Here is a 56,794-nt window from a genome sequence, read left to right on the forward strand (position 1 = left end):
TCTGGCTTATCTGCGCGACCCATCGGGCAACAAGGTGTGCCTGATGCACCGCCCACCTAAACCTCAATAAATCAAAGCGCCCAAGCACCTGCTGCACCACGCAGCTTGTGCCCCAGGCCACTGCCCAGCAGTGGCCTTTTTTGACTGAGCAACCAATGCCTCCTGACCATCGGCACTGGACCTCAGGCAGCGGCATGTCACATGCACGGCACCCTTTAAGACGTATCGCGCACAGCAAGCACTGCGCATGCACGCCAGATGCCCTATGGGCCAGTGGTTGCGCCGCAGGGGGTGGCTTCTCCTTAGCGCATTCAGAACAAACGACAGGAATTTTTATAAATCAAACTGTCAGTTTCTAAAAATTATCGAAATATCATTTCTATCTGCCATCACAGATATTTATCTGAAGCTATGGCTTTGCTGAGTTTTTGCAATTTATAAATGAACATTTTGTTTTTTTGATTGCAAAATGTGCCAGTTCGCCAGTGCAATACCCGCACAACCGGGCACTGTCACAGCGATGAGAGGCTTGCGTGGATTGGCGCCATCCACGGCATTTCATTAATCGCAACCCCTTTGGTGGGCATTTATGAATGAAATCGTAGTCACCGCTTACAACCCCTTCTATGTGGCGCTCTCTTTCTTTTGTGCATTCATGGGGGCCTATACCGCCTTGGCCTGTGTGTACAAATTGCTGGCCTACCAGAAGGCGCACATCAATCACCGCCTGGATCAGCTGACCGGCAAGCGCACGCAGCTAGCGGCGGTGCCCACCCCCAAGATGTACTTTGCCACCTTGCTGGTGGCGGGCATTGCATTTGGTGGGCTGGGGGTGTGGTCGATGCACTTCATTGGCACGCTGGCTTTGCGCATGCCGATTGCAATCGATTACTCGATCGGTATCACCTTGCTGTCATTGCTGGCCGCCGTAGCTGCGGCCACATGGGGGCTGGGCATTGTGGCCGAGAACCCGCACAGCAAAACCCGGCTGGTACTGGCCGGTGCTATTTTGGGGCTAGGGGTGAGCGCCATGCACTATCTGGGCATGTACAGCATGAACTTTGATGGGTTCTTTTTATGGAATCTGGGCATGGTGGCGCTGTCGTGCCTGATTGCGTTTGTAGCGGCAACGACTGCCTTGTGGATGGCTTTTGCCGCTTCATCCAACTACGCACGCTTGTTTGCGGCGGCGTTGATGGGTGTGGCCGTGTGCGCCATGCACTACACAGGCATGGCTGCGGCCGATGTGGTGTGCACCACCAGCACACCGCTGCTGCCACTGAACAGCGCCCGCGCCATTAGCGTGCCGCAACTGCCTGTGCTGCTGGTGATGCTGATTGTGGTGATCACCTTTATCGTTGCGCTGAACCGCATGTATACACGCCAGTTCAAGACTTAGCGCCGCGCATGCAGGCTGGCAGCCACGCACAGACAATAAAAAAGCCCGCTACGTAAGCAGCGGGCTTTTTTATTTGGAATTGGACGGCGATTCTTACGCGATCACCGTGTTACGGCAGAACGTCTCTGCAGCTGTCACTTTAATTTTTTTCGTCGAAGTGCACGACGTACTGGCGTGAGATACAGCATTGTTTGCGCAAACAACCTCGAAATTATAACTTAATTCTCAAAATTAAGCAATCGTACTAACTTTCAGTGCTAAAGAGCGCTGTCTGTTGTGCAGCGGCCAGGCGGCCAGGCATGCAAGCTGGCTCAGCCTTCGGCCTTAAAGCCAGTACTTTTCACGACCGGGCCCCACTTTTCAATATCAGCTTTAAGCATTTGGGCAAATGCATCACGCGAAGATGGAGTGACGCCGAATGCCATTTCGGCCAAAGCTTTTTGTACTTTGGCACCCGAAAAGCTGTGGGTGGCCGCCGTATGCAAGCGAGCCAGCACTTCCGGTTTGGTGCCCCTGGGGGCCAGCAAGCCAAACCACTCCTGTGATGTCATGTCACCCATGCCCAGCTCTGCAAAGGTGGGCACATTCGGAAGCTGGGCGATGCGCTTGGCGCTGCTGACTGCCAGTGTGCGAACCTTGGGGCTGTCTGCGTAGGGGATGGCTTCACTCACGACATTAAAGCTGGATGAAAGCTGCCCACCCATGACATCTTGCAGGGCCAAGGCTCCGCCTTTATAAGGCGCATGCACATAGTTAGCACCCACTCTTGAAGCAAACATGGCACCCAGAAAGTGCGGCGTAGTACCTGCACCGGGTGAACCATAGGAGGCTTGCTGCGGATTGGCCACCAGCCACGCGCCAAACTCTTTGAGTGAGCGAACACTGTCTGGCACCAGAGAGCCAACATTCACGCTATAGGGCAAAGCGCACAAGGAGGCAATGGGGGCCAAATCGGTCAGCGGGTTGTAGCTGAGCTTGTCGTACACATGGGGGTAGATGGTGAGGATGGAGCCGGGGGTGAGCAGCAGGGTCAGCCCATCGGGTTTGGCGTTCTTGACGGTATCCACGGCAATGCGCCCGCCTGCGCCGGGGCGGTTGTCTACCAGCACAGGCTGGTCAATTTCATCGGCAAGGTATTGCGCCAGCTGGCGCGCCACGTAATCGGCAGAACCCCCAGCTGCAAAGCCCACGACAAGACGAACCGCTTGTTTGGCATGGCTGGTGTTGAGCATCCAGGGAGAAACGCTGAGCGCTGAGGCAGAGGCAGCAAGAAAATGGCGGCGCGAAGTCATGGTGAATGCTTTGTCTGGAATTATTCAAAATGCAATGAGAATTAAATGCAGAGAAATGGCATCGGACTGATGGCATTGCATCGGTGGCAGAAAAACATGCCCGGTGAAGCCCCCCATCACCGCCCTGCCCCATTTTTAGCTTCTCATTGTGATTGGGCGCGATTTTAGAAAGCGTTCTCGCACGTTCTTGCTCAATGAGGTCCAAGAGCAGCTAGGGATTACCAGCTTGCGGCATTGACATGAATAGATTAGGGTTAACCATTAATGCGCCATTAATACTGCATTCAGTTAAAACCTGCACCAGCCTCTGTCCGCGCAACGATTTCATGCTTCATCAGGGCCAACCCACACGCAGGAAAAATGCACCAAATTCATCAAAAGCCCCTGAATTAGTCAAATATTGCGCAGCTGCTCACGCCACATTCAAATAAAAATCAAAGAAATTGGCTCGCACAGCCCATGAATAAAACGATATTCGCTATCTTTTAAATAGCACCTGCGCTACCCATATCCCCGCTGTGTTCAGCCGCGCCCGGTGGGCAGTGCTATGCCGCACTGCTGCATGCCGAAAAAGACTGTGCCCCATACTTGGGCCGTCTTTCAACCCTCGCCTGCCTGTTGAGCAGGTGGCGCACACAGGAGAATGCGTGCAATCAGCAAGCGACCAATGGTTCGACGAGGCGTACTACCAGCGCTTTTACTTTGACAAAAAGACCAGCGTGGTGGACCCCGAGCACATTGAGCGTCTGGGCACTTTTGTGTGCAGCTATTTGAAGTATTTGCGGGTTCCCGTTGCACGCGTACTGGATGTGGGCTGTGGCATTGGCCTGTGGAAGGATGTGGTGCAAAAGCAGTTCCCCGGCTGCAGCTACCAGGGAGTGGAGTTCAGCGAGTACCTGTGTGGCCGCTTTGGCTGGGAGCGCGGCTCTGTGGTGAATTACAAGTCCAGCGAACCCTTCGATCTGGTCATTTGCCAAGGCGTACTGCCCTACCTGAGCCCTGCCGATCTCAAGCTGGCACTGCACAACCTGGGCCAGCTCTCGCGGGGGGCGCTGTATCTGGAGGCAGTGGCACGCGAGGACTATGAGCGCGACATCATCGATGAAGACCTGACGGACCCCCGCCTCTTTCGCCACCGTGCAGCGCTGTACCGCCAGGGGCTGGCGCAGAACTTCAATGAACTGGGCGGCGGGCTGTGGCTCAGCCGCAAGGCGGCAGTGCCTGTGTTCGAGCTGGAGTGCGCAGGCGGCGGGCACTAAGACCTGCAAACGCCACCCTGAATACGTCGCTGCTTGGCCTTGTCGCACGCCTGTACTGCCTGCGGTTTCGCGCATCGTCTTCAAGGAAAATCAAAGATTTGTTCGATGGTGTGAACGGCTCTAAACGCTGCAGCCCCCACCCAGCAAGCCGCTGACTGGCGTTTGAGGCAAAGCAGCAATGCATCAGCTCCAAGCAGAGCAAGCACTTTGCCCTGCACCCCTGTGGGTAAGCAGCGACAATCCATCGCTTGCCCATGTCTGCTTTACCCCCACTCTTTCCTCATGCTGTTGCGCGTTTGCGTGCCGCACGCCTTGCGCTCAGTACACGGCCATTCTTGGCCCGTGGCGGCCCCAAAGGTGAGCGCTGTGACGGCTGCCGCCTGCGCCCCAGCCATTGCCTCTGTGCTCTGCGCCCTGACTTGAACACCCACGCAGGCATGTGCCTGCTGATGCACGATGCCGAGCCCATGAAGCCCAGCAACACGGGCTGGCTGATTGCCGACGTTGTGCGCAGCACCTTTGCCTTTGGCTGGAGCCGCACCGAAGTCAGCGAAGAGTTGATGGCTTTGCTGCAAGACCCGCAATGGCAGCCGTATGTGGTCTTTCCCGGAGAATTTGTAGACCCCCCAGAGCGCGTGATGCACGCACTGCCTGCAGCCTCTGTGGCGTCTGTGGCGTCTGTGGCGTCTGTGGCATCTGCGGGCTACGCTCGACGCCCTTTGTTTATCTTGCTGGACGGCACATGGTCTGAGGCCCGCAAGATGTTCCGCAAAAGCCCATATCTGGACGGTCTTCCGGTGCTGAGCCTCAAGCCTGAACAGATTTCGCGCTACCGCCTGCGACGCTCCAAACGCGAAGACCACTTTTGCACCAGCGAAGTGGCTGCACTGTGCCTGGAGCTGACGCAGCATCCGCAGGATATGCACGCAGGCCATGTGCTGGAGCACTACCTTGAGGTGTACACCCACCACTATCTGCAGGCTAAAAATCAGCTGCTGCCAGATACCAACAGCGTGGCACACACCGCTTTTCGCGCAGCACAGCAGCCATCGTGAATACAGCGGGCAGGCATGCCCGTGACCATAATTTGCATAACACCGGGATGTCTTAAGCCAGTGGGACAATTTGCAGCAACGGCTGCTGGATGTGCATGGCGGCCCATGTGAATGCGAACCCCCATGAAGTCTGTTGCGAAGTTCTCCCTGACATCGGTGGCTGTTTCTGCCGCCTTTTTTGCGTCTGCTTTAACGGCTGTGGCTGCCACGCCTGACTCCCCCACGCTGCAGCGCTGGCAAGCCGGTGGCACCGTAGTGCTGGGTGTTCGTGAAAGCGCAGCGCCCATGTCGTATGCGCTGGGGGCCAATGAAAAGTTTGTGGGCTATCACACGGAGTTGTGCGAAAAAGTGGTGCATGCCATTGCGCCCAAGGCCAAGCTGAAATACATGGTGCTGACGGCGCAGAACACCATGCCCTTGATCCACAACGGCACGGCAGACTTCAATTGCGCCAGCATGACCAACAGCCTCAAGCGCCAGGATCAGGTAGCGTTTGGACTCACCACTTATGTCAGCGAAGTGCGCATGGCTGTGGCCAAGAGCAACCCCATCAGCAGTTTCAAGCAACTGGATGGCAAAAAGGTGGCAGCGATTACCGGCACCACGGCCGTACAGATTTTGCGCCGTTATGCGGCGGACAACGGCATTCAGTTTCAGACTTTGATGGCCAAGGACCACTTTGAAGCCTTCTTGCTGCTTGAGTCTGGCCGCGTGGACGCTTTTGTGCTGGACGACAACATGCTGGCCGGTGTGATTGCGCAAAGCAAAAACCCGCAAGACTACAAAATTGCGGGTGAAGTCATTGGCGCAGAGCCGATTGCCATTCAATTTAGCAAGAGCGACCCGGCAATCAAGCAGGCCGTGGACGATGTGATCCGCCAGTTGATTGCCAATGGTGAGATAGAGCGCCTGTACGCCAAGTGGTTTACGCAGCCAATTGCCCCCAAGAACATGAACTTGAATTTGCCGATGGGCATTACGCTCAAGAAGATGCTGGCTCAGCCCAATGATGTGCCGGTGGAGCAATTTGACAGCGTGCGATAAGCCAGTCTCTTGCAACGCAGTGGCCCGCAGTGCCCGCATTGCAGGCTCACAGTGCCACAACAAAAAACCGCCTGCAAGGCGGTTTTTTGTTGCTTATTGCGCAGCCTTACAGAGACTTGCCACTGCCTCTTCGACGCGCCAGCCAGGCAATGATTTCGCCCATCACACCACGGCGGAATGCCAGCACACAGACGACGAAGATAAAGCCGGTGACGATGGTCACAGACTCGCCCAGCGTGCTGAACCACTCCACGCCAGTGAGCTTGGACAGGAAGCTGCCAAAGTCGCCAATCTTGTTTTCCAGCGCCACCACAATGGCTGAGCCCACGATAGGACCCGACAAGGTACCCATGCCGCCCATCAAGGTCATCAACACCACGTGACCTGACGATGTCCAGTGCACATCCGAGAGCGTGGCAAAGCCCAGAACCACGGTTTTGAGCGAACCGGCCAAGCCTGTGATGGCGGCAGACAGCACAAACACCAGCAGCTTGAAACGGTTCACGTCATAGCCCAAAGAGATGGCACGTGGCTCGTTCTCTTTGATGGCCTTGAGCACCTGACCAAATGGCGAGTGCACGGTGCGCACGATGACCAAAAAGCCCAGCACGCAGATGACGAGCGCCACGTAATACATGGTCAGGTCGCTGCTCAAATCAATCACGCCAAACAGCTTGCCACGCGGCACTCCCTGCAAACCATCTTCACCACCGGTAAACGGAGCCTGCAGCGCCACAAAGAACAGCATTTGCGCCAGTGCCAGCGTGATCATGGAAAAGTAAATGCCCTGGCGGCGAATGGCCAGCCAGCCTGCGAGCAAGCCCAGGGCTGCACCACCCAAGGTGCCCAGCAGCATGCCCAGCTCTGGCGTAAAGCTCCACACCTTGATGGCATGGCCCGCCATGTAGGCCGCACCACCCAGAAAGGCAGCATGGCCAAAAGAGAGCAGCCCGGTGTAGCCCAGCAGCAAATTGAAGGCTGAAGCAAACAGTGCAAAGCACATGAGCTTCATGACGAACACAGGATAAGCGCCAAAGAAGGGGGCGAAAATCAGAGCCAGCAGCAACAAGCCGTAGCCAAAGAATGCAAGTTTCTTGGAAGTCATGGTGTGTGCCCCTTCTTATTTCTCTTTGCCGAACAAGCCGGCGGGGCGAATCAGGAGAACGATGACCATGATGACAAACACCACGGTGGACGAAGCTTCGGGGTAGAACACCTTGGTCAGGCCTTCAATCACACCCAGACCAAGGCCCGTGAGGATGGAGCCCATGATGGAGCCCATGCCGCCAATGACCACCACAGCAAACACCACGATGATCAGGTTCTGCCCCATGAGCGGTGTCACCTGGTACACCGGCGCTGCCAGCACGCCAGCAAAAGCGGCCAGCGCCACGCCAAACGCGTACGTCAGGGTGACCATCAGAGGCACGTTGATACCAAAGGCTTCAACCAGACGCGGGTTCTCGGTGCCTGCGCGCAGGTAGGCTCCCAGACGGGTTTTCTCAATCACGTACCAGGTGGCAAAACACACCACCAGCGATGCCACTACAACCCATGCACGGTAGTTGGGCAGGATCATGAAACCAAGGTTGGTCGCCCCCTCCAGCAGCTCGGGGGTGTCATACCCAAGGCCCGAAACACCGTAGATCGAGCGAAACACACCTTCAATCAGCAGCGACAGCCCAAGCGTGAGCAACAGGCCGTAGAGGTGGTCGAGTTTGTAGATCCAGCGCAGCAAGAACCGCTCAATCAAAACCCCAAATGCCCCCACAACGAGCGGAGCCAATATCAGCATGGCCCAGTAGTTGATACCCAAATAGCTCAAGCCCATCCAGGTGACCATGGCCCCCAGCATGAACAGTGCGCCATGCGCAAAGTTGATGACGTTGAGCAAGCCAAAGATGACGGCCAGCCCAAGGCTCAATATTGCATAAAACGAGCCATTGACCAGCCCCAGCAATAGCTGGCTGAGCAGGCCCGGCAATGAGACACCGAAGATTTCCATGAGAGAGACGCTAGTGATTGGACAGGTGTGCCCTGGTAGATGTGGAGCGCACGCCTGCGCAATGCAGGCGTGCTGCGGTCACATCACTTCCAGAGCGCGCATTTGGTGTCGGCCTTGGTCGTCCAGACAGTGTCTGCAGGCAATGTCTGCAGCACTTTCAGGTAGTCCCAGGGTTTTTTGGATTCGGCAGGTGACTTGGCTTCCACCAGGTACATGTCGTGGGCGTAGGTGCCATCAGGGCGAATGACACCCTTGCCGTAAAAGTCTGACAGCGGCGTGCTCTTGAGGTAGGCCATGACCTTCTCAGAGTCGGTGCTCTTGACTGCATCAACGGCCTTGAGGTATTGCATGACTGCGGAGTAATCCGCAGCCTGTACATCTGTAGGCATGCGCTTGGTCTTGGCAAAGAACTTGTCAGCGAACTTGCGTGACTCGTCATTCATGTCCCAGTACCAGCTGGTGGTGTGCAGCAGGCCTGCCGTGTTCTTGAGGCCCAGCGAGTGAATATCTGTCAGGAAGACGAGCAAACCAGCGGTCTTCATGCTCTTGTCGATACCGAATTCTTTGGCCGCCTTGATGGCATTGATGGTGTCGCCACCTGCATTGGCCAGCCCCAGAATGTGCGCTTTGGAGCTTTGTGCCTGCAGCAGGAAGCTGGAGAAGTCCGAAGCATTGAGCGGATGGCGCACGCTGCCCTTGACGGTGCCGCCCTTGGCCTTGATCACGGCAGTGGTGTCGGTTTCCAGTGCCTGACCAAATGCATAGTCCGCCGTCAGAAAGAACCAGTCTTTGCCACCACGGTCCACCACAGCACCACCCGTACCTTTGGCCAGCGCCACGGTGTCATATGCATAGTGAATGGTGTAGGGGTTGCACTGCTCATTGGTCAGTGCAGAGCTACCCGCACCATTGTTGATGTGCAGGCGTTTTTTCTCATTGGCCACTTGCGAGACCGCCAGTGCGGTGCCGGAGTTGGTGCCACTGAAGATCAGGCTGATGCCTTGCGTATCAATCCACTCACGCGCCTTGCTGGCGGCAATGTCAGCCTTGTTCTGGTGATCGGCAGACAGCAGCTCAATGGGCTTGCCCAGCACCTTGCCACCAAAATCATCAATCGCCATCTGCATGGCCACTGCGCCGTTCTTGCCCTCTACGTCTGCGTACAGACTGGACATGTCCGTCACAAACCCGATGCGCACCTTGTCTTGGGGCTGCGCATGCGCCGTTGCAGCCATCAGGCCTGCGGCCCCCAGCATTAAAGCCAGTTGGGTGAAATTGCGTTGCTTGCTCATTGCCTTGTCTCCTTGGTGGATGTGGTGGCTTACGCCTTATGAAAACCATGCCCTGACACACTGCGTATACGGGCGGCAAACACTTGAGAACGCGAAACATTTGCGGCAAGGCGCAGATCCAGCCAGATCAGCACCCTGCCAGCATTCAGAGGGTTACTTCCACAGAGCGCACTTGCTCTCTTCCTTGGTGGTCCAGACCTGATCGGCCGACAGCTTGCTCACTACCTTGTAGTAGTCCCATGCTTCCTTGGATTCGGCCGGTGCCTTCACCTGCATCAGGTACATGTCGTGCGCGAAACGGCCGTCCGGGCGAATCACGCCCTGGGCGTAGAAGTCCTTGATCGGGGTGCTCTTGAGTACAGCCATCACCTTGTCTGCATCGGTGGTGCCGGCCTTTTCAATGGCTTTCAGATACTGCGTTGTGGCCGAGTAGTTGGCGGCCTGAATATCGGTAGGCATGCGCTTGGTCTTGGCCTGGAACTTGCGGCCAAAGGCGCGCGTTTCGTCATTGAGGTTCCAGTCCCAGCTGGTGGTCAGCAGCAAGCCTTCGGTGTTCTTGAGGCCCAGGCTGTGCACGTCGGTAATGAACACCAGCAAACCAGCCATCTTCATGGTCTTGTTGATGCCGAATTCACGCGCAGCCTTGATGGCGTTGATGGTGTCGCCACCGGCATTGGCCAGACCCAGAATCTGAGCTTTGGAGCTTTGCGCCTGCAGCAGGAAGCTGGAGAAATCCGATGCGTTGAGCGGATGGCGCACGCTGCCCTTGACGGTGCCGCCCTTGGCTTTGACGACCTTGGCGGTATCTGCCTCCAGGGCGTGACCAAAGGCGTAGTCTGCTGTCAGAAAGAACCAGTCTTTGCCACCGTTTGCCACCACCGCTGTGCCTGTGCCCTTGGCCAGAGCCACGGTGTCATAGGCGTAGTGCACGGTATAGGGGCTGCATTGTTCATTGGTCAGCTGCGATGCACCGGCACCATTGACAAAGTACACACGCTTTTTCTCTTGCGCGACCTTGGCGAGCGCCAGGCCCACGCCAGAGTTGGTGCCACCAAACAGCATGGTGAGGTTTTGCGTATCGATCCATTCACGCGCTTTGGTCGCAGCAATGTCTGGCTTGTGCTGGTGATCTTGTGTCAGCAGTTCGACGGGCTTGCCCAGCACCTTGCCACCAAAGTCATCAATGGCCATCTGAATGGCCAGTGCACCGTTCTTGCCATCCACATCCGCGTAGTTGCTGGACATGTCAGTGATGAAGCCAATCTTGACCTTGTCAGGCTCTTGCGCATGGGCCATGCCGGCCATGGTCAAAGACAGGGCCAAGGCGGTCAAGGGGGAAGTCATTGCGTGCATGTTGTCTCTTTGTCTTTATGAATGGGAGCAGGAAAAGCGAGCGTCTTGGTGCGGTTACACACCCAAGAGTTCATTGAGCACCGGCATCTTTGCGTCGAGCTGGGATGCAGAGAAAGTTTCCACAATGCGGCCGTGTTCCATGACGTAGAAACGGTCGGCCAGGGGCGCTGCAAAACGGAAGTTCTGCTCCACCATGACAATGGTGTAACCCTTGGCACGCAGTGTGTGAATCATGCGAGCCAGCGCTTGCACGATCACCGGGGCCAAGCCCTCGGAGATTTCATCAAGCAGCAGCAAACGCGCGCCTGTGCGCAAAATGCGCGCTACGGCCAGCATTTGCTGCTCACCGCCGGACAAGCGTGTGCCCTGACTGTGGCGCCGTTCGGCCAGATTGGGGAACATGGCGTAAATTTCTTCAACGCTCATGCCTTCATGGCCAGTCTTCAGCTGTGGGGGCAGCAGCAGATTTTCTTCGCACGAAAGGCTGGAGAAAATGCCGCGTTCTTCAGGACAGTAGCCCACGCCAAAATGCGCGATCTTGTGAGTGGGCAAGCCGATGGTCTCTTGGCCATGGAGCTTGACGGAACCTTTGCGCGCACCCGTCAGCCCCATGACGGCACGCATGGTGGAAGTGCGCCCTGCACCGTTGCGCCCCAGCAGCGTCACAACTTCACCCGGCTGCACCACCATGTCGACGCCATGCAGGACGTGCGATTCACCGTACCAAGCTTGCAGATTGCTAATTTCCAGCGCTGGGGCCGTGTTGTTCTGTTCGGCCATGGTTAGTGCGCTCCCTGCAGTTGACCGTCGGTGGTGCCCATATAGGCTTCCATCACCTGTGCATTGCTGGAGACTTCGGCGTAATTGCCCTCTGCCAGCACTGCACCGCGTTGCAGCACGGTGATGCGGTCAGCAATGGTGGAGATGACTTTCATGTTGTGCTCCACCATCAAAATGGTGCGGCCTGCCGAGACTTTTTTGATGAGCTGGGTGACGCGGTCCACATCCTCGTGGCCCATGCCTTGCGTGGGTTCGTCCAGCAGCATCAGCTCAGGCTCCATCGCCAGCGTGGTGGCAATTTCCAGCGCACGTTTGCGGCCATAAGGCAGGTTGACGGTGACTTCGTCTGCCATGTCAGCCAGCCCTACCTCATGCAGCAACTCCATCGCACGGCCATTGAGCTGGTTCAGCGAGCTCTCGCTCTTCCAGAAATGGAACGCTGTGCCCAGCTTGCGCTGCAGCCCCACGCGTACGTTCTCCATCAATGTCAGGTGGGGAAATACGGCAGAAATCTGAAACGAACGAATCACACCACGGCGGGCGATCTGGGCCGGTGCCTCACGGGTGATGTCATGGCCGTTAAAGCGGATTTCACCCGACGTTGGCTCCAGAAACTTGGTCAGCAAGTTGAAACAGGTGGTTTTACCCGCGCCGTTTGGGCCGATGAGCGCATGGATGCTGCCGCGCTGCACCGAGAGATTCACATGGCTGACTGCCGTGAACCCTTTGAACTCTTTGGTGAGATTGGTGGTTTGAAGAATAACGTCGCTCATTGCGCCCAAGCTGCTCCGTGGTGGAGGTGCGGCGCTGGCAGGCTTTTGGCCTGTTCCAAGCATGCACCGAGTTCTATGTTGCGGTGCATCGTATGTGGGAGATTTCCGGCAACACACTAGGAGTTGTGCCTAAGCCTTACAACCTAAGCACTTACCCTATTGGGTGCGTATTGAGCATTAAATTCTTTTAAATCAAGGACATAAGCATTGACCATCGCGGCGGTCGAGGTCTCGCATGCTGTCGTCCTAGAACCTTCTCGGCAGCTTTTTGTCAGCTTCAGCGGTGCTGAAATGACCTGCATCAACCGGCATTCAATAAAAATAGCTATCAACGCTTACCAGTAAACGATTTCAGATATAAAACTATCTGAAATACTTACTATATAAGCGCTAAGTGCTCATTTTTTAAATTAACTTATTGCAATGTTTCTTTACTGCCCTGGGGCAAGGCCAAAGGCATGACAGGCACGCCCTCTTCCAGCAGTTCCATCGCTTGCCTGGGTGTGGCTTGACCACGGATGGGCCGCTGCGGCTCTTCACCCTTGTGCATGCGCAGGGCTTCGTCGGCAAAACGATCGCCCACATCTTCGGTTTTTTGCGCAATCTCGCGCGAGGCTTGCAGCCATGCAGCTTGCAAGGCTTGCTGCTTGCGGCGATCGTCAGCGTTGACCACAGGCGTTGGCGCTGGAGCAGTTGCCCCCACCACCGCGTTCGCTGTCGCTGCCGGTGCGCTGGCAGGTGCTTTGGCACCAAAATTCAAGCGCGGAGCACTCAGCCCTTTGCGCAGCTGCTGGCTGCCGCACATGGGGCATTGCACCAGACCCTTGTCCATCTGGTTGCGAAAATCAGCTTCAGAGCCAAACCAGCCTTCAAATACGTGGTCCAGCGGGCAGTGCAGGTCAAACACCTTCATGGCATCAAATCAAAAGGAGACGTTCAGGAGGAGACGTAAAAAAAGCAGAGACTAAGCTCTGCTTGATAGAAATGCACGCCAAGTTTAGCGGCTGCGGCGCTTGGTCAGGTAGCGCCAGACAAAGCCCGGAAAGGCCAACGTCACAAACAGCGTTGCTGTAATGGCGTAGAACTCCCAGCCTTGCGGATAGATCTGACCCAGGCGGCGCTCCAGCGCCAAAGCCAGCAGGCCGACCAGAAAGTACAACAGCACCAGCTCAGCCAGCCTGCCCCACATAGGCTTCTCTTTAGAAGATGCCATGGGGCCAGCAGCAAGCCAGCGTTCATTCATAAAAGGCAAATTGGCGGCCACAAGGGCCACCAAAATTACAAGCCAGATGGAAGCGGTTTGAGTCACGCTTCACATTATGGGTCAGGATGCCAGGGCGCGGACAATGGCATCCGCGCACAGCGACATCAAACCACCAGGAACAATGCCCAAGATCAAGACCAGTGCACCATTGACGGTCAGTACGGCACGCACATCCCATGGTGCCGAGATGGTGGCAGCGGTCACAGGCTTGTCAAAGTACATGACCTTGACCACGCGCAGGTAGTAGAAGGCGCCAATCAGCGACATCACCACGGCAAAGATGGCCAGACCAATGTAGAAGGTCTCACCCGAAGCAATCAGCGCTTGCAGCACGGACAGCTTGGCGTAGAAACCCACCAGCGGTGGAATACCTGCCATGGAGAACAGGCACGCGGCCATGATGCCGGCGTACAGGGGGCTGCGCTGGTTCAAGCCTGCCAGATCCGAGATTTCTTCGCTCTCAAAGCCTTCGCGTGACAGCAGCAACACCACGCCGAACGATGCCAGCGTTGTGAGCACGTAGGTCACTACGTAGAACATGGAAGAGCTGTATGCATTGGCAGCGCGTGCAGGATCAATCTCGCCGTCAATCACACCCGACAGCAGACCCAGCAGCACAAAGCCCATCTGCGCAATGGTGGAGTAGGCCAGCATGCGCTTGAGGTTGGTCTGCGCAATGGCGGCAAAGTTACCCACCAGCAAGGAAGCAATCGCCAGCACAGCCAGCATTTGCTGCCAGTCAAACGCCAGCGGCAGCATGCCATCCACCAGCAGACGGATCACGATGGCAAACGCTGCCAGCTTGGGCGCGCCACCAATGAGCAGCGTCACGGCAGTTGGAGCGCCGTGGTAGACGTCCGGAATCCACATGTGAAACGGTGCAGCACCGAGCTTGAAGGCCAGACCAGCCACGACAAAGACCAGACCAAATACCAGAATCTGGTGCTTGATTTCGCCGGAGCTGATGGCCTTGAAGATTTCACCGATGTCCAGCGAGCCGGTTGCACCGTAAACCATGGACAGGCCGTACAGCAAGAAGCCGGACGCCATCGAACCGAGCACAAAGTACTTCATGGCCGCTTCTGTGGCCAGCGTATGGTCACGGCGCAGCGCCACCAGTGCGTAGCTCGACAGGGTCAGCAGCTCCAGACCCAGGTAGATCAGCAGCAGGTTGTTGGCACTGATCATGATGAACATGCCAAGCAACGCAAAAGTGGACAGGCTGAACAGCTCGCCGCCGCGCAGCATGTCACGATCCGCGGCATAAGGGCGGGCGTAAACCAGCGTCACCATCATGGCCACGGTGGCAAAGCACTTGAGCCAGTTGCCCATGGCGTCAGAGACGACCATGTTGCCCCAGCCATAGAAGGTATTGCCGCTGAGCGCATAGTTGGCCTGCAAAACAGCCACCACTGCCAGTGTCAACATGGTCAGCACATAGGTGCCGGTGCGGCGGGCGCTTTTCACGCCCAGGTCCACCAAGGTAATCACGCATCCCATGACCAGGAGCACGATCTCAGGGTAGATCGAAAGCCAGCTGATGTTGTCAATCATCTCAATCTCTCAGTTCAGTCTGGTCAAGGAAGCTTGGATTGGGCGACGTGCTTGAGCAGCTCGGTCACCGAAGGATCCATCACATCCGTGAACGGCTTGGGATAGATACCCATGGCCAGCACGGCAATCGCCAAAATGCCCAACACCAAAAACTCACGGCAACCGATGTCGTCCAGGTTCTTCACGTTGTCGTTGCCAATGGGGCCCAGATACACGCGCTTGTACATCCACAGGGTGTAAGCCGCGCCAAAGATCAGCGCAGTTGCAGCCAGCAGGCCCACCCAGAAGTTAAATTGCACGGCACCCAAAATCACCATCCACTCGCCCACGAAACCAGCGGTAGCAGGCAGGCCGCAATTGGCCATGGCAAACAGCAGCGCAAACGCAGCAAACTTGGGCATGGTGTTGACCACGCCGCCGTAAGCGGCAATTTCGCGCGAGTGCACACGGTCATACAGCACGCCAATGCACAGGAACATGGCACCTGAGACAAAGCCGTGGGCAATCATTTGCACAATGCCGCCCGAGACACCCAGATCGTTGAAGATGAAGAAGCCCAGTGTGACAAAGCCCATGTGCGCTACCGACGAGTACGCCACCAGCTTTTTCATGTCCTTTTGCACCAAGGCCACCATGCCCACATAGACCACAGCGATCAGTGACAGGGCAATCATCAGCCATGCGTATTCACGCGCAGCATCCGGGGCGATAGGCATGGAAAAACGCAGGAAACCGTAAGCGCCCAGCTTGAGCATGATGGCCGCCAGCACTGCAGAGCCGCCTGTAGGCGCTTCCACGTGCACATCGGGCAACCATGTATGGAATGGGAACATGGGTACCTTCACTGCAAACGCAGCAAAGAACGCAAAGAACACCAAGGTCTGAGGCAGCATGCCCAGTGGCAGCTTGTGCCATGTCAGGATGTCAAAGCTGCCACCCGACTGGTTGTACAAGTAGATGATGGCCACCAGGGTGAGCAGCGAGCCCAACAAGGTGTACAGGAAAAACTTGAACGCAGCGTAGATCTTGTTGGGGCCGCCCCAGATACCAATGATCAGGTACATGGGGATCAAGGTGGCTTCAAAGAACACGTAGAACAGCAAGCCGTCCAGCGCACAAAAGACACCAATCATCAGACCCGACAGCACCAGGAACGCACCCATGTACTGGTTAACGCGCTCGGTGATGTTTTCCCACGATGCAAGCACCACGATCACCGTGATGAAAGCCGTCAAAGGCACGAACCACATGGACAAACCGTCCAGGCCCAGGTGGTACTGAATGCTAAATCGCTCAATCCACATGAACTTCTCTACGAACTGCATGTTCGCGGAGGTGGTATCAAAACCCGTAATCAACGGCACCGTGACCAGCAAGCCCAAGATGGAGCCAATCAACGCTACCCAGCGCACGCCACGTGCGCAGCTGTCCTTGCCAAAGGCCAGCAGGAGGACACCAAAGATGATGGGTGTCCAAATGGCAAGACTCAACAAACCCATTTTTGTTCTTCCTTACTTGTTGAGCCACACGAAGTAGGTCATGAGCAAGAAGATGCCCAAAATCATGACCAACGCATAGTGGTAGATGTAGCCCGACTGGAACCAGCGGATCACCGATGCGATCTTGCCTACCAGCTTCCAGGAACCGTTCACAACGAGACCGTCGATCACAGCCTGGTCACCTGCCTTCCAGAACACCGTGCCCAAGACACGCGAACCGCGGGCAAAGATGTTTTCATACACCCAGTCCACGCCGTACTTGCCTTCCAGCACTTGGTACAGACCAATCTTCTTGGAGAACGCCATGATGGCAGCAGGAATCTGTGGCTTGACCATGTAAAACACATAGGACACCACCACACCCGCCAGCGCCAGCCAGAACGGAGCAGTCTGGAAACCGTGCAGCGCCATGGGCAGCCAGCCGTGAATCTTCTCAGCCAGCTCAGTCATTGCGCCGTGCTTGGCATGGTCAATAAAGATCACACCATTGAAGAAGTCACCAAACAACATGGGCATCAGCGCAATCGCGCCAATCACCACCGAAGGAATGGCCAGCAGCACCAGCGGAGCAGTCACCACCCAAGGCGACTCATGCGGCTTGGCATCGTGACCATGACCGTGGTCGTCGTGACCGTGGTGGTCATCGTGGTGCGCATCCGGATTCTGGTCGTAGCGCTCTTTACCGTGGAACACGAGGAAGTACAGACGGAAAGAGTAGAACGCCGTAATGAACACACCCGCGAGCACTGCAAAATTTGCAAAGCCAGACGCTGGCAGGTTCGATGCGTGAACCGCCTCGATGATGGCGTCCTTGGAGTAAAAACCCGAGAAGAACGGCGTGCCGATCAGCGCCAGATTACCCAGCAAGAACGTGATCCAGGTGATGGGCATGTACTTGCGCACGCCACCCATCCAGCGAATGTCTTGGTTGTGGTGCATGCCCATGATCACAGAACCGGCCCCGAGGAACAGCAACGCTTTGAAGAAAGCGTGCGTCATCAGGTGGAACGTTGCCACGGAGTAAGCAGACACGCCCAGTGCAATCGTCATGTAACCCAGCTGCGACAGCGTGGAGTATGCAATCACGCGCTTGATGTCGTTCTGGATGATGCCCAGGATGCCCATGAACAAGGCAGTAATGGAGCCGATCACCAAGATGAAGTTCAACGCCACATCCGACAGCTCATACAGCGGAGACATGCGCGAAACCATGAAGATACCGGCCGTCACCATCGTTGCCGCGTGAATCAGCGCAGAAATAGGTGTGGGGCCTTCCATGGAGTCTGGCAACCAGGCATGCAGCGGAAACTGCGCCGACTTGCCCATCGCACCGATGAACAAGCAAATGGCAGTCACCGTGACCAGCAACCAGTCAGTCCCAGGCAAAGTGGTCGCCTGGATCTCTGGCAGCTTGGCAAAGATTTCGCTGTAGTTCAGCGTGCCTGTGTAAGCAGCAATCAAGCCAATGCCCAGGATAAAACCGAAGTCACCCACACGGTTGACCAAAAAGGCCTTCATGTTGGCAAACGTGGCCGAGGGCTTCTTGTAATAGAAACCAATCAGCAGGTACGACACCAGGCCCACCGCTTCCCAGCCGAAGAACAGCTGCAGCAGGTTGTTACTCATCACCAGCATCAGCATGGAGAAAGTGAACAGCGAGATGTACGAGAAGAAACGGTTGTAGCCGTCATCTTCTTCCATGTAACCCATGGTGTAGATGTGCACCATCAGCGACACAAAGGTCACCACGCACATCATCATGGCGGTGATGGAATCGATCAGAAAACCGATTTCCATCTTCAGGCTGCCCACGGTCATCCACTCATAGATAGTGGCATTGAAGGTTGCACCTTCAAACACCACGGCCTGGAATGTCAGCGCCGACAAAATGAAAGAAACCACCACGCCCAAGATGGTGAGCGAATGGCTCACCCCACGGCCGAATTTGTTGCCACCAAAAGCGGTGCCAAATATGCCCGCCAAAACAGAACCTGCCAGCGGAGCCAGAGGTACTGCCAGGAGCATGGATGCAGAAAGTGTTTGACTCATTCTTCAGAACCTTGCAAATACCGGCGACTCAACCCTTGAGGGTATTGAGATCTTCCGCATTGATACTGGACTTGTTACGGAACAGCAGCACCAGAATGGCCAAGCCAATCGCTGATTCTGCGGCCGCAACCGTCAGGATGAAGAACACAAACACTTGACCATGCATATCTCCCAGATAGTGAGAGAAAGCGACAAAGTTGGTGTTAACCGCCAAAAGCATCAGTTCAATGCACATCAACAGAACGATCAGATTTTTCCGGTTCAGAAAAATACCAATCACCGAGATGGCGAACAGCATGGCTCCCAGCGTTAGGAAGTGCCCGAGTGTGAGCGTCATTTTTTCTCCTCCACGGCAACCTCACCCTCAGCTGCTGGTGCAACTGCTGTTTGTGTTGGCGCCATCTTGACCAGACTCACACGGTCTTTAGCACGCACACGAACCTGAATGGCTGGGTTGATTGCCTTTGTGTCTTTGCGTTTGCGCATCGTCAGCGCAATGGCTGTGATCATCGCTACCAGCAACAAGATGGCTGCGATTTCAACGGGGTACAAATACTCTGTGTACAGCAGGCGACCCAAAGCCAGGGTGTTGGAATAAGGGATCACTTCACCGTGCTTATTCAACAACTCTGCCACCGGACGCGCTTCGTCCACCGAGCCAAAGCCTGCCATCAGCACCAGCGCCATCTCCAGTGCAACAACAGCACCCACAAAGGCAGCCACTGGAAAATGCTTCCAGAAACCCTGGCGAACGCGGTCAATGCGGATGTCCAACATCATGACCACGAACATGAAGAGCACCATCACAGCACCCAGATACACCACCACCAGGGCGATGCCCAGGAACTCGGCTTTGAGCAGCAACCAAATACCTGCGGCTTGTGAGAACGCAAGAATCAGGTTCAACACTGCGTGGACGGGGTTACGCGATGTGATGACTCGGAAGGCTGCAAAAAGCATCACCGCCGAGAAAAGATAAAAGAAACCAGTTTTGGCATCCATGATTCGAATCTTTCTGGATCAGGAGCCGCTTTAGCGGTACTTGGCATCCGCAGCCTTGGCTGCAGCGATGTCGGTTTCGTAGCGGTCACCCACAGCCAGCAACATGTCCTTCGTGAAGTACAAGTCGCCACGCTTTTCGCCGTGGTACTCAAAGATGTGCGTTTCCACAATCGAATCGACCGGGCAGCTTTCTTCGCAGAAACCGCAAAAAATGCACTTGGTCAAGTCGATGTCATAGCGCGTCGTACGGCGTGAGCCGTCATCGCGCACATCTGACTCGATGGTGATGGCCATCGCAGGGCAAACGGCTTCACACAGCTTGCAGGCAATGCAACGCTCTTCGCCGTTTTCATACCGACGCAGCGCATGCAGACCACGAAAACGTGGAGACAGAGGTGTTTTTTCTTCAGGAAACTGAATCGTCACATGCGGCGCAAACGCCTTGCGACCTGTCAGGGCCATGCCCTTGAACAGTTCCACGAGCATGAAGCTCTTGAAGAAATCCTTGATCGAAAAAGGTGTAGCAGCAACAGCAGCCATTGGTGTCCCCGCTTAATTCCAAATGTTCCAAGGCGAGTGCAACCAAGCACCCACGATGACCAGCCACACCAAGGTGACAGGGATAAAGATCTTCCAGCCCAGACGCATGATTTGGTCATAGCGAAAGCGTGGGAAGGTCGCTCGAATCCAGATAAACAAGCTGACCACGAAAGCTGTCTTTGCAGCCAGCCAGATCCAGCCGGGAATAAAGGACAAGGCTTCCACCGGTGGCAACCAGCCGCCCAAGAACATGGTGACGGCCAAAATGGACACCAACCACATGCTGGCGTATTCAGCCAGGAAGAAGATCGCAAAGCCCATGCCCGAGTACTCGACCATGTGACCCGCCACAATTTCCGACTCGCCTTCCACCACGTCAAACGGGTGACGGTTGGTTTCGGCAACGCCCGAGATCAGGTACACAAAGAAAATCGGCAGCAGCGGCAGCCAGTTCCAAGACAGGAAGCTCAGGCCCAGGTCTGCAAACTGCCCTTGACCCTGGCTCAGCACAATCTGTGTCAGATTCATGCTGCCAGTCACCATGATGACCACCAAGAAGCAAAAGCCCATGGCAATTTCATAGCTGATCATTTGTGCCGAGGCACGCAGCGCGCCCAAGAAGGCGTACTTGGAGTTGGAAGCCCAGCCCGCAATGATCACGCCATACACTTCAATAGAAGTAATCGCCATGACCAGCAGCAAACCTGCGTTCACGTTGGCCAGTGCGACTTCGGGGCCGAAAGGCACAGCCACCCATGCCGCCAGAGCCGGCATGATTGCCATCACGGGACCGACATAGAACAGTCCCTTGGATGCCACTGTGGGCATGATCAACTCTTTGGTCAACAGCTTCAAGCCATCAGCCATAGGTTGCAGCAAGCCCCACGGACCCACGCGATTAGGGCCTGGACGCACCTGCATCCAACCAAGGAACTTGCGCTCCCACAGCGTGAGGTAAGCCACCGCAATCATCAGCGGGGCAACAATCGCGATGATGCCCAGCAGCACCCAGATAACGGGCCAAGCAGCCTCTGTCCACCAGGCAGCGTCCACCAGGCCAGCGCCTGAAATTTTGAGTGCATCAATCATGCTGCACCTCCCACTTGTGCCTGGCGCGCATCTGCCGTCAGTTGCAGCGAAGTTGCACGACGGACAAGGCTGTCCAGTTGATAAATGCTAGCCACGGCAGGTTCAGCCACGACTTCGCTGGGCACTTGCACTGCCACCTTGGTCACGTTGCTCAGTGCCTGGGCAGGCACCACCTGGGTGTCTGCACCAATCGCCATTGCCAGCACGTCTTGTGAAGACTCGTAATCGACGCCTTGCACGCCCAGCAGGTTGGCCAGTACACGCAGCACTTTCCAAGCTGGACGAGTTTCCGCCAAAGGCTTGACCACGGCATGGAAGCTTTGCACACGGCCCTCAGCGTTCACAAACGTACCTGAAGTCTCGGAGAAAGGCGCGATCGGCAGCAGCACGTCGCTGATTTCCATGTTGGCCTTGAAGGGGCTGAGTGTCACGACCATCTCGGACTTGTTCAGACCCTGAAGTGCTTGCTGGCCAGCAGCCGAATCAAAAGCAGGCTCAGTGTTCAGCAAAATCGCAGCTTTGAGTCCGCCAGCAATCATCTGTGCAGCATTCAAACCGCTGGTCTGAGGCTGCGCCTTGACCCATTGCGCACCGACGGTGTTGGCCGCCTCGCTCAGATAGCCAACGCTGGCTCCTGTCTGCTCACCGATCCAGTTGGCCAGGGCCAAAAGCTCATCAGCGTGCGCATGGTGGGCTGCAGCATTACCCAGCAAAACGGCTTTACGCTCGCCAGCCAAAAGTGCATGTGCAATGGCGTCAGCTTCCACGTTGCTCTGCGCTGCTGCTGGTGCTTGCACACCCTTGATTTGCGCCACAGCTGCCGCAATGTCAGCCAAAGCTTGCGCCCAATCCTGAGCAGCCACGACAGATGCTTTAACGGGCATGGCCCAGTCATAGACCTTGCTGTTCAGTGCGAAGACCTGGGCACCCTTTTTCGCAGCTTGGCGAATACGTTGTGCAAACAGTGGGTGGTCTTTACGCAGATTGGAGCCGACAACCAAAACGGCCTGAAGCTCAGACAGCGATGCAATCGATGTGCCCAACCAGCGCACACCTTCTGCCGCGTTGAACTGCGCATTACGCAAACGCCAGTCAATGTTGTCGCTGCCCATGCCGCGCAACAGCTGACCCGTCAAGAACAGCTCTTCCAATGTGCTGTGCGGGCTCACCAAAGCACCAATGCTCTGCGCACCGTGCTGGTCTTTCACTTGCTTGAGGCCGTTGGCAACGTACTCCAGCGCAGTTTGCCAATCCACCGTCTTCCATTCGCCACCCTGCTTGATCATGGGCTGCGTCAGGCGCTCTTCACTGTTGAGCGCTTCATAAGAAAAACGATCACGGTCAGCAATCCAGCATTCGTTGATCGCCTCGTTCTCAAAAGGAACGACACGCATCACCTTGTGGTTCTTGACCTGAACAATCAGGTTCGAACCGGTCGAATCATGCGGAGACACCGACTTGCGGCGTGAAAGCTCCCAAGTACGAGCGCTGTAGCGGAAAGGCTTGCTGGTCAAAGCGCCCACAGGGCACAAATCGATCATGTTGCCCGACAGCTCGGAATCAACGGTGTCACCAATCACAGTTGTGATTTCGGAATGCTCACCGCGGTTCACCATGCCCAGCTCCATCACCCCGGCCACCTCTTGGCCAAAGCGCACGCAGCGGGTGCAATGAATACAGCGGGTCATCTCCTCCATGGAGATCAGTGGCCCGATATCCTTGTGAGCGACAACACGCTTTTCCTCTTCATAGCGTGAACCAGTACCGCCATAACCCACGGCCAAGTCTTGCAACTGGCACTCACCACCCTGATCGCAGATAGGGCAATCGAGCGGGTGATTGATGAGCAAAAACTCCATGACTGACTGCTGCGCCTTGATAGCTTTTTCGCTCTTGGTGCGCACAATCATGCCTTGCGTCACTGGCGTGGCACAGGCAGGCATGGGTTTAGGGGCCTTCTCCACTTCTACCAAGCACATACGGCAATTGGCAGCGATGGAAAGTTTCTTGTGGTAACAGAAATGCGGAATGTAAGTGCCGGCCTTCTCCGCAGCATGCATCACCATGCTGCCAGGAGCGACCTCCACTTTCTTGCCGTCTAGTTCAATTTCAACCATATGTCTCTCGCGATCAGGCGACTGTGGAGTCGGTCTTTGTAGCCGCGGCAATCTTGGCTTCAAATTCGTGGCGGAAATGCTTGATCATGGCGCGCACAGGCATTGCTGCTGCATCACCCAGCGCACAAATCGTGCGGCCCATGATGTTGACGGACACGGAGTCCAGCAACTCGATATCTTCGGGACGTCCTTCGCCTTCCTGGATGCGTTTAACCACGCGCCATAACCAGCCCGTGCCTTCACGGCAAGGCGTGCACTGACCGCACGACTCGTGCTGGTAGAAATAGGACAAACGCAACAGACTCTCAACCATGTCGCGCGAATCGTCCATCACGATCACAGCCCCGGAGCCAAGCATGGAGCCTGCCTTGGAGATGGAGTCGTAATCCATCGTGCATTCCATCATGATGTCCGCCGGCAGCACAGGCGAGGACGATCCACCAGGAATCACAGCCTTAAGCTTGCGCCCAGTGCGCACACCACCGGCCAGCTCCAGCAACTTGCTGAAAGGTGTACCCATCGGAACTTCATAATTCCCGGGCAGGTTCACATCACCGCTGACCGAATAGATCTTGGTGCCGCCATTGTTCGGCTTGCCACACGCCAGATACGCTGCACCGCCATTGCGAATGATCCAGGGTACAGCAGCAAAAGTCTCTGTGTTGTTAATGGTCGTAGGCTTTCCATACAGACCAAAACTTGCAGGAAATGGTGGCTTGAAACGGGGTTGACCCTTCTTGCCTTCCAAAGACTCCAGCAAAGCAGTTTCTTCGCCGCAGATGTAAGCGCCAAAACCATGGTGAGCATGCAGCTGGAAACTGAAGTTGCTGCCCAAGATGTTGTCACCCAAATAGCCAGCAGCACGAGCCTCTTGCAGTGCTTCTTCAAACCGCTCATAGGCCTGGAAGATTTCACCGTGGATATAGTTGTAACCCACATTGATGCCCATCGCGAAAGCGGCAATCGCCATGCCTTCAATCACGATGTGGGGGTTATGCACCAAGATCTCACGGTCTTTGCACGTACCCGGTTCGCCCTCATCTGAATTACAGACCAAATACTTTTGACCGGGGAATTGGCGAGGCATGAAGCTCCACTTGAGCCCCGTAGGAAAACCTGCGCCGCCACGACCACGCAAGCCCGACTCTTTCAGCGTAGCAATGACTTCATCTTGCGTCAGGCCATTGCCACCATCCATACCCAGCAATTTGCGCAGCGCTTGGTATCCACCGCGTGCTTCATAGTCCTTGATAGACCAGTTGCTGCCATTGAGGCCCGCATAGATTTGAGGATCAATGTGACGGTCATGGAAACAGGTTTCCTTGCCCGAGGCCACGAACTTGGCCAAGACGTCTTGTGCAGAGATAGTCATGCTTGTCCCTCCGCAGCGCGCAAACCGTCAACCAGCTCGTCCAGCTTGTCATTGCTCATCAAGCTGCACATGCATCGGTCATTGACCAGCATCACTGGAGAGTCAGCGCAGGCGCCCAGGCACTCAGACTGCTGCAATGTGAACATGCCATCTGCTGTGGTCTCACCCATCTTGATGCCCAGCTTGGACTCAAGGTGATGCAAGGCTTTATAGCCATCACGCAACTGGCAAGGCAAGTTGGTGCAGACATTCAGCTTGTACTTGCCCACAGGCTTTTGGTTGTACATGTTGTAGAACGTAGTGACTTCGTGCACTGCGATCTCAGGCATGTCCAACACGTCGGCGATCACCGCCTCGCTTTCAGGGCTTACCCAACCCAGCTCTTGCTGCACGATAGTCAAACATGCCATCACTGCAGATTGCTTCTGGTCAGCCGGGTACTTGGCCACTTCACGCGCAAAACGCGCTTTGGTCGCTTCAGTAATCATCGGTCAATCTCTCCGAACACGATATCCATGGTGCCAATGATGGCCACCACGTCGGACAGCATGTGGCCACTGACCACTTCGTCCATCATCGCCAAGTGGGCGAACCCAGGGGCGCGAATTTTCAAGCGATAAGGCTTGTTTGCGCCATCACTTACCATGTAAATACCGAATTCACCCTTGGGATGCTCAACCGCAGCATAAGCCTCGCCTTCCGGTACACGGAAGCCTTCGGTAAACAGCTTGAAGTGGTGAATCAACGACTCCATGTTGGACTTCATGTCCTCGCGGGCTGGAGGCGCAATCTTGTGATTTTCAGTAATCACCGGCCCGGGGTTGGCACGCAGCCACTTGATACATTGCTTGATCAGTTCATTGGATTGGCGCATTTCTGCGACACGCACCAAATAGCGGTCATAGCAGTCACCGGTTTTACCCACCGGAATGTCGAAGTCCAGCTCGCTGTACACCTCATAGGGCTGCTTCTTGCGCAGATCCCAGGCAACGCCAGAACCACGCAGCATGGGTCCTGTGAAGCCCATGTTCAAGGCGCGCTCAGGCGTCACTACCCCAATCCCAACCATACGCTGCTTCCAGATACGGTTGTCAGTGAGCAACGACTCGTACTCATCCACGCACGCGGGAAAGCGATTGGTAAAGTCTTCAATGAAATCCAGCAACGAACCTTGGCGGTTGGCATTGAGTTTTTCAATTCCCTTGGCATTGCGCACCTTGCTCGCTTTGAACTGCGGCATGGTGTCAGGCAAATCGCGATACACGCCACCCGGACGGAAGTAAGCTGCATGCATGCGTGCGCCAGAAACCGCCTCATACATGTCAAACAGGTCTTCACGCTCACGGAATGTCCACATCAGCACCGTCGAAGCACCGCAGTCCATGCCGTTTGAGCCCAGCCACATGAGGTGATTGAGCAAGCGTGTGATTTCGCTGAACATCACTCGGATGTACTGCGCACGCTTGGGCACTTCCAGGCCCAGCATCTTTTCGATAGCCAGGCAATATGCATGCTCATTGCACATCATGGACACATAGTCCAGCCGGTCCATATAAGGCAGCGACTGGATATACGTTTTGTGCTCAGCCAGTTTTTCAGTACCGCGGTGCAGCAGACCCACGTGCGGATCCGCGCGCTGTACCACTTCGCCGTCGAGCTCGAGAACCAGACGCAGCACACCGTGGGCTGCCGGGTGCTGAGGACCGAAGTTGATGGAATAGTTTTTAATTTCAGCCATGATCGTCAACCAACAGGCGCAATGCGCTTGTTAGTGCAGTCCTCCGTAGTTCTCTTCACGGATGATGCGTGGAGTGATCTCGCGCGGCTCAATCGTGACAGGTTGGTAGACCACACGTCGCTGCACAGTGTCATACGTCATTTCAACGTGACCCGACAGCGGGAAGTCCTTGCGAAATGGATGACCGATGAAACCGTAGTCTGTCAAAATTCGACGCAGATCCAGGTGGCCTTCGAAAATGATGCCAAACAGGTCGAAAGCTTCACGCTCAAACCAGTTAGCACTGCTCCACAGATCACACATAGAAGCGACCACAGGCATGTCATCGTCTGGACACATGACGCGCACTCGCACGCGCTGGTTCAAACTTACAGACAGCAAATGGCAGACCACGGCAAAACGAGCGCCGTCACGACCTGTTTCTTGGTAGGCAGAATAATCCACACCGCACAGATCAATCAATTGTTCAAATTGGCAGCCGGGAGCATCACGCAATGTGCGCATGACATCCAAATAATTGGCTGCGTTCACTTCAACAGTGACCTCATCCAACGTTACAGCGATGCTGCGAACCCGGTCGCCCAAAGCGGCAGACAGCAAACCCCGAAGCTCTTCGGGCTGAATAGCAAAAGCGGACATCCTCTCGGCTCCTTAAACGCGGGCGATGGTGTTCGTGCGGCGAATTTTCTGCTGCAACTGAATGATGCCGTAGATCAGCGCTTCCGCTGTGGGGGGGCACCCAGGCACATAGACGTCTACCGGAACGATACGATCACAACCACGCACCACAGAGTAGCTGTAGTGATAGTAGCCACCACCGTTGGCGCAAGAGCCCATAGAGAGCACCCAGCGAGGCTCTGACATCTGGTCATATACCTTGCGCAGCGCCGGAGCCATCTTGTTGCACAACGTGCCCGCCACAATCATCAAGTCAGACTGGCGGGGCGACGGGCGAAACACCTCTGCTCCAAAGCGCGCCAAATCGTAGCGAGCGGCCGCTGAATGCATCATCTCTACAGCACAACAGGCCAGACCAAAAGTCATGGGCCAAATCGAGCCAGTCTTTGCCCAGTTCACCACAGCGTCATAGCTGGTGGTGACAAAGCCTTCTTTCATCACGCCTTCAATCATCGTGTGTCCTTATTTGAGGAGTGCGTGTACTTATTCCCAATCCAGGGCGCCCTTTTTCCATTCGTAAGCAAAACCTACGACAAGAACGGTCAGGAAAATGAGAACAGCGACGAAACCAGCCATGCCGACGTCTTGCAGCGCAACGGCCCAAGGCAACAGGAAAGCGATTTCCAGATCAAACAAGATAAACAGAATGGCGATGAGATAGAAGCGCACATCGAACTTCATGCGCGCATCTTCAAAGGCTTCAAAGCCGCATTCGTATGGGGAGTTTTTGGCGGCATCAGGGCGATTTGGGCCCAGTACATAGCCAAGAATAAGTGGAACGACTCCCACAGCGATGCCTACTAAGATGAAAAGCAGGACCGGGAGATATTGCTCGAGGTTCATGTGAGGTCGCGTTTTCCGCTTGTTGACCTTGCCCTCGACCACTGCCTGATCATGGGCAGGCTGTATTTTGATGGTGCCGTCGGCGAGACTCGAACTCGCACAGCTTTCGCCACTACCCCCTCAAGATAGCGTGTCTACCAATTCCACCACGACGGCATTTTTAAGTCTCAAATCACTTGGATAGCATGAGGAGCCCCCTCTAACAGGGCTATCGCTTTCCAAGCAACCTTTGGATTCTAGCCTGAAAAATGCTGCGCCACAGCATTCATCAGGCGTTTGATCCAATTATTTAGCAGGAACCTGTTCCGCACCTTGCACGGGAGCAACAGGTATCGTGCTGTCCACCGCGGGCGCTGCAGGAGCAGTCACCGCAGGAACTGGAACACTTTCCAAAACACTGCCAGTGCTCACAGGGCGAGCGTTGCCCAGATAGGCCAGCGCAAGTGTCGACACAAAGAATACTGTCGCCAGAACACCTGTACTGCGCGACAGGAAGTTGGCACTGCCGCTAGCACCAAACAAGCTGCCCGATGTGCCGCTGCCAAACGCAGCCCCCATATCCGCACCCTTGCCGTGCTGAATCAAGATCAAGCCAATCATGGCCAAGGCTGTCAACATCTGCACAGCCAAAATCAATGTCGCAAACGCGCTCATTTTTACTCCTCAGTTAAACGCACTCAGCACGCCAATCAGTTGGCGGCCGCAATTATCTGCAAAAAGTCAGCGGCCTTCAGTGAGGCGCCGCCCACCAAACCACCATCAATGTCCGCCTGCGAAAGCAGCTGTGCGGCGTTGGCTGCATTCATGCTGCCGCCGTAAAGCAGCGGCATGCGCGCAGCGTGTTCAGTCGCTGCAGCAAGCTGCGCACGCAACACCGCATGCACGGCCTGCGCCTGCTCTGGCGTTGCTGTCTTGCCAGTACCAATCGCCCACACAGGCTCGTAGGCTACAACCAACTCACTGGTGCAATGGCCTACATGGTGAATGACCGCGGCCAGCTGACGCTTGACCACTTGCTCGGTTTGCCCGGCCTCACGCTCGTCCAGGGTTTCACCCACGCACACAATGGGCGTCACACCCTTCGCTAGCGCAGCCTGGGCCTTGGCCGCAACCATGGCATCCGTCTCGCCATGATATTGGCGGCGCTCAGAGTGCCCGACCAAGACATAACGAACCCCTACATCCTGCAGCATGCTGGCGGACGTTTCACCCGTATAGGCGCCCTTTTCATGCTGCGAGACATCTTGCGCCGCCAACGCCACACCGGTGCCCTGGACCAGTGCTTGCACTTGCGCCAAATAGACGGCCGGGACCGCCACACCAACACCACAGCTCAAGGGCGAGGGCAGCCCCTGAAGCACTGCCGAAACCAAGTCTGCATTAGCCTGCAGACTGCCATTCATTTTCCAATTGCCAACAATCAGTTTCTTCATGGAGTCACAACATCATCAAGATGGATTGATCACAGTATCAGGCAGCAAGCCCATGCACCTTGCACAAAAAGGATTTAAACCAAGTACGGCTTAAATCCTTTTCAGAAAGCACTAGAGGCTCACTGTCCAACAGCACTGCTACAGATTACAAACATTGCCTGTAACCATGTAGCAATTGCGCACTAAAGCCTAGACTTTATTGCTGCTGCTGTTGCTGCTGGTCAACTTCGTCACCACCGTTTTGCTCGGCACGGGGCGCGCGCTGCTCGCGTGGCTGACGTGGTTCACGGAACTGACGCTCTGCAGGTGCAGGACGATCACCGCGCTGCTGCTGCTCGCCAGCTGGGCGCTCGATCAAAGCCTTCATGGACAGCTTGACACGGCCCTTGTCGTCAGTCTCCAGCACCTTAACCTTGACCACTTGGCCTTCTTGCAGGTAGTCGGTAACCTTCTCTACACGTTCGTGGGCGATCTGGCTGATATGCAGCAGACCATCCTTGCCGGGCAGCAGATTCACCAGAGCACCGAATTCCAAGATCTTGACGATCGGGCCTTCGTAGATCTTGCCGATCTCCACTTCAGCGGTGATCTGCTCGATACGCAGCTTGGCAGCTTCAGCCTTGGCACCGTCTGTAGCAGCAATAGTGATCGTGCCGTCTTCAGCGATATTGATTTGCGTGCCGGTTTCTTCGGTCAGCGCACGGATAGTGGCACCGCCCTTACCGATCACATCACGAATCTTCTCTGGGTTGATCTTCATGGTGAACAACTTAGGAGCAAAGTCAGAAACTTCGGTCTTGGCTTCACCCATAGCTTCTTGCATCTTGCCCAGGATGTGCATGCGCGCTTCCTTGGCCTGCGCCAGCGCCACTTGCATGATCTCCTTGGTGATACCTTGGATCTTGATGTCCATCTGCAGAGCTGTAATACCGTTGGTAGTACCTGCCACCTTGAAGTCCATGTCACCCAGATGATCTTCGTCGCCCAGAATGTCGGTCAGCACGGCAAATCGATTGCCATCCTTGATCAGACCCATGGCGATACCAGCCACGTGCGCCTTCATGGGCACGCCCGCATCCATCATGGACAAGCAGCCGCCACACACCGATGCCATCGACGATGAGCCGTTGGATTCAGTGATTTCCGACACCACGCGGATGGTGTAGGGAAACTCTTCCTTGCTAGGCAAGCAAGCGGCCAAAGCGCGCTTGGCCAGACGACCATGGCCGATTTCGCGGCGCTTGGTCGACCCCATGCGACCCACCTCACCAGTGGCAAAGGGAGGCATGTTGTAGTGGAACAAGAAGGTATCTTCAAACTCACCTGCCAGCGCATCAATACGCTGTGCGTCGCGCTCGGTACCCAGTGTGGAGATCACCAGGGCCTGGGTTTCGCCACGCGTAAACAGGGCCGAACCATGGGTACGGGGCAGCACCGAGTTACGAATTTCGATAGGACGCACCGTGCGTGTATCACGACCGTCAATACGAGGCTCACCAGCCAAAATCTGCGAACGCACAATGTTGGCTTCGATGTCGAACAGCATGCTCTCGACCTTGACGCCATCAAATGCCACACCTTGCTCAGTCAGGCCAGCCTTCACTTCAGCATAAGCCAGACGACAAGCGTGCGTGCGCACTTGCTTGTTGCGCTCTTGGTACGCGGCGCGCAGCTTGGCTTCACCCAGTTCAGCCACCTTGGCAATCAGTGCATCATCCTTGGCGGGAGCAGTCCACTCCCAGACGGGCTTTCCGCCTTCACGCACCAGGTCGTGAATGGCGTTGATGGCAATCTGGCTTTGCTCGTGGCCATAAACCACAGCACCCAGCATCACTTCTTCAGGCAGCTGCTGCGCTTCGGATTCCACCATCAGCACGGCAGACTCAGTACCTGCGACAACCAGATCCATCAGCGAATCCTTGCGCTGGGTCTGACCGGGGTTCAGTACGTATTCGCCATTGATGCAACCCACGCGGGCTGCACCAATAGGACCATTGAAGGGCAGACCCGACACAGACAGTGCAGCAGACACAGCGATCATTGCAGCAATGTCGGCATCCACCTCGGGGTTCAACGAGATGGTGTGGATGACCACATGCACGTCGTTATAGAAACCTTCCGGGAACAGAGGGCGAATAGGACGATCGATCAAACGCGAAGTCAGCGTCTCCAGCTCCGAAGGCTTGGCTTCGCGCTTAAAGAAGCTACCGGGGATCTTGCCGGCGGCGTATGTCTTTTCGATGTAGTCAACCGTCAGGGGGAAGAAGTCCTGGCCCGACTTGGCAATCTTGGAACCCACAACAGTAGCCAGCACCACGGTGTCGTCAATATTGACCAACACAGCGCCGGAGGCTTGGCGAGCGATTTCACCTGTTTCCATCGTGACCGTGTGCTGGCCCCACTGGAATGTCTTTGTTACTTTATTGAACATTGTCATGTGTTTACTCCTAATGGAATAGCTGGCAGCGTATGTCCAGCAATGTTTTGGAGGTTAAACAGAACACGATGCCATTCCAGAAGCGCGTTTATAGCTACAAATAACATAGCATTCATATTTAAAAACGCTTCTGGAATGACACAGCTTCGCTCTGTTTTAACAAACTCCAAAGTAAAAAACGCCTGAGCTAGGTGTACTAACTCAGGCGTTTTGATCTTGCACCGTGCTTACTTACGCAGGCCCAGCTTAGCGATCAAAGCAGTGTAACGATCTGCGTCCTTACCCTTCAGGTAGTCCAGCAGCTTGCGACGACGGCTCACCATGCGCAGCAGACCGCGACGACCGTGGTGGTCTTTAGCGTTAGCCTTGAAGTGGGGAGTCAGTTCGTTGATGCGGGCTGTCAGCAGTGCAACTTGCACTTCTGGGCTACCAGTGTCGTTTTCGGAACGAGCGTTGGCTTTAACAACTTCAGCCTTGATAGAGGCAGCGATCATTTTGATTTCCTTATCTGTGGTGGTATCTGAACCCGTCAGAACCACCTAGGTGACTTGCGCCGTGGGCTGGAACGGCCTGCGGCGTGCGTCTTGCACCATGCAAAACTCTTTTATTGTAGCCGATTCCATATTCACTACTGCCCCAGTGAATTGCTTATGCTCTCGCCGGGCCCCTCAGGCCAGGCATACACCGCATGCTTTTTGACCGCTCATCTCCTTGCATGCATCCATCAGTCTGCTGGCGGGCATTTTTTTTCTTTCAACAGCTAACCTTCCAACCATGTTCACACCCTTGAAGCGCCCCCGCGCGAGAAAAAAGTGCTTGCCGCAATTGGGCTTCACGCTTGTGGAGCTCATTGTGTGCATTGCTTTTGTCGCCATATTAATGGGGCTTGCGCTTCCCAGCTTTACGCCATTAATTGAACGCTGGCGCGCCAGCCAAGCAACCTCTGACCTGGAATCGGTACTACTGTTTGCCCGCAACGAAAGCATTCGCAGAGGCGGTGGCATCTCTTTGATTCGCAATGCGCCAGATGAAAACTGCCCCGCGGCTGACAATGAATGGCAATGCGGCTGGGTACTGACTCTTGATAGCGATCAAGACGGCATCACCGACACAGGAAGCGAGCCACTTCAAATAGTTAATGCCTTAAGCAATCTCACTGTCACAGCCTCCGCAGAAAGCTCCGCCATCATCGTGGACCGCTGGGGCGGCATGCAGCTTCTTGGTGACAGCAATAGTTTCAATCTGGCTGTCCGGCCATCTTCTCAGCCTGAGACGCAAAGCCAAATACTCTGTATCAAGCCAGGCGGCCACCTGCAAAAAATCAAACCTTCTTCCAACTGTTAAAGCCAACCAGCAGCCACCAATCAAAAAACACGTTTGCTATAGATAAAGGATCTGACATGAATTTCGACCTCGTCATGACAAATTCCTACGCATCTGCATTGCGCGGTGTGACCATGGTTGAGATTCTTACTATTTTATCGATCACATCGATATTAATCGGATTAGGAGCTCCTCAGTTTTTTGAGCTTTACGAACGCTGGCAAGTATTGGAAGCAGCCCGCAGCCTGAAATCAACGTTACTGTTTGCACGCACCGAAGCCATTCAGCGCGGAGGCAATATTGGCATTCGCAAAAGAAATAACACTACCCAAGGTTGCCAAAATGCCAGCACCAATCAAGCATGGGGCTGCGGATGGTTCGTTTATGCCGATCTCAATGGCAACGGTTCCTGGAATGCAAAAGAACCAAAGCTCTCAGAAGTTTCACTCACCGGAAATATCAACGTCATGCACACATCAGGCGGCATCAACATCAAAGTAGACCGTTATGGCATGGCCAGTGGGTTGAATACCAAGAGTTTTACTTTCTCTCCCAAAGACTCAGGAGTTAGCTCTTCCAACACCTATACGCTGTGCATGAGCTCAGGGGGTCGAATCCGTATCATTAATGAAGTCAGTTGCCAGAAATAATGAAAAAGACAACTTTACCCCCTGTCCAACGTGGCTTTGCGCTGCTTGAGTCGCTGATTGCGATTGTGGTTATGGCATTGGGCATCTTAGGCATCTTGGGCCTGCAAATGCGCACACTGACCAATACTCAAACCAGCCTGTATCGAGCGCAAGCGATTCGTCTGACTGAAGACCTTAACGAACGGTTAATGGCCAACCCCAACGCTTTTCTTAGCGCAAATGACTACCTCACAGGGTGGGAAAACACACCCACATCCCAGATCGACTGCAACACTACCGCGTGTGGACATACTGAACTTGCCGGCTTTGATATCGAACAATGGAAAGCACAAGTGCGCAACACGCTGCCAAATGGTGACGCAAGCGTTTTTTACACAGAAGACGAAGTCCTGGCAGATAACCGCCGACAGTTAGGCGTCATGATCAGTTGGCGTGAAAACGAAAGTATCGATAAAGAAAGCGAAGATGCAGACGGTTATCTCAACCCCTTAAATGCAAGCACAGGCAGCGGTAAAGCCATGAGCTGCCCGGTCAATCAAACATGTCATCTGCAATTTATACCCGTGGTAGCCCGTTGCGCCCCCTATTTCGCGGGCACCAATGTACAAATATTCTGCCCTGGTTCTTAAATATTCACAATATCAGCCTCTAAAAAGCATTTTTATGTCAATCTCGCTTGTTTCACTGCCCCAGCAATACCGGCACATTGAACGACGCAAGCAAAGCGGCCTGTCTCTGATTGAGCTGCTAGTTGGTCTATCTATTGGTCTTTTGACCATCGCTGTGGCAATGGGGGCATTAATGACTTCGCGCAGTGTGACTGCCACGGTCACAGACTCAAGCCAGTTGCAGCAGCAGTCAGCTTACGCTTTTCGTGTTTTCGCTCAGCAATTAAGGCAAACAGGCTCAATGCGCCTTAATCTTGCTGCGCAAAAAACTGAAGATGCTGTCATCGATATTACGGACCCGGTGGCCTTTGAAACCAAGGCTGAAGGGTTCGATCCAATGATCGATATTTTGAGTGGTAAAGATTCACCAAACGAGAACGAATTCAGCCTTTCAGTCGGCTACCGCAATTACACAGAACAGCTTCACACCGCAACTGCAGCGAACAAACGCGCATCCTTGCTACGCAACTGTCTTGGAGAGAATGGTAGTGCCACCCTAATTCAAAGTCACTTCGTTTTGCGTAACAACGAATTACTCTGTGCAGGGCAAGGGGATGCTCAACCTATTGTGGATAACGTAGCTAATTTTCAAACACGCTACCTGCTGCAGACAACCCCACACGGGGATCCAAAAATGCAATATGTCAACGCAGCCACTGTTGGCAGCCAATGGAACAACGTATTTGCCATTGAAGTGTGTTTGGTGCTTTATGGCAATGAAGTCATTGATATGCCTGCAGGCAGTTCTTATTCAGACTGCCCTGCCGCTGATGGCTCTATTGCCGAAATCGACATGACGACGCTGGATGCTCCGCGCACACGCCGCATTCACAAGACTTTCCGCACCGTGTTTCAGCTGCGTAGCCAAGGGCTATTACAGGCAAGCAACTAACCCTCGCATCACCATGCGCCATATGCATTCCCCACCTCCTTCACAGCAGCGCGGCGTAGCCCTGTTTATTGTGATCATTTTTGTCATGCTTTCGATGCTTTTGGCACTTTGGGCATCACGCACGGCATGGTTTAACGAAATGATTGTTGGAAACGATGCAGATTACCAGCGTGCTTTTGAAGCAGCACAAGCATTATTACAAGACGCAGAATTAGATATTCGCCGAGAGCAAGCCAATGGAAGTGCATGCGAGAGTAATACAGATCAACCCACGCTCTGCCGCAAAGGCGATGAAGTTACAAAGATTCCCTCTGAAGAGCAAGACATCGGCATTTTGCTTGCGCAACTAGACAGCAATGGTGGCGCAATGAAATGCCGCTATGCACTGTGCGCCAAACGCACAGCGGAACAAGACTTCTGGAACAACACCGATGAAAAGAAGGGCATCACCCTGGCGCAAATGGAAAGTTTGCACAGCGACGGAACGCCTATTGGTGCGCGCTATGGCCAGTACACCGGCGCTGCTACCGGTGACGCAAGCAACCCCATTCTTGCTGAAAAAGCTGCAGGGCGTGGCGGCTGGTACTGGATTGAAGTTTTGCCCTACTTACAAGGCGCAGGCGGCTCCGGACTCCTTCCAAATGAAGCCAATAACCTTTTAGACCTGAGCCTCGATATCTATGTGGTGTACCGCATCACTGCCTTGGCACATGGGCTCAAGCCTAATACCTTGGTAGTACTGCAGCAAACCTATGCGCGCCAGAGGCGAAAAGATTAGTTCCACTGCTTTCTTTATCTGCCTATATTCATCGATCAATTATTTAATTTATAAAAAATTAACAGGAAAGTGCCATGTCCCGTCAGCATATCAACAGAAAAAAATTTCAAAAAACGCTGCTGGCTTTGGCTGCAACCCCCTGCAGTGTGTTTGCACTGGATTTAGCTCAATCTCCCCCTGGAACCATCGACCCTTATGTCGCGCCGAATGTCATTATTTCAATCGATGACTCAGGGAGTATGGGTTTTCGTTTAGATTCAGGAAGTACCAGTGGCGCAATCAATGATACAACGCCAAAAAGTGATGGGTCCTGGGATACAAAAAGCCGGCGCATGAATGTTTTGAAATATGCATTAAAGCAAGTTTTCAATGACACATCTCTTTTGCCAGACAAAAAAATTCGTCTCTCATGGCAAGCCATGTGGAACAATGGAGACTCCATTAACAAATATAATGAACTTTCTTACTGGTATGGAGGAAATACTGCCAATCCAGGAAAAGGAAAAACACCGGGCGCCACCGATGTAGGTAGTACCACATCAGGGCGTAAAAATAATATGAAGGTATTGGATGCTACACATCGAAAAAACTTCATTGAATTTATTGATTATTTACTCCCAAGCGGCGGAACACCTTCTCATGGTATGTTCAAAAATGCAGATGCTTATCTGCGCGCACAAAGCAACGGCAAGCCTGTAGATGGAGGTCCCTGGGCCACAAACCCCGGTGGAACAGACAAGTTAAGCAAAGAATTTCTAGGCTGCCGCCGCAATTATCACATCATGATGACGGATGGCCGCTGGAATGGAACGGCTTCTGGCGGGAACCTTGTCAGCACATCATTTACGCTCCCAGATGGCACAGCATATACCGCCAACTCTGCCCAGACTCGTGTTTATTACGACAACTACAAAAACACACTTGCAGACTGGGCATTTTACAGCTGGGCGACGAATTTGCAGCCATCCATCTACAGCGCCACCGACTCAAAAAAACAAATATCATTGACCAGTGAATACCGCAAAGCTCCAGAAAGCGAAACTATAGGCGGCACTTCCATCAATAAATATTGGAATCCAAAATATAACCCAGCCAACTGGCCACACCTTGTTACTTACACGATTGGCTTCAGTGATGAAGCGGTTACATGGCCCGGCGCATCGAGTATACAAAAGCCAACTGCAACGACTCCATTTGGTTATGACGGCAGTTTTCCGGACTTTGTTTCTGGAAACAAAAAATGGCCAACAATGGATAATGAAAACAAACGCGCACTGGATTTGTGGCATGCTGCCATTAATGGCCGTGGAAGTTTTTATGCCGTAACCAAAGGCGAAGACCTGGAAAAAGCCTTTAGAGAAATTATTGGCGTAATTAACTCACAAGCAGAGCCTGACCGCAGCTCAGCGGCCGTGAGCGGTACATCCTACGAAGACAAGCCTGTTGGACTTTACATTACATACAATGAACCCAAAGAAGCATGGAAAGGTGAAGTCAAAAGTTATCAAGTAACGAATAAAGGCCAAACTCCATTGTGGGATGGAAAAAGCACGGCCAGCATACTGGATGCAACGCAACCCACCAGCCGGGTGATTTTGACTTGGCATGATGGCGTTAAACAGGGAAGACCATTTCGCTGGACTAGCACAGAAGCCAACCTCAGCACTGCACAAAAATCATGCTTCAATATAAAACCTGATAGCGCGACAACCGCAGATTGTGCAAGCAATACATCGACCGACAAATTAGGCGAAGACCGTTTAAATTACATTCGAGGTGAAAGAGGCAAGGAATTATCCTCAGGAGGTACTTTCCGCAACCGCCAAAGCAGACAGGGTGATATCGTCAACTCTAATGTCTGGTATGTGAAAGCCCCTGTCAGTAACTATGCATTGAAAGGTTATGCAAAATTTACACTGGATAATAAAGAAAGATTACCGATTATTTATGTTGGCGGCAATGACGGCATGCTGCATGGCTTCTCAGCTGACGATGGTAAAGAAAAAATAGCTTATATACCAAGAGGAACCATTCCCAATTTAACGCGGTTAACCTGGCCGTCTTTTGACGACAATCACCGTTACTTTGTAGATGGTTCGCCCATGACCGGAGATGTTGACGTCAGTGACCGCAGCAGCGCGCAATACACACCCGACTGGCGCACGATGCTGGTTGGCACTCTGGGCGGCGGTGGAAAAGGTTACTTTGTGCTGGATGTCACCAACCCCGACACAGATTTTGCGGAATCCAAGGCTTCCAAGCTGGTGGTTATGGACCAAACGCTGCACAGTAGCGAAACCATTAACTGCATAACCACCACACCCAAAAAGGGAGAGACCTCCTGCCTTGATCACGCACCAGCAGATCTTGGGCATATCTTTGCCACCCCTAGCACAGACGACAGCAACCCTTTGCGCAGCGGCCAAATTACGCTGTTGAATAACAATCGCTGGGCGGTTGTCATGGGCAATGGCTATAACAGCAAGAACGGACGTCCAGTTTTATTGATTCAATATCTGGACGGCGCCAAAGAGCTGTTGCGTCTGTCTGCAACCAGCGCCACAGCCACTGGCGACAACGTGAATGACAACGGCCTGTCCGCGCCACGTTTGGTCGATATCAATAGCGACGGACGCCCTGATGTTGTCTACGCCGGTGACATCAAAGGCAATATGTGGAAGTTTCTGATTAGCTCTAAAAATGCCACTGAGTGGCACACTGCGTTTAACGGGCAGCCTCTCTTTACGGCAAAGGGCGGCACTGCGGGCTCTCCAGAGACTCGCACGCTTGCGCAATCAATCACAGCACCTCCTACCGTACGCGCGAATGACCGGACCAAAGTTACCGGCACAGGCACTTCTCAGAAAGTACAGGCAGTTGGAGGCATGATGGTGGCCTTTGGTACAGGTCGCAACATCACCACCTCAGACCCCGAAAGTACTGACACACAAACTTTGTATTCGGTGCTGGACAACACGCGTTACACCGTCCAGTTTGATACGGATACTAACCAGCGCTATGTTGAAGTGCACCCAGGAGACGCCAGCAAGTCGATTCCAGCGCCAACCCCTCTTGGCACAGGACTTGACGCGAAGTCCAAACAAAGCCAACTTGCACAGCAAAAGGTTGGCAAACAATTCAACGGTGAAAACAACAGCGAAGGGCGCGAGTATTGGCAAATCGACCAAACTACAGCCGCCAATGCGCCTTCCGTCGACTGGAATACCAAGAGCGGCTGGTACTTAGATCTGCCAGCCACTGGTGAACGCCTGCTTAAACAGATGAACTTGTACGATGGCAGCAATATTTTGGCCGCCTATACCCAAGTACCGGCCAAGGGCTCAGACATCAATTCCGCCTTGGAAAGCTGTGAATCGTCTGCCGTTGATGAGGAGCGTCAATACCTGACCATGCTCAACATCATGGATGGCATGCGCCCCTCGGTGCAGTTGATGGACCTCAATGGCGACGGTTTTTATGACCTTGCGGCCGATCATGGCGTTTCGCGCATGCGTATTGTCAAAGGTGCTCACCGCATTGTTGGCGACACCAAGCACTCCACTGATTTCGGCAAGGGAGACTCTTTTAACCTTGCGCGCATGCCAGAACAATCAATGCGCCCCAGCTGGCGCCAGCTTAAATAAATGCAACTCCTAGCGATATGAAAAAAAACAAAGGTTTCACTCTGATTGAGATGATGATTGTGGTGGCAATCATCGGTATCTTGGCTGCTGTTGCCTACCCCAGCTACACCGAATACGTCATGCGTGGGCATCGTGCAGATGCACGCGCCGGGCTACTTCAAACTCAGCTTTGGCTGGAGCGTGCTGCAACTGCCAATGGGGTCTACCCCACAGAACTGCCAGCTGCGCTGACCTGGGCCAATGACAACAACAAGCGCTACACCATTGGCTTTGGGGCAAACAACACCAACGCGACGTTCACTCTCACAGCAACGCCTAAAGCTGGGGCCCAGAGCACTGACCGCTGTGGAACACTGACGTTGTCACACGCTGGGGCGCGCGACGTCATCAATCTACCGACGGGAAGCACAATGACTGCTGCTGACTGCTGGAGCCGTTAAGACTCCCCCGTGCGTTACCATTCAGTCGCCATGACTGAAGTAATGCAACCTACTAGCTATATGCAACAAGCGCTTGACCTGGCCCGTCAGGCGCTTTTTATTTCCAACCCCAACCCGCGCGTAGGCTGCGTTCTGGTATCGGCCTGCGGGCACATTATTGGACAAGGTTTCACCCAGCAAGCGGGTGGGCCGCACGCGGAAGTGATGGCGCTGCGTGATGCAGCCGCTCGTGGCAGCAGCACCCAGGGTGCAACGGCCTATGTGACGCTGGAGCCTTGCTCGCACACTGGCCGCACCGGCCCTTGCTGCAATGCATTGATTGAAGCAGGCATTACGAAGGTGGTTGCAGCCACGAGCGACCCGAACCCTCAGGTTGCAGGACAAGGTTTTGCCAGACTGCGTGCGGCCGGCATTGAGGTGCAAGTGGGTGAAGGGGCCAGCGCTTCAAGGGAGCTGAATATCGGTTTCTTCAGCCGCATGGTGCGTGGTACGCCATGGGTACGCATGAAGGCGGCTACCTCACTGGACGGCGCCACAGCCCTGCACAACGGGCAAAGCCAATGGATTACAGGGCCTGCGGCCCGTGCCGACGGACACGCATGGCGCGCTCAGGCATGCGCCGTCCTCACTGGGATAGGTACGGTGCTGCAAGACAACCCCCGGCTGAATGTGCGAGATGTTGAAACACCACGCCAGCCCAAAGTGGTGGTGATCGACAGCAAGCTGGATATGCCACTGGATGCTCATGTTTTAAAAGCACATAGCGGCTGCACCATATACACTTCAAGCACAAATATATCTAAAACCCAATCACTGCAAGCGCTTGGCGCTACAGTTATTGCGATACCTAACGCACATGGCAAGGTGGATCTGGCGGCCATGCTGCGCGACTTGGGTACACGGGGTACCAACGAACTGCATGTTGAAGCGGGGTTCAAACTCAACGGTTCTTTCATGCGTGAAGGCTTGGTGGACGAGCTGCTGCTTTATATGGCCCCCAAACTCCTGGGTGCAGGCACCATGGGCTTGGCCAGTTTTGGGCCGTTAGAGCAGTTGTCCCAAGCCATCTCCTTGCAGGTACACGATGTCAGCCGCCTGGGTGAGGATGTGCGCCTTGTGGCACGCGTAGCTGGACGTGACCAGTTTTAGCCGCTTGCCGCAGCCTAAACCCTCTGGCGTCTGACACCTTTACTCCATTCGTTTCGCTATACCCAGGTTATGCCCAATTTCACGCAGGCACACACTCCTTCGCGCCAGCCTAGTTATGGGCTGCGGGCACTGCTGTGTGCCACCTTGCTGGCATTGAGCGCTTGCGGCAGCTTGCCTCCGCTGCCACCACGCACCGCCAGCACCGCATTGAGCACACCGCAGGAAACTGATCTGGGCCGCATGGTGCAGAGCCAGCGCAAGGCGGCCAATACGGCTTATGTCTCTGGCTTTACGCTGCTGGGCGGCGCACAGGCTGCGTTCACCAGCCGTCTGGCGCTGGTGCATGCAGCGACAAAGACATTGGACTTGCAGTACTACGCCATCCACGCAGATGCCAGCACGGCGCGCCTGCTGGAAGCTGTAGTGCAAGCCGCACAGCGCGGGGTACGTGTACGCGTACTGCTGGATGACTTTCATGGTGCCGGCAAAAACGCCCAAGTCATGCGACTGGCTTTTGTGCCCGGCATTGAAATGCGCATGTTCAACCCCTTGACCGGACCACGGGGATCTACAGTTTTGCGGGCGCTGTCTACCCTGACTGATTTTCAGCGCACGCAGCAGCGCATGCACAACAAACTGTTTATTGCCGATAACAGTGTTGGCATTACCGGCGGTCGCAATCTGGGCGATGCCTACTTTGATGCACTGGACAGCGACAACTTCATTGATCTGGACATCATGGCTGCAGGTGCATCGGTACGCCAGCTGTCTGCCAGCTTTGACCGATATTGGAATGACTCACGTGCCTACCCGGTCAGTGCACTGATCTCAGAACAAGAGCTGCTGCGCCTGCGCGCCCACACCTCAGCACCAAAAAACGAGAGCGAACTGGTTCAGGACGCCATAGCAGCCAGCAAGACCGCGCAACTGGCGCCCATGGATTTGCAGTCTATTGACTGGATTTGGGCACCCGCGCTGGTGCTGGCGGATGCGCCTGGCAAGATTCCACCCCCACCTGAAGATGACATTGCATCGAGCATGGAGACCTTGGAAACACCTGCGGATGCCAAACCGGGTGAAGACATTCCTCATTTGCTGAGCATGCGTTTGCCTTCCAGCTTGAACGCAGCCTCACCACGCCCCAGCAACTCAGCAAACCAGCAGGCTTTGCGCAACGTACTGATGCCGGTCGTAGAGCAAGACAATGTGGTCAGCGGCCTGCTGGCACTGATTGACCAGGCCACCACTGATGTGCTCATTGTCTCCCCCTACTTTGTGCCCGGCGATGACATGAAACAGGCTTTTGCCCGTGCCCGGGCACGCCATGTGCGTCTGCGCATTCTGACCAACTCGCTGGCATCCAACGACGCGCCGCTGGCCCATGCCGGTTACGCACGCCACCGCAAAGAGCTGCTGCAGCAAGGCATTGAGCTGTTCGAGCTGCGCAGCCTGCAAGACGGCAAAGCTGACACCGGCACGCTGCGCAGCACAGCGGGAAGCATCACGGGTTCCCAAGGTGGTTCGCGTGCCATGCTGCACTCCAAGATGCTGGTGCTGGACCACAAACTCACGGTGGTTGGCTCCATGAATCTGGACATGCGCTCGCAGCTGCAAAATACAGAAATTGCCCTGCTGATTGCATCTCGGCAACTGGCGCAGGAAGCCACCGACAACATTGAAGCCAGCCTGCGCGAAGCGGCGTGGCTGGTGGAGGACACCCCCAGCGGTTTGGTATGGCGCGCCCCTCAGGGCAGTGACTGGGGTGACCGCACCACTGAGCCAGATGCCAGTGTGCCACTACGCCTGATGATTCACATCATTGGCCCGTTCGCTCCCGATCACTTGCTTTGAAGCGCCGAATGCACTGAGACAATTCGCTCTGACAAAGAGAGCTGCTCGCGCACTGCTACGCTTTAATCCAAGATGCAAGCACCTTCAGGCATCCGGTTTTCATACGCCAGTAGCTCATCTTTGTGCAGCACAAATGCAGCACCATAACGCTCGCACTCCTGCTCCAGCCAGTCCACCACCAGGCCTTGCTGCGTAAGCACACGCACGCATTGAAAGGCAGTTTCAGCCTCGGGATAGCGGCGGCGCATCAAATTCAACCACTGCTTCAAACGCCCGGCGCGCTGGTTGGGCGTTAAATCACGGCACACCAGCAACCAAAAACGCTGCAGATGCGGCAACATCTGCGCCCATGTCACCACCGGTGTTAACTCTGCCTGCACATCATCCGGACGCGGTGTGCCGCGTGCCATGGCAGCGCGCAAGGCCAGCGCCAGACCTGGGTCGGCCACGCTGCCGCGCCCCAGCATCAGATCGCTGCAGCCCGATTGCTCGCGGCAGCGCAGCGCTTCTTGCACAGTCCAAATCTCGCCATTGGCCACCACGGGCACATTGACCACCGATGCGATGTCCGGAATCAGCTCCCAGTAGGCGGGTGGCCGATAGCCTTCCACCTTGGTGCGCGCATGCACCACCAGCTCACAGGCACCGTTTTCCACCATGGCCAGCGCACATTCGCGCATCAGGCTTTTGTCGTTAAAACCCATGCGCATCTTGGCAGACACAGGCAAATGTGCAGGCACCGCCTTGCGCACAGCAGCCACCAGCCTGGCAATCGATTCGGGGTCTTGCAGCATGGAGGCCCCGCCGCCATGGCGGTTCACTGTTTTGGCGGGGCAGCCAAAGTTCAGGTCAATACCTTCGGGGTTCAGCCGCGCCAGATTGGCCGCATTCTCAGCCATGCAGGCGGGGTCAGAGCCCAGTAACTGCGCTCGCACAGGCACGCCCGACAAGGTTTTACTGCCATTGAGCAGCTCCGGCATGTAACCCAGAAACACGCGATCTGGCAGCACCGTGCCGCTGACACGGATGAATTCCGAGACACAGCGGTCCACTCCGCCCACACGGGTCAGAACATCGCGCAGCACAAAATCGAGCAAGCCCTCCATTGGGGCCAAAAGCAATCGCATGAAATGTTTACCGAGCCAGTCGCTGGCGCATTGAATGGAAAAAACGGTTTTAGTACTGCTGCGCATAACTTTGCAGCAATGCCGGGTCTGTGATTGTCGCAAGGCTGCTGCGTTTTTGCACAGGCTTCACAGGGCTGTCACACGTTTTGTGTGCAATGCCTGCCATGTACCTGTACCGAACGCCCAAAGCCCTGCTTGAGCTAGCGCCTGGTCAGCGTCAGCTGGGCTTGCGTGAGCGCTCTGTACTCCTGCTGGCAGAAAACACCCCGGCCTCCACACTGCACGCCATGTACCACGGTCAAGGCCAGGCGCTGGTGCAGCAACTACTCAATGACGGCTATTTGCAGCATCACACTGCGCACTCCCAGTGTGAGCCGTGCCCTGCTGGGCCTGACAACGTCAGTCTGGCTGGCGTGCGCATGCACCTGTTTGACCTGTGCGAGCGCTTGTTTGCCAACCGCCTGCACGACACTTGCGCACACCTGCGCCACTTGCTGCGCGAGGCCCGCGACGCTGACAGCATGCTGCACGCCAGCGAGCAGCTGCTGCAAGCGGTACACCGGCATGCAGGCCTGGAGCGGGCCGAAGTCTTGCGCCGGCAGCTGGCGCTGATGCTGCCGGAGCGCAGCCTTGAAAACGGCGATGAAAGCGCGCTTTCGTAACCAGCTCAAGCAAGCTCAGACCTTGGCCTTCAAGCGCCACAGGGAAGTGACTTCAGCCGAACGCGCAGCGTGCAGCGGGTCGGAACTGTCTTGCGCCTTGCCATGGGTGGGCTCAGCATCCATGCGGTAGACCACGTACAGACCGGCTGCATCAATCCAGCCCATCAGCTCATCCCGGCTACGCAGACCCAGGTGCTCCGCCAAGTCCGACAGCACCAGCCAGCCTTCGCCATCAGGCGAAAGATGTTCACGCAAGCCGCTCAGAAAGCCGCGCAGCATGGTGCTGTTTTCGTCGTACACCGCTTGTTCCAGCGTGGTCACGGCTCGTGCTGGCACCCATGGCGGGTTGCAGACAATCAAAGGCGCCTGACCTTCTGGGAACAGGCTGGTTTGTTGCAGTTCAACCTTGTCACTGACACCCAGACGTTCAATATTTTCTTGGGCACAGGCCAGAGCCCGGCTGGATGTATCGGTAGCCACCACCCGCTTGACACCACGCTTGGCCAGCAAAGCGGCCAGCACACCAGTGCCCGTGCCGATATCGAATGCCAGCTCGCGCATGCCGAAAGCCAGAGGTGCTTCATGCACCATGGCTACATACTCGCCGCGCACGGGCGAAAACACGCCGTAGTGCGGGTGAATGCGCGCATTCTTGCCCAGCAAAGGCATGTCCACGCCCTTTTTGCGCCATTCATGGGCACCCACCACCCCTGTCAACTCACGCAGCGTCAGCACCTGCACGCCAGCATCTGCAGCTGGAGCGCCCCATGCTTGGGTGCAAGCTTCACGCCAGTCCGGAGCGCGCCGCAGCTTGATGGAGTAATCAGGCTGCAAAGCCACCAGCACGCTGTTGAGCACACGGGCCCGCTGGCCCTGTGCCATGCGGTGCATGTGAAAAGCCTCTGCTGCAGTCGGTGCAGGCTTGTTGCTGGACGAGCGCAACTGCTTGCGCGCCTTGGCAGTGCTTTTGCCTGCAGGCTTGTCCAGACGGCGCTTGAGCGCATCAATGAGCAAGCGCGCGTTGTGAAAATCGCCCTGCCAGAGCAATGCCGTACCTTCACACGCCAGACGGTAGGCGGTGTCGGCGGGCATGGTGTCATCTGCCACTACCACACGGCGTGGCGCGGGCAGGCCGCTTTCGCTGCGCCATGCAGCTTGGTGGTCAGTGCCTTGGTGTTGCCATTGCAGCATGTGGAATTCCTGAGAGATGGAGAGACAAAAAAATCGGCCCGCCGAAGCGGGCCGTTGGGCAGTAGTTAGTTTAAGGGACGCTTTAAGCGCACTTCCTCAATCTTGATACCGCCAATGAGGGAAGTTTTGGCTGTGGACATTTCACGCTTGAAACCTGCCAGCTCATGAAAGCGCAAAGCGCGCTCATTACGCAGAGGCACCCAAACAGTGACGTTGTTACAACCCTCTTCCTGCAGGCCTTCACGGGCTGCATCCCATAGCGTCACGCCGACACCCTTGTTCCAGTGCGAAGGGGCTGCATAAATAGCCCATACCTCACCAGTGGTTTGGCGAGACTTCTCATCACGGGAACGGTCAAAACCAACAAAGCCTACGATCTTGTCGCCATCGAGTGCAACTTGCACTTGTGGCTCACAGTATTCAATGGCTTCACGCCAGTAAGCTTGACGCTTCTCGACGGAGGACATGGCTTTCAATTGGTCGTCAGGCACGATGCCACGGTAGGCGTCCAAGGCGGAAGCGGTGTGGATTTGTGCAATCGCCTTCGCATCGCGAAGGGTTGCAGGACGAACCTGGTAATTGGACATGGGAAAACCGAAACTGAAAACGAGGTGTTGAAAACGAAAGTCGGCAATTGTCAGTGAAATCGCGTTTTCCGCTTACGCCTAGTCTGTGTAGCCATTTAGGCAAGTACGGCTGTCAAAGGTTTCTTGCCCGCAGAAAAAGGATGTGCTAGGCCATTGAAATGGCCTGAAAAGATTGCTTATTGCAAGCAAATTAATAGCAGCAAGCGCTTAGCCCAAGCGCTTGATCAGCGACATGATGCGCTGAAATTTGGCTCCGTACGGTGGGTACAGCCAAGAGGCAGGGCTCCATTTTGCTTGCAAAAACACCGCCTTTTGATGAGAAAAGCGTAAAAAACCATGCTTGCCGTGGTACGCCCCCCAGCCACTGGGGCCAACCCCACCAAAGGGCAAATTGTCATGCGCCACATGCATCAGGGTGTCATTCACCGTAACGCCACCACTGACAGTACGGCGCAACACACTGTCGCGCAGCTTGTCATCATGGCCAAACCAGTACAGCGCCAGCGGGCGCTCCCCGGCATTGATGGCATGAATGACATCATCCAGGCGGTCATAAGTAATCACTGGCAGCAGCGGGCCAAAAATCTCTTCTTGCATGATGGCCATGCCTGAGTGCACGTTCCACACCAAGGCGGGTGTCATCTGGCGCTGTACCGCATCGCCCCAGCCGGGTGCGGCGGAGCTGCTAGGTTGCGCTGCCGATTCCAGCCATTGCACCTGTGCGCCTTCAGCTTCGGCCTGCTGGGCCAAATTGCGCAAACGGTTGAAATGTTTCTGGTTGATGATGGCTGCGTAATCGGGGTTCCCAGAAAGCGTGGGAAACAGCTGCGCAACGGCTTTGCGAAAGGCTTGCTCAAACGCCTGCTCTTGCCCGCGCGGCAACAGCAGATAGTCCGGGGCAATACACGTCTGTCCCGCATTGAGGAGCTTGCCATGCGCTATGCGCAAGGCTGCAGCGTCCAGGTCGCAGTCATTGCTGATGATGCAGGGTGATTTCCCCCCCAGCTCCAGCGTGGTAGGTGTCAAATGCTGTGCAGCAGCCATGGCCACTTTGCGGCCTACGGCTGTAGAGCCGGTAAACACCAGGTGGTCGAACGGCAGACCAGAGAAATGACTGGCGACCTGCGTATCGCCCTGAATCACACAAAATTCTTCCGGGGCAAAGAATTGACCAATGACATGGGCCAACTGCGCCGAAGTGTGCGGGGTGAGTTCACTGGGCTTGAGCATGACGCGGTTGCCGGCGGCAATGGCCGCAATCGCTGGCCCCAGAGCCAGCTGCAAAGGGTAATTCCAGGGGGAGATGATGCCCACCACGCCCAAAGGCTGGTACTCAATGCGCCCGGTTCCCGGCAAAAGATGCACAGGTGTCCATACCCGCTGCGGACGCATCCATTGATTCAGATTGCGCAGCGTATGGCTGAGCATGGTGCGCAGCACCATGAGGTCAGCCATCTCCGTGAGCTGCGGCGATCGCACTCCGAAGTCTGCCTGCACTGCAGCCGCCAAGGTGGTGCCGTGTTCGTGCAGGATTTTCTGGATGCGCAACAAGCGCTCTTTGCGCACCAAAGCAGGCACATCGACCTGCTGGCGGCTGGCCTGGTGCTGCAGATCAAACACTTGTTGTAACGTGGAAGGCAGGTGCATGCTGAGTGGATCTCCTCGGTGTATTTTTTGTCGTCTGCCCCTCCTGCCCTGCTTGGGCAGGCACGCTGTCAGCGCTCGTGCACTTCTCGGGGCTGTACGTCACTCACCTCAGCAGCAACCGCAGACAAAATACCTCCGCGCTTGCTTCCTGCTGCGGGGGTAAAGGGAGCGGCATTGTCCTGCGCTGCAGTTGCGGTGCTGGCCATGCCACCACCAAAGCCACCAGAGCGCTGGTACATGCTGGCCCAGCTACTGGCTGCACGCATGGGCATTACCCACGGTATGACGGGTTGCCCGGTGAGCTTGGCCCACAGCATGCGCACTGCCCACACAGCGGCCAGTACACACGCGACGGCCAGCAAGCTCAGGAAGAACACGGCGCCGATGGCGAGCATCACAATACGCACCATCCAGCGGGTCATCCAGTTTAAAAACTCGTTCAAAGCAATGCCTTTCTCAGTGCTGCCAGCACAAAGGCTGGCAGCCCGGACTTAAGCTGCGCTGGCTGCGCTACCCAAGTCAAAGTTAAAGACTCCAGGGGCCTGCACAGGGTCCACCGAAACCTCAATGCGGCTCTTTGGCGGGAACTTGCCCTCCAGCAACGCCCGAGACAATGGATTCTCGATACGCTGCTGGATAGCCCGCTTGAGCGGACGTGCGCCAAAGACCGGATCAAACCCTACTTTAGCCAACTCTGCCAAAGCAGGTTCGCTCACGTGCAATTCCAAGTCCATCTTTTCGAGACGACGTTGCAACAATTGCAACTGAATCCTTGCGATCGACTCGATTTGCGCCGCATCCAGACCATGGAAGACCACGGTTTCGTCGATACGGTTCAAGAATTCGGGGCGGAAATGTGCTTTTAGTTCCCCCCACACCGCTTCTTTGATGTCCTCGCTGTCCTGGCCCACCATCGCCTGAATGAGGTGCGAGCCCATATTGCTGGTCATCACGATCACAGTGTTCTTGAAGTCCACGGTGCGGCCCTGGCCATCAGTGAGGCGGCCATCGTCCAGCACTTGCAACAGCACGTTGAACACGTCCGGGTGGGCTTTTTCCACCTCGTCAAGCAGCAGCACGCTGTAAGGCTTGCGACGCACAGCCTCAGTCAGATACCCACCTTCTTCGTAGCCCACATACCCTGGAGGGGCGCCAATGAGGCGCGCCACAGAGTGCTTTTCCATGAATTCGCTCATGTCAATGCGAATCAGGTGGTCTTCGCTGTCAAACAAGAAACCAGCCAGCGCCTTGCACAGCTCAGTCTTACCCACACCGGTGGGGCCCAGGAACAAGAAACTACCCAGTGGCTTGTTCGGATCGGACAGACCCGAGCGCGAGCGTCGGATGGCGTTGGCCACCGCAGCAATGGCTTCATCCTGCCCCACCACGCGCTGGTGCAATTTGCCTTCCATTTGCAGCAGCTTGTCTTTTTCACCCTGCATCATCTTGGACACAGGAATGCCCGTGGCCCGGCTGACAACCTCGGCAATCTCTTCGGCACCCACGTGAGTGCGCAGCAGCTTGTGCTTGGGTGCGGCACCATCGGCTTCGCTGTCTTGCGCTTCTTTGAGCTGTTTTTCCAGAGCAGGCAGCTTGCCGTACTGCAACTCGGCCACCTTGTTGAAGTCGCCCTTGCGTTTCAAGTCTTCAATCTGTGTACGGATGCTGTCCACTTCCTTGCGGATTTGCTCCGAGCCCTGGGCGCTGGCTTTTTCAGCCTTCCAGATTTCTTCCAAATCGGCGTACTCGCGCTCCAGCTCGCCCAGCTCATCTTCAATCAGCTGCAAGCGTTTTTGCGAAGCCTCGTCCTTTTCCTTCTTCATGGCTTCACGCTCAATCTTGAGCTGAATCATCCGGCGCTCCAGCTTGTCCATGACCTCGGGCTTGGAGTCGATTTCGATCTTGATCTTGGCCGCAGCCTCGTCGATCAGGTCAATAGCCTTGTCGGGCAGGAAACGGTCCGTGATGTAGCGGTGGCTCAACTCTGCTGCGGCAACGATAGCGGGGTCGGTAATGTCCACCCCGTGGTGTGCCTCATAACGCACTTGCAAACCGCGCAAGATAGCGATGGTGTCTTCCACCGATGGTTCATTGACCAGTACCTTCTGGAATCGACGCTCCAACGCCGCATCTTTTTCAATGTACTTGCGGTATTCATCCAGTGTGGTGGCGCCAATGCAGTGCAGCTCGCCCCGCGCCAAAGCAGGTTTGAGCATGTTGCCGGCGTCCATGGCACCTTCGGCCTTGCCGGCACCCACCATGGTGTGGATTTCGTCAATGAACAAGATGATGCGGCCTTCTTCCTTGGCTACATCGTTGAGCACGGCTTTGAGGCGCTCTTCAAATTCACCCCGATATTTGGCACCTGCCAGCAAGCCAGCCATGTCCAGCACCAGCACGCGCTTGTCCTTGAGGGTTTCGGGTACTTCACCTTCCACAATGCGCTGGGCCAGGCCTTCCACAATGGCGGTCTTACCCACACCGGGCTCACCGATGAGTACAGGGTTGTTCTTGCTGCGGCGTTGCAGCACCTGAATGGCGCGGCGGATTTCATCGTCGCGGCCAATCACTGGGTCCAGCTTGCCCATGCGGGCACGCTCGGTCAGATCCATCGTGTATTTTTTCAGGGCTTCGCGCTGGCTTTCACCTTCTGCGCTGTCCATGGTCTGTCCACCGCGCACGGCGTTGATGGCAGATTCCATCGCCTTGCGGGTCAGGCCATGTTCCTTGGCAATTTTGGCCGCCTTGGTGTCGCTGTCAGCCAATGCCAGCAGGAACAGTTCGCTGGCGATGAACTGGTCACCACGTTTGATGGCTTCCTTTTCAGTGGCTTGCAGCAGCTTGCCCAGATCCGGGCCAATGGTGACCTGATCTTGGCCCTGCACTTCGGGCAATTGCTTGACCGCGTTTTCAGCGGCAGCCGCCATGGCAGCCACATTGGTACCCGCACGCTGCAACAGCGCTTTGGGCCCATCACTTTGGCGCAGCATGGCGGTCAGCAGGTGCAACGGGTCGATATAAGCGTGGTCATTGCCCAACGCAAGACTTTGGGCGTCTGCCAAGGCTTCTTGGAATTTTGTTGTGAGCTTGTCTATGCGCATGAATTTTTTCCCTTCAACGGCAAATCTATAACTGCTTCACACATAAGGGCTTTGGGCCATTTTTCAAGAGTTCGCAGCACATATACAACCGTCTGGGCAACAGCCGGTATCTGAGCGATGCGCTGTGTGGTGCAAAGTTCCTTGCAATCTTTTGAATCTTGTCATCAAGCGGATTGAACGAAATGTCGGATGAGCGCTCCTAGACTGAGTACTTTTGCCGCGTTCACTCCCTTTTTCTATGTCTGTTACACCTTCCCCGCGCTACACCACCACCGCCATCGCCTTGCATTGGCTACTTGCCGTGGCCTTGCTGGGGCTGCTGGCCTTTGGCTGGTACATGGTCGGGCTGCCGTTTTCACCCACCAAACTCAAGTACTACAACTGGCACAAGTGGGCGGGCGTCACCATTTTGGTGCTGAGCGCACTGCGCCTGCTGTGGCGCCTCACCCACCGTCCTCCCGCTTTGCCAGCACGCATGGCGGCAGCCATGCCCCGCGGGCAGCATGTGGCGCACCACGGCGTGCACCATCTGCTGTACGTGCTGTTTTTTGCCGTTCCCCTGCTGGGCTGGGCCTATAGCTCGGCGGCTGGTTTTCCGATTGTCTGGCTGGGTATGTGGCAGTTGCCAGACTTTGTGTCACCCAGCCCTGAGCTGGCAGAAGCCCTCAAACCCTGGCACATGATTGCGGCCTACACCCTGGCTGCTCTGGTGGCCCTGCACATTGCCGCTGCGCTCAAGCACCAGTTGATTGACCGCGATGCACTGCTGCGCCGCATGTGGCCCGGGCGCACCGCCTGATTTTTTATTTGTACGCTGACAAGGACCTTGACCATGACGACCTTCACCACCACCTTGCGTTGCGCCGTTCTGGCCAGCGCTGCCTTGCTGGGCAACGCAGCCATGGCCGCTCAGGCTTTGGTGCCTGCACAAAGCAGCATCCAGTTCACTGCCAAGCAGCTGGGCGTGCCACTCAGTGGCCACTTCAAACAGTTTGATGCGCAGGTGCAGTTTGATACGGCCAAGCCCGAGACCAGCAAAATCCACTTCACCGTGGACACGGGCAGCGCCACCATGGGCTCAAAAGAAACCGACAGCAATCTGGTGAACGCCGACTGGTTCAACGTTGCCAAGTTTCCCAAGGCCACGTTTGACTCCACCGCCGTCAAGGCGCTGGGCGGTGGCAAATACCAGGTAGATGGCACACTGACCATCAAGGGCAACACCCAGAAGGTGTCTGTGCCCGTGCAACTGACGCAATCGGGCACCACCACCTTGGCCAGCGGCAGCTTGCCGCTCAAACGCCTGCCTTTCAAAATTGGCGATGGTGACTGGGCCGACACGTCGATGGTGGCCGACGAAGTGACCGTGCAATTCAAGCTGGCGCTGACGGGCGTGGGCAAGCTGTAAAGCCATTAACCTTTTTAGAAGCAGCTTGCGCTCATGCATCAAAGGTTTTAATAACTTTTCATTTGCAAATGCTTATTGCATAAGCGCTAACCGCTCCTTATTTGTTCAACCCTGCAAACTCTTTTCACTTCACTCTGGAGATTTTCCCCATGCGCACTACCTTGTTTGCTCTGGCCGCCGCAGGCCTTCTGGCCACTACTGCCCACGCTGCACCCGCCGCTTACACCATCGACCCGACCCACACGTTTGCCACGTTTGAGATCGATCACTTTGGTGCCTCTACCAACCGCGTGCGTTTTGACAAGAAAAGCGGCACTGTCCAATTCGACAAGGCTGCAAAGACTGGCAAAGTGGAAGTGACGCTGGACATGAACTCCGTGAACTCCGGCACCGCTGGTTTTGACAAGCACCTCAAGAGCGCAGACATCTTCAACACCGAAAAGCACCCTGAAGCCAAGTTCGTTTCCGACAAGTTCGTGTTCGACGGCGACAAGCTCAAGGAAGTGACAGGCCAGCTGACCATGAACGGCCAGACGCACCCCATCACCATCAAGTCCAACAAGTTCACTTGCTACGAAAGCCCCATGCTCAAGCGTGAAGTGTGCGGCGGCGACTTTGAAGCCACGATTGACCGCACCCAGTGGGGTGTGAATTACGGCGTGGACTGGGGTTTTGCCAAGAACGTGCGCCTGGTACTGCAAATGGAAGCAGTCAAGCAGTAAATCTGCCTTGGTGTGCTTAAAAAAACGGGCCTAGTGCCCGTTTTTGCATGGGCCGCCGCCTTTTGCAGCTTACGCCCAGCGCGCCAGCGCCTGCTCGTCGCTCACACGGGCATCCACCCAGCGTGCCCCTTGGGGGGTTTGTTCTTTCTTCCAGAACGGTGCTTCGGACTTGAGAAAGTCCATGATGAATTCACAGGCCTGAAAGCTCATGCCACGGTGGGCCGAGGTCACCGCCACCAGCACAATCTGATCCATGGGCTGCAGCGGCCCCACACGGTGAATCACCTTGGCCGCATAAATGCCAAAGCGCTCAGTGGCACGGTCAATGATGGCTTCGATGCTTTTTTCCGTCATGCCCGGGTAGTGTTCCAGCTCCATGGCAGATATATCAGCGCCTTCATTGCGGTCACGCACTGTGCCCACAAAGCTGCACACCGCGCCCACCCGCGCATCACCGTGGCGCAAAGCGGCCAGTTCGGTAGAAACATCAAAATCTTGGGTCTGGATCAAAACGCGTGCAGTGGTCATAGCGATGATTGTCGCAGCCCGTGATAGCCCAGATGTCCACACACGTGCGAAAACCGCCCCCTCCGCGTTAGCATTGCTCCCCGCTTGACATTGCACCTACCCACAGCACCCAGCATGGCCACCCTCACCATTGACACCACGGAGTACATGCTCTACCCATCGCCACGCAACGAGCACCGCGTGGTTTTTGAGCACCAGTGCTTTGTGCCCTATCCCTATTCCATCATCCATCTGCCGGATTACGACTTTGAAGGCCCAGCCACACTGTTCTCGGCCCGCCGCAAGGCGGACGACAAAAACGGTCAGCTGGTGACTTGCGAGCTGGAAACCGACATTCTGCGTTTTGAGCGCCTGTTCGACCCCGAATAAGATCGCCGCGCCATGGATGACACCAGCCAGATTCAGCCCCCCAGCAGTTTTGCCGAGCTGTTTCGCAGCCGTGCGGGCATTTTGAAAACCCCGATTGCTGAGGTGGTAGCGCGTTACGAACTGTGCGAAGACCTGGCCTGCCACCTGGTGGAGCAGGCGCAAACCATCTACCACTCGGGCAACGCGTCTGAAGAAGGCGTGCTGCTGGGTTTTTACGCAGCCATCTCGGGTGAGGCGTCGGCGGTCACCCCCCGCGAAGCGGGCTGGATCATTCAGCGGCTGGCCGAATTGCTGGAGTGGAAAGCCCCCAAGCTTCCCGACGCACCAGAACAGACCTGAAATCAGTGGCCGGCAACTTGCAGGCAAAGCGCCAGCAGCTCACCCCAAAAAAAGCCGTGACTGCTTGACGCATCACGGCTTTTTGCTGACCTTCCATTGCCCCCCGGTTTTACGTGGCTGCTTTCGCGGCATCCGCATAGCGGTTCAAGATGCGTTGCACTTGCCCATGTGTCCATGGCCCGCCCTTGGCCGCAGTAATGCCGCGCTCATTGAGCACTTGAGCCATCTTGCGGTGCGTCAGGCCCAGGGCAACCAGCTCGGCAAACAGTGCCTCGTGCTGCTTGGCAAAGCTATCGGCTGCACTTTTCCGCTTTTCCACCGTAGCGCGAATATTGTCCGCCCCGGCCTTGCCCAGCTGCACGCCACGTGCCTTGGCCTCGCTCAAGGCCAAGCGCGTGCGAGCGCTGATGGCAGCGTCTACCTCAGGTTTGTCTGTGCTCATGGCAAGCCCTAACCACCAGTGACAGGGGGAAAGAAAGCCACTTCGTCACCCGCCTTCAGCAGGGCATCACTCTGGCACATATCCTGATTGAGCGCCATGCGCACGGCTTTGCCATGGGCCAAGGCAGCAGCAGCTGCTGCACTGCGTGCCATCAATTCTTCGCGCAGCACCCCTACGCTGGTCGCACTGGTTTGCAGTGTTTCGCTGCCCTGCCCCATGGCTTCACGGATCGAGGCGAAATAACGCACGCTGATATTCATAGATGTACTCATGGCGGCACTCACATCAATTCACTGAACGGGATAAAGCGCACGGTGTCACCCGGCTGGATGGGCGTAAGGGGCGGGTTGTCAATGATGCCATCGCCCCATACCGTCGAAGTCAGCACACCCGAGCCCTGGTTACCAAACAGTGCCAGCCCCCCTTGCCCATCATGCCGGGCGCGCAAGAATTCACGCCGTTTTTCCAGCTTGGGCCAGTCAAACTGTGCGGTTACGCTGATGGCCTTGGGAGCCACATCATCCATGCCTTGCAGGCGCAGCACAAACGGGCGCACCAGCAGCAAGAAGGTAATGAAGCTGGAGACCGGGTTGCCCGGCAGCCCCATGAAGTGCGCCACACCATGGGAGGCATCTTTTCCATTGCGAAACACCTTGCCGTAGGCAAAGGGTTTGCCAGGCTTCATGGCAATCATCCACAGGTTCAGCGCGCCCTGCTGCTCTACCGCAGGCTTGACGTGGTCTTCCTCGCCCACAGACACGCCAGCGCTGGAAAGCACCAGATCGCAGTCCTGCGCCACACGATGGATGGCCTGGGCCGTTTGCTCCAGGTTGTCGGGCAGGATGCCGCCATCCACCACTTCGCAGCCCAGGCGCTGCAGCAGCGCACGCAAGAAGTAGCGGTTGCTGTTGTAGATGCTGCCAGCAGGCATGTCTTGAGGGGCCACGGTTCCGGGCAGTACGAGCTCATCGCCCGTTGAGAACAGTGCCACGCGGGGCTTGCGCCCCACTGGCAGTTCGGGCATACCAATGCTGGCGGCCAAGCCAATGGCTGCTGGCGTCAGGCGCATGCCCTGGGCCAGCACGGTGCTGTTCAAGGCGATGTCTTCACCACCGCGGCGAATGTTTTGCCCATGCTTGGGCACGGCGTTAAAACGCACCGTACCGTCTTGCAGCACCTGGGTGTCTTCCTGCATCAGCACGGCATCGGCACCAGAAGGCACAGGCGCACCAGTGAAGATGCGGGCCACAGTGCCTGGCTGCAATGGCGTGCCCACATGCCCGGCGGGAATGCGCTGACTCACAGCCAGCGCCACACCGGCAGTGGTGATCTCTGCCGCACGGACGGCATAGCCGTCCATGGCGGAGTTGTCTTGGGGAGGCACTTGCAGCGCCGAGATGCAATCGGCA

Annotated in this window: 57 protein-coding genes and 1 tRNA gene (2 of these 58 running past the window's edge); 20 read left to right on the forward strand and 38 right to left on the reverse strand. The window is 55.6% G+C overall.

Annotation, left to right across the window (positions count from 1 at the left end; genetic code table 11):
• On the forward strand, positions 1–70 hold the 3' portion of the coding sequence (locus H9646_RS08800) for a VOC family protein (protein WP_191722992.1). The gene continues 317 nt to the left of window position 1, outside the view; 70 of the gene's 387 nt are visible here — the last part of the coding sequence; the start codon falls outside the window, past its left edge; it ends in the stop codon at positions 68–70.
• A 519-nt stretch (positions 71–589) separates the two neighbouring features.
• Positions 590–1,399, forward strand: coding sequence for an MHYT domain-containing protein (locus H9646_RS08805; protein ID WP_191722993.1), 810 nt, complete (start codon positions 590–592; stop codon positions 1,397–1,399).
• A gap of 311 nt (positions 1,400–1,710) precedes the next feature.
• Here H9646_RS08805 and H9646_RS08810 read toward each other — a convergent pair whose 3' ends face one another.
• Entirely contained in the window at positions 1,711–2,691 is a 981-nt protein-coding gene (locus H9646_RS08810) for a Bug family tripartite tricarboxylate transporter substrate binding protein (RefSeq protein ID WP_191722994.1), read from the reverse strand.
• Positions 2,692–3,338: 647 nt separating this feature from the next.
• Between H9646_RS08810 and H9646_RS08815 the strand changes: the two genes are divergently transcribed.
• The 3 genes from H9646_RS08815 (at position 3,339) to H9646_RS08825 (ending at position 6,049) form a co-directional block, all read left to right on the forward strand.
• A complete protein-coding gene (locus tag H9646_RS08815) occupies positions 3,339–3,950 on the forward strand; it encodes a class I SAM-dependent methyltransferase (RefSeq protein WP_191722995.1) in 612 nt (203 codons plus the stop codon).
• 254 nt (positions 3,951–4,204) lie between these two features.
• On the forward strand, positions 4,205–5,005 hold the full coding sequence (locus H9646_RS08820; RefSeq protein WP_191722996.1) for a tRNA-uridine aminocarboxypropyltransferase: 801 nt from the start codon (positions 4,205–4,207) through the stop codon (positions 5,003–5,005).
• Between the two features lie 123 nt (positions 5,006–5,128).
• Complete coding sequence (locus H9646_RS08825) at positions 5,129–6,049, forward strand: amino acid ABC transporter substrate-binding protein (RefSeq protein ID WP_225214075.1); 921 nt, start codon at positions 5,129–5,131, stop codon at positions 6,047–6,049.
• 106 nt (positions 6,050–6,155) lie between these two features.
• On the opposite strand, the gene H9646_RS08830 is transcribed toward H9646_RS08825, so the two are convergent.
• From H9646_RS08830 to rpsO, 27 genes are all read right to left on the reverse strand, one after another.
• Positions 6,156–7,154 carry a branched-chain amino acid ABC transporter permease gene (locus tag H9646_RS08830; RefSeq protein WP_191722998.1) on the reverse strand — a complete coding sequence of 333 codons (999 nt, stop codon included), beginning with the start codon at positions 7,152–7,154 and terminating at the stop codon, positions 6,156–6,158.
• 15 nt (positions 7,155–7,169) lie between these two features.
• Positions 7,170–8,054: a branched-chain amino acid ABC transporter permease gene (locus H9646_RS08835; protein ID WP_191722999.1), complete on the reverse strand. Its 885-nt coding sequence runs from the start codon at positions 8,052–8,054 to the stop codon at positions 7,170–7,172.
• A gap of 83 nt (positions 8,055–8,137) precedes the next feature.
• Positions 8,138–9,346 carry an ABC transporter substrate-binding protein gene (locus tag H9646_RS08840; RefSeq protein WP_191723000.1) on the reverse strand — a complete coding sequence of 403 codons (1,209 nt, stop codon included), beginning with the start codon at positions 9,344–9,346 and terminating at the stop codon, positions 8,138–8,140.
• A 153-nt stretch (positions 9,347–9,499) separates the two neighbouring features.
• Positions 9,500–10,690, reverse strand: coding sequence for an ABC transporter substrate-binding protein (locus H9646_RS08845; RefSeq protein WP_191723001.1), 1,191 nt, complete (start codon positions 10,688–10,690; stop codon positions 9,500–9,502).
• A gap of 63 nt (positions 10,691–10,753) precedes the next feature.
• A complete protein-coding gene (locus H9646_RS08850) occupies positions 10,754–11,479 on the reverse strand; it encodes an ABC transporter ATP-binding protein (RefSeq protein WP_191723002.1) in 726 nt (241 codons plus the stop codon).
• Positions 11,480–11,481: 2 nt separating this feature from the next.
• Complete coding sequence (locus H9646_RS08855; protein ID WP_191723003.1) at positions 11,482–12,252, reverse strand: ABC transporter ATP-binding protein; 771 nt, start codon at positions 12,250–12,252, stop codon at positions 11,482–11,484.
• Between the two features lie 415 nt (positions 12,253–12,667).
• Positions 12,668–13,165, reverse strand: a complete 498-nt coding sequence (locus tag H9646_RS08860) for a DUF1178 family protein (RefSeq protein ID WP_191723004.1) — start codon at positions 13,163–13,165, stop codon at positions 12,668–12,670.
• 84 nt (positions 13,166–13,249) lie between these two features.
• Entirely contained in the window at positions 13,250–13,561 is a 312-nt protein-coding gene (locus H9646_RS08865) for a DUF2818 family protein (RefSeq protein ID WP_191723005.1), read from the reverse strand.
• A gap of 15 nt (positions 13,562–13,576) precedes the next feature.
• Entirely contained in the window at positions 13,577–15,070 is a 1,494-nt protein-coding gene (nuoN, locus tag H9646_RS08870) for an NADH-quinone oxidoreductase subunit NuoN (protein ID WP_191723006.1), read from the reverse strand.
• A 23-nt stretch (positions 15,071–15,093) separates the two neighbouring features.
• Complete coding sequence (locus tag H9646_RS08875) at positions 15,094–16,569, reverse strand: NADH-quinone oxidoreductase subunit M (RefSeq protein ID WP_191723007.1); 1,476 nt, start codon at positions 16,567–16,569, stop codon at positions 15,094–15,096.
• Positions 16,570–16,581: 12 nt separating this feature from the next.
• Entirely contained in the window at positions 16,582–18,618 is a 2,037-nt protein-coding gene (gene nuoL, locus H9646_RS08880) for an NADH-quinone oxidoreductase subunit L (protein WP_191723008.1), read from the reverse strand.
• A gap of 28 nt (positions 18,619–18,646) precedes the next feature.
• The gene (nuoK, locus tag H9646_RS08885) at positions 18,647–18,955 is read right to left on the reverse strand and encodes an NADH-quinone oxidoreductase subunit NuoK (RefSeq protein ID WP_191723009.1); all 309 of its coding nucleotides are present in this window, start codon (positions 18,953–18,955) and stop codon (positions 18,647–18,649) included.
• The gene (locus H9646_RS08890) at positions 18,952–19,620 is read right to left on the reverse strand and encodes an NADH-quinone oxidoreductase subunit J (protein WP_191723010.1); all 669 of its coding nucleotides are present in this window, start codon (positions 19,618–19,620) and stop codon (positions 18,952–18,954) included. Before H9646_RS08890 ends, nuoK begins: the two co-directional genes overlap by 4 nt.
• A 30-nt stretch (positions 19,621–19,650) precedes the next feature.
• Positions 19,651–20,160: an NADH-quinone oxidoreductase subunit NuoI gene (gene nuoI, locus H9646_RS08895; protein WP_191723011.1), complete on the reverse strand. Its 510-nt coding sequence runs from the start codon at positions 20,158–20,160 to the stop codon at positions 19,651–19,653.
• A 12-nt stretch (positions 20,161–20,172) separates the two neighbouring features.
• Complete coding sequence (gene nuoH, locus H9646_RS08900) at positions 20,173–21,249, reverse strand: NADH-quinone oxidoreductase subunit NuoH (protein ID WP_191723012.1); 1,077 nt, start codon at positions 21,247–21,249, stop codon at positions 20,173–20,175.
• The gene (gene nuoG, locus H9646_RS08905) at positions 21,246–23,366 is read right to left on the reverse strand and encodes an NADH-quinone oxidoreductase subunit NuoG (RefSeq protein ID WP_191723013.1); all 2,121 of its coding nucleotides are present in this window, start codon (positions 23,364–23,366) and stop codon (positions 21,246–21,248) included. The genes nuoH and nuoG overlap by 4 nt, the downstream gene beginning before the upstream one ends.
• Positions 23,367–23,379: 13 nt before the next feature.
• Positions 23,380–24,738: an NADH-quinone oxidoreductase subunit NuoF gene (gene nuoF, locus H9646_RS08910; protein ID WP_191723014.1), complete on the reverse strand. Its 1,359-nt coding sequence runs from the start codon at positions 24,736–24,738 to the stop codon at positions 23,380–23,382.
• On the reverse strand, positions 24,735–25,226 hold the full coding sequence (nuoE, locus tag H9646_RS08915; RefSeq protein ID WP_191723015.1) for an NADH-quinone oxidoreductase subunit NuoE: 492 nt from the start codon (positions 25,224–25,226) through the stop codon (positions 24,735–24,737). Before nuoE ends, nuoF begins: the two co-directional genes overlap by 4 nt.
• Positions 25,223–26,476 (reverse strand): NADH-quinone oxidoreductase subunit D, encoded by a 1,254-nt coding sequence (locus tag H9646_RS08920; protein ID WP_191723016.1) that lies wholly within the window; start codon positions 26,474–26,476, stop codon positions 25,223–25,225. The genes nuoE and H9646_RS08920 overlap by 4 nt, the downstream gene beginning before the upstream one ends.
• A 30-nt stretch (positions 26,477–26,506) precedes the next feature.
• Complete coding sequence (locus H9646_RS08925) at positions 26,507–27,115, reverse strand: NADH-quinone oxidoreductase subunit C (RefSeq protein WP_191723017.1); 609 nt, start codon at positions 27,113–27,115, stop codon at positions 26,507–26,509.
• Between the two features lie 12 nt (positions 27,116–27,127).
• Positions 27,128–27,607 carry a NuoB/complex I 20 kDa subunit family protein gene (locus tag H9646_RS08930; protein ID WP_191723018.1) on the reverse strand — a complete coding sequence of 160 codons (480 nt, stop codon included), beginning with the start codon at positions 27,605–27,607 and terminating at the stop codon, positions 27,128–27,130.
• Positions 27,608–27,637: 30 nt separating this feature from the next.
• Positions 27,638–27,997, reverse strand: a complete 360-nt coding sequence (locus H9646_RS08935) for an NADH-quinone oxidoreductase subunit A (RefSeq protein ID WP_191723019.1) — start codon at positions 27,995–27,997, stop codon at positions 27,638–27,640.
• Between the two features lie 71 nt (positions 27,998–28,068).
• Positions 28,069–28,153, reverse strand: a tRNA-Leu gene (locus H9646_RS08940).
• 129 nt (positions 28,154–28,282) lie between these two features.
• Positions 28,283–28,651, reverse strand: coding sequence for a preprotein translocase subunit SecG (secG, locus tag H9646_RS08945; RefSeq protein WP_191723020.1), 369 nt, complete (start codon positions 28,649–28,651; stop codon positions 28,283–28,285).
• A 35-nt stretch (positions 28,652–28,686) separates the two neighbouring features.
• The gene (tpiA, locus tag H9646_RS08950; RefSeq protein ID WP_191723021.1) at positions 28,687–29,430 is read right to left on the reverse strand and encodes a triose-phosphate isomerase; all 744 of its coding nucleotides are present in this window, start codon (positions 29,428–29,430) and stop codon (positions 28,687–28,689) included.
• Positions 29,431–29,626: 196 nt separating this feature from the next.
• The gene (gene pnp / locus H9646_RS08955) at positions 29,627–31,867 is read right to left on the reverse strand and encodes a polyribonucleotide nucleotidyltransferase (protein WP_191723022.1); all 2,241 of its coding nucleotides are present in this window, start codon (positions 31,865–31,867) and stop codon (positions 29,627–29,629) included.
• Positions 31,868–32,094: 227 nt separating this feature from the next.
• Entirely contained in the window at positions 32,095–32,361 is a 267-nt protein-coding gene (gene rpsO, locus H9646_RS08960) for a 30S ribosomal protein S15 (protein WP_191723023.1), read from the reverse strand.
• A 217-nt stretch (positions 32,362–32,578) separates the two neighbouring features.
• Between rpsO and H9646_RS08965 the strand changes: the two genes are divergently transcribed.
• The 9 genes from H9646_RS08965 (at position 32,579) to H9646_RS09005 (ending at position 43,262) form a co-directional block, all read left to right on the forward strand.
• Positions 32,579–33,211 (forward strand): GspH/FimT family pseudopilin, encoded by a 633-nt coding sequence (locus tag H9646_RS08965; protein ID WP_225214076.1) that lies wholly within the window; start codon positions 32,579–32,581, stop codon positions 33,209–33,211.
• A 56-nt stretch (positions 33,212–33,267) separates the two neighbouring features.
• Entirely contained in the window at positions 33,268–33,840 is a 573-nt protein-coding gene (locus H9646_RS08970; RefSeq protein ID WP_191723025.1) for a GspH/FimT family pseudopilin, read from the forward strand.
• Entirely contained in the window at positions 33,840–34,469 is a 630-nt protein-coding gene (gene pilV / locus H9646_RS08975; RefSeq protein ID WP_191723026.1) for a type IV pilus modification protein PilV, read from the forward strand. The genes H9646_RS08970 and pilV overlap by 1 nt, the downstream gene beginning before the upstream one ends.
• A gap of 34 nt (positions 34,470–34,503) precedes the next feature.
• Positions 34,504–35,400: a PilW family protein gene (locus tag H9646_RS08980; RefSeq protein WP_191723263.1), complete on the forward strand. Its 897-nt coding sequence runs from the start codon at positions 34,504–34,506 to the stop codon at positions 35,398–35,400.
• A gap of 22 nt (positions 35,401–35,422) precedes the next feature.
• Positions 35,423–36,178 (forward strand): pilus assembly PilX family protein, encoded by a 756-nt coding sequence (locus H9646_RS08985; RefSeq protein ID WP_370551186.1) that lies wholly within the window; start codon positions 35,423–35,425, stop codon positions 36,176–36,178.
• A 74-nt stretch (positions 36,179–36,252) separates the two neighbouring features.
• A complete protein-coding gene (locus H9646_RS08990; protein WP_191723027.1) occupies positions 36,253–39,822 on the forward strand; it encodes a pilus assembly protein in 3,570 nt (1,189 codons plus the stop codon).
• A 17-nt stretch (positions 39,823–39,839) separates the two neighbouring features.
• Entirely contained in the window at positions 39,840–40,262 is a 423-nt protein-coding gene (locus H9646_RS08995; protein ID WP_191723028.1) for a type IV pilin protein, read from the forward strand.
• A 30-nt stretch (positions 40,263–40,292) separates the two neighbouring features.
• Positions 40,293–41,411 carry a bifunctional diaminohydroxyphosphoribosylaminopyrimidine deaminase/5-amino-6-(5-phosphoribosylamino)uracil reductase RibD gene (gene ribD, locus H9646_RS09000; RefSeq protein ID WP_404813092.1) on the forward strand — a complete coding sequence of 373 codons (1,119 nt, stop codon included), beginning with the start codon at positions 40,293–40,295 and terminating at the stop codon, positions 41,409–41,411.
• 69 nt (positions 41,412–41,480) lie between these two features.
• Positions 41,481–43,262 carry a phospholipase D family protein gene (locus H9646_RS09005; RefSeq protein ID WP_191723029.1) on the forward strand — a complete coding sequence of 594 codons (1,782 nt, stop codon included), beginning with the start codon at positions 41,481–41,483 and terminating at the stop codon, positions 43,260–43,262.
• Between the two features lie 62 nt (positions 43,263–43,324).
• On the opposite strand, the gene H9646_RS09010 is transcribed toward H9646_RS09005, so the two are convergent.
• The gene (locus tag H9646_RS09010) at positions 43,325–44,389 is read right to left on the reverse strand and encodes a tRNA dihydrouridine synthase (protein WP_191723030.1); all 1,065 of its coding nucleotides are present in this window, start codon (positions 44,387–44,389) and stop codon (positions 43,325–43,327) included.
• Between the two features lie 164 nt (positions 44,390–44,553).
• Here H9646_RS09010 and H9646_RS09015 point away from each other — a divergent pair, with 164 nt between their 5' ends.
• Positions 44,554–45,051 (forward strand): hypothetical protein, encoded by a 498-nt coding sequence (locus H9646_RS09015; protein WP_191723031.1) that lies wholly within the window; start codon positions 44,554–44,556, stop codon positions 45,049–45,051.
• Positions 45,052–45,066: 15 nt separating this feature from the next.
• Here the strand turns inward: H9646_RS09015 and H9646_RS09020 are convergent, their stop codons facing one another.
• From H9646_RS09020 to clpB, 5 genes are all read right to left on the reverse strand, one after another.
• On the reverse strand, positions 45,067–46,242 hold the full coding sequence (locus H9646_RS09020; protein WP_191723032.1) for a methyltransferase: 1,176 nt from the start codon (positions 46,240–46,242) through the stop codon (positions 45,067–45,069).
• A 65-nt stretch (positions 46,243–46,307) separates the two neighbouring features.
• A complete protein-coding gene (locus H9646_RS09025) occupies positions 46,308–46,829 on the reverse strand; it encodes a GNAT family N-acetyltransferase (protein ID WP_191723033.1) in 522 nt (173 codons plus the stop codon).
• Positions 46,830–47,036: 207 nt separating this feature from the next.
• Positions 47,037–48,476 (reverse strand): coniferyl aldehyde dehydrogenase, encoded by a 1,440-nt coding sequence (locus H9646_RS09030; protein ID WP_191723034.1) that lies wholly within the window; start codon positions 48,474–48,476, stop codon positions 47,037–47,039.
• A gap of 68 nt (positions 48,477–48,544) precedes the next feature.
• A complete protein-coding gene (locus tag H9646_RS09035; RefSeq protein WP_191723035.1) occupies positions 48,545–48,919 on the reverse strand; it encodes a hypothetical protein in 375 nt (124 codons plus the stop codon).
• Positions 48,920–48,967: 48 nt separating this feature from the next.
• The gene (clpB, locus tag H9646_RS09040; protein WP_191723036.1) at positions 48,968–51,577 is read right to left on the reverse strand and encodes an ATP-dependent chaperone ClpB; all 2,610 of its coding nucleotides are present in this window, start codon (positions 51,575–51,577) and stop codon (positions 48,968–48,970) included.
• A gap of 238 nt (positions 51,578–51,815) precedes the next feature.
• Here clpB and H9646_RS09045 point away from each other — a divergent pair, with 238 nt between their 5' ends.
• The 3 genes from H9646_RS09045 to H9646_RS09055 all read left to right on the forward strand — a co-directional run bounded on the left by H9646_RS09045 (position 51,816) and on the right by H9646_RS09055 (position 53,707).
• Entirely contained in the window at positions 51,816–52,376 is a 561-nt protein-coding gene (locus tag H9646_RS09045; RefSeq protein ID WP_191723037.1) for a cytochrome b, read from the forward strand.
• A 33-nt stretch (positions 52,377–52,409) separates the two neighbouring features.
• Positions 52,410–52,985, forward strand: a complete 576-nt coding sequence (locus H9646_RS09050; RefSeq protein WP_191723038.1) for a YceI family protein — start codon at positions 52,410–52,412, stop codon at positions 52,983–52,985.
• A 149-nt stretch (positions 52,986–53,134) separates the two neighbouring features.
• Positions 53,135–53,707: a YceI family protein gene (locus tag H9646_RS09055; protein WP_191723039.1), complete on the forward strand. Its 573-nt coding sequence runs from the start codon at positions 53,135–53,137 to the stop codon at positions 53,705–53,707.
• 69 nt (positions 53,708–53,776) lie between these two features.
• Here the strand turns inward: H9646_RS09055 and moaE are convergent, their stop codons facing one another.
• Positions 53,777–54,235, reverse strand: coding sequence for a molybdopterin synthase catalytic subunit MoaE (gene moaE / locus H9646_RS09060; RefSeq protein WP_191723040.1), 459 nt, complete (start codon positions 54,233–54,235; stop codon positions 53,777–53,779).
• A 114-nt stretch (positions 54,236–54,349) separates the two neighbouring features.
• On the opposite strand from moaE, the gene H9646_RS09065 reads away from it, so the two are divergent.
• Entirely contained in the window at positions 54,350–54,604 is a 255-nt protein-coding gene (locus H9646_RS09065; protein WP_191723041.1) for a hypothetical protein, read from the forward strand.
• A 12-nt stretch (positions 54,605–54,616) separates the two neighbouring features.
• The gene (locus H9646_RS09070) at positions 54,617–54,943 is read left to right on the forward strand and encodes a hypothetical protein (protein WP_191723042.1); all 327 of its coding nucleotides are present in this window, start codon (positions 54,617–54,619) and stop codon (positions 54,941–54,943) included.
• A gap of 109 nt (positions 54,944–55,052) precedes the next feature.
• Here the strand turns inward: H9646_RS09070 and H9646_RS09075 are convergent, their stop codons facing one another.
• The 3 genes in view from H9646_RS09075 to H9646_RS09085 are tightly spaced (at most 20 nt apart) and all read right to left on the reverse strand, a layout consistent with a single transcriptional unit that may run on beyond the window.
• Positions 55,053–55,385, reverse strand: a complete 333-nt coding sequence (locus H9646_RS09075; protein ID WP_191723043.1) for a recombinase family protein — start codon at positions 55,383–55,385, stop codon at positions 55,053–55,055.
• Between the two features lie 8 nt (positions 55,386–55,393).
• The gene (gene moaD / locus H9646_RS09080) at positions 55,394–55,645 is read right to left on the reverse strand and encodes a molybdopterin converting factor subunit 1 (protein WP_191723266.1); all 252 of its coding nucleotides are present in this window, start codon (positions 55,643–55,645) and stop codon (positions 55,394–55,396) included.
• Between the two features lie 20 nt (positions 55,646–55,665).
• A protein-coding gene (locus H9646_RS09085) for a molybdopterin molybdotransferase MoeA (RefSeq protein ID WP_191723267.1) crosses the window boundary here: on the reverse strand, positions 55,666–56,794 show its 3' portion. It continues 101 nt past the right edge of the window; the window shows 1,129 of its 1,230 coding nt (coding positions 102–1,230); its start codon lies off the right edge, out of view; its stop codon occupies positions 55,666–55,668.

The sequence above is a fragment of the Comamonas avium genome, from assembly GCF_014836675.1.
Lineage (GTDB): Bacteria > Pseudomonadota > Gammaproteobacteria > Burkholderiales > Burkholderiaceae_C > Comamonas > Comamonas avium.

Bases quoted from the DNA above. Each gene is read 5' to 3' on its own strand.
- H9646_RS08805 (WP_191722993.1), top strand. From the start codon at position 590: ATGAATGAAATCGTAGTCACCGCTTACAACCCCTTCTATGTGGCGCTC.
- H9646_RS08810 (WP_191722994.1), bottom strand. From the start codon at position 2,691: ATGACTTCGCGCCGCCATTTTCTTGCTGCCTCTGCCTCAGCGCTCAGC.
- H9646_RS08820 (WP_191722996.1), top strand. From the start codon at position 4,205: ATGTCTGCTTTACCCCCACTCTTTCCTCATGCTGTTGCGCGTTTGCGT.
- H9646_RS08825 (WP_225214075.1), top strand. From the start codon at position 5,129: ATGAAGTCTGTTGCGAAGTTCTCCCTGACATCGGTGGCTGTTTCTGCC.
- H9646_RS08830 (WP_191722998.1), bottom strand. From the start codon at position 7,154: ATGACTTCCAAGAAACTTGCATTCTTTGGCTACGGCTTGTTGCTGCTG.
- H9646_RS08835 (WP_191722999.1), bottom strand. From the start codon at position 8,054: ATGGAAATCTTCGGTGTCTCATTGCCGGGCCTGCTCAGCCAGCTATTG.
- H9646_RS08840 (WP_191723000.1), bottom strand. From the start codon at position 9,346: ATGAGCAAGCAACGCAATTTCACCCAACTGGCTTTAATGCTGGGGGCC.
- H9646_RS08845 (WP_191723001.1), bottom strand. From the start codon at position 10,690: ATGACTTCCCCCTTGACCGCCTTGGCCCTGTCTTTGACCATGGCCGGC.
- H9646_RS08850 (WP_191723002.1), bottom strand. From the start codon at position 11,479: ATGGCCGAACAGAACAACACGGCCCCAGCGCTGGAAATTAGCAATCTG.
- H9646_RS08855 (WP_191723003.1), bottom strand. From the start codon at position 12,252: ATGAGCGACGTTATTCTTCAAACCACCAATCTCACCAAAGAGTTCAAA.
- H9646_RS08860 (WP_191723004.1), bottom strand. From the start codon at position 13,165: ATGAAGGTGTTTGACCTGCACTGCCCGCTGGACCACGTATTTGAAGGC.
- nuoN (WP_191723006.1), bottom strand. From the start codon at position 15,070: ATGATTGACAACATCAGCTGGCTTTCGATCTACCCTGAGATCGTGCTC.
- H9646_RS08875 (WP_191723007.1), bottom strand. From the start codon at position 16,569: ATGGGTTTGTTGAGTCTTGCCATTTGGACACCCATCATCTTTGGTGTC.
- nuoL (WP_191723008.1), bottom strand. From the start codon at position 18,618: ATGAGTCAAACACTTTCTGCATCCATGCTCCTGGCAGTACCTCTGGCT.
- nuoK (WP_191723009.1), bottom strand. From the start codon at position 18,955: ATGACGCTCACACTCGGGCACTTCCTAACGCTGGGAGCCATGCTGTTC.
- H9646_RS08890 (WP_191723010.1), bottom strand. From the start codon at position 19,620: ATGGATGCCAAAACTGGTTTCTTTTATCTTTTCTCGGCGGTGATGCTT.
- nuoI (WP_191723011.1), bottom strand. From the start codon at position 20,160: ATGGCTGCTGTTGCTGCTACACCTTTTTCGATCAAGGATTTCTTCAAG.
- nuoH (WP_191723012.1), bottom strand. From the start codon at position 21,249: ATGATTGATGCACTCAAAATTTCAGGCGCTGGCCTGGTGGACGCTGCC.
- nuoG (WP_191723013.1), bottom strand. From the start codon at position 23,366: ATGGTTGAAATTGAACTAGACGGCAAGAAAGTGGAGGTCGCTCCTGGC.
- nuoF (WP_191723014.1), bottom strand. From the start codon at position 24,738: ATGACTATCTCTGCACAAGACGTCTTGGCCAAGTTCGTGGCCTCGGGC.
- nuoE (WP_191723015.1), bottom strand. From the start codon at position 25,226: ATGATTACTGAAGCGACCAAAGCGCGTTTTGCGCGTGAAGTGGCCAAG.
- H9646_RS08920 (WP_191723016.1), bottom strand. From the start codon at position 26,476: ATGGCTGAAATTAAAAACTATTCCATCAACTTCGGTCCTCAGCACCCG.
- H9646_RS08925 (WP_191723017.1), bottom strand. From the start codon at position 27,115: ATGTCCGCTTTTGCTATTCAGCCCGAAGAGCTTCGGGGTTTGCTGTCT.
- H9646_RS08930 (WP_191723018.1), bottom strand. From the start codon at position 27,607: ATGATTGAAGGCGTGATGAAAGAAGGCTTTGTCACCACCAGCTATGAC.
- H9646_RS08935 (WP_191723019.1), bottom strand. From the start codon at position 27,997: ATGAACCTCGAGCAATATCTCCCGGTCCTGCTTTTCATCTTAGTAGGC.
- secG (WP_191723020.1), bottom strand. From the start codon at position 28,651: ATGAGCGCGTTTGCGACATTGATTTTGGCTGTGCAGATGTTGACAGCC.
- tpiA (WP_191723021.1), bottom strand. From the start codon at position 29,430: ATGAAGAAACTGATTGTTGGCAATTGGAAAATGAATGGCAGTCTGCAG.
- pnp (WP_191723022.1), bottom strand. From the start codon at position 31,867: ATGACAATGTTCAATAAAGTAACAAAGACATTCCAGTGGGGCCAGCAC.
- rpsO (WP_191723023.1), bottom strand. From the start codon at position 32,361: ATGATCGCTGCCTCTATCAAGGCTGAAGTTGTTAAAGCCAACGCTCGT.
- H9646_RS08970 (WP_191723025.1), top strand. From the start codon at position 33,268: ATGAATTTCGACCTCGTCATGACAAATTCCTACGCATCTGCATTGCGC.
- pilV (WP_191723026.1), top strand. From the start codon at position 33,840: ATGAAAAAGACAACTTTACCCCCTGTCCAACGTGGCTTTGCGCTGCTT.
- H9646_RS08980 (WP_191723263.1), top strand. From the start codon at position 34,504: ATGTCAATCTCGCTTGTTTCACTGCCCCAGCAATACCGGCACATTGAA.
- H9646_RS08985 (WP_370551186.1), top strand. From the start codon at position 35,423: ATGCATTCCCCACCTCCTTCACAGCAGCGCGGCGTAGCCCTGTTTATT.
- H9646_RS08990 (WP_191723027.1), top strand. From the start codon at position 36,253: ATGTCCCGTCAGCATATCAACAGAAAAAAATTTCAAAAAACGCTGCTG.
- H9646_RS08995 (WP_191723028.1), top strand. From the start codon at position 39,840: ATGAAAAAAAACAAAGGTTTCACTCTGATTGAGATGATGATTGTGGTG.
- ribD (WP_404813092.1), top strand. From the start codon at position 40,293: ATGACTGAAGTAATGCAACCTACTAGCTATATGCAACAAGCGCTTGAC.
- H9646_RS09005 (WP_191723029.1), top strand. From the start codon at position 41,481: ATGCCCAATTTCACGCAGGCACACACTCCTTCGCGCCAGCCTAGTTAT.
- H9646_RS09010 (WP_191723030.1), bottom strand. From the start codon at position 44,389: ATGCGATTGCTTTTGGCCCCAATGGAGGGCTTGCTCGATTTTGTGCTG.
- H9646_RS09015 (WP_191723031.1), top strand. From the start codon at position 44,554: ATGTACCTGTACCGAACGCCCAAAGCCCTGCTTGAGCTAGCGCCTGGT.
- H9646_RS09020 (WP_191723032.1), bottom strand. From the start codon at position 46,242: ATGCTGCAATGGCAACACCAAGGCACTGACCACCAAGCTGCATGGCGC.
- H9646_RS09025 (WP_191723033.1), bottom strand. From the start codon at position 46,829: ATGTCCAATTACCAGGTTCGTCCTGCAACCCTTCGCGATGCGAAGGCG.
- H9646_RS09030 (WP_191723034.1), bottom strand. From the start codon at position 48,476: ATGCACCTGCCTTCCACGTTACAACAAGTGTTTGATCTGCAGCACCAG.
- clpB (WP_191723036.1), bottom strand. From the start codon at position 51,577: ATGCGCATAGACAAGCTCACAACAAAATTCCAAGAAGCCTTGGCAGAC.
- H9646_RS09045 (WP_191723037.1), top strand. From the start codon at position 51,816: ATGTCTGTTACACCTTCCCCGCGCTACACCACCACCGCCATCGCCTTG.
- H9646_RS09050 (WP_191723038.1), top strand. From the start codon at position 52,410: ATGACGACCTTCACCACCACCTTGCGTTGCGCCGTTCTGGCCAGCGCT.
- H9646_RS09055 (WP_191723039.1), top strand. From the start codon at position 53,135: ATGCGCACTACCTTGTTTGCTCTGGCCGCCGCAGGCCTTCTGGCCACT.
- moaE (WP_191723040.1), bottom strand. From the start codon at position 54,235: ATGACCACTGCACGCGTTTTGATCCAGACCCAAGATTTTGATGTTTCT.
- H9646_RS09065 (WP_191723041.1), top strand. From the start codon at position 54,350: ATGGCCACCCTCACCATTGACACCACGGAGTACATGCTCTACCCATCG.
- H9646_RS09070 (WP_191723042.1), top strand. From the start codon at position 54,617: ATGGATGACACCAGCCAGATTCAGCCCCCCAGCAGTTTTGCCGAGCTG.
- H9646_RS09075 (WP_191723043.1), bottom strand. From the start codon at position 55,385: ATGAGCACAGACAAACCTGAGGTAGACGCTGCCATCAGCGCTCGCACG.
- moaD (WP_191723266.1), bottom strand. From the start codon at position 55,645: ATGAATATCAGCGTGCGTTATTTCGCCTCGATCCGTGAAGCCATGGGG.